42 protein-coding genes are annotated in these 42,961 nt (G+C 67.9%); 3 read left to right on the forward strand and 39 right to left on the reverse strand.

Annotation, left to right across the window (positions count from 1 at the left end):
* The 38 genes from AC3WOH_RS30880 to AC3WOH_RS31065 all read right to left on the reverse strand — a co-directional run.
* On the reverse strand, positions 1-2,200 hold a 2,200-nt coding region (locus AC3WOH_RS30880; protein ID WP_492233128.1), incomplete at its 3' end, for a MuF-C-terminal domain-containing protein.
* Between the two features lie 286 nt (positions 2,201-2,486).
* Positions 2,487-3,056, reverse strand: a complete 570-nt coding sequence (locus tag AC3WOH_RS30885; RefSeq protein ID WP_492233129.1) for a hypothetical protein — start codon at positions 3,054-3,056, stop codon at positions 2,487-2,489.
* 65 nt (positions 3,057-3,121) lie between these two features.
* A complete protein-coding gene (locus AC3WOH_RS30890; protein WP_492233130.1) occupies positions 3,122-3,676 on the reverse strand; it encodes a hypothetical protein in 555 nt (184 codons plus the stop codon).
* A gap of 51 nt (positions 3,677-3,727) precedes the next feature.
* Complete coding sequence (locus AC3WOH_RS30895) at positions 3,728-4,213, reverse strand: hypothetical protein (protein WP_492233131.1); 486 nt, start codon at positions 4,211-4,213, stop codon at positions 3,728-3,730.
* A 3-nt stretch (positions 4,214-4,216) separates the two neighbouring features.
* Positions 4,217-6,184: a MuF-C-terminal domain-containing protein gene (locus AC3WOH_RS30900; protein ID WP_492233132.1), complete on the reverse strand. Its 1,968-nt coding sequence runs from the start codon at positions 6,182-6,184 to the stop codon at positions 4,217-4,219.
* A 362-nt stretch (positions 6,185-6,546) separates the two neighbouring features.
* Entirely contained in the window at positions 6,547-7,344 is a 798-nt protein-coding gene (locus AC3WOH_RS30905; protein WP_492233133.1) for a hypothetical protein, read from the reverse strand.
* Positions 7,345-7,362: 18 nt separating this feature from the next.
* Positions 7,363-10,827, reverse strand: coding sequence for a hypothetical protein (locus AC3WOH_RS30910; RefSeq protein WP_492233134.1), 3,465 nt, complete (start codon positions 10,825-10,827; stop codon positions 7,363-7,365).
* Between the two features lie 208 nt (positions 10,828-11,035).
* On the reverse strand, positions 11,036-11,320 hold the full coding sequence (locus AC3WOH_RS30915; protein WP_492233135.1) for a hypothetical protein: 285 nt from the start codon (positions 11,318-11,320) through the stop codon (positions 11,036-11,038).
* Between the two features lie 17 nt (positions 11,321-11,337).
* Positions 11,338-15,717 (reverse strand): hypothetical protein, encoded by a 4,380-nt coding sequence (locus AC3WOH_RS30920; RefSeq protein ID WP_492233136.1) that lies wholly within the window; start codon positions 15,715-15,717, stop codon positions 11,338-11,340.
* A gap of 1,030 nt (positions 15,718-16,747) precedes the next feature.
* Positions 16,748-17,644 (reverse strand): hypothetical protein, encoded by an 897-nt coding sequence (locus tag AC3WOH_RS30925; protein ID WP_492233137.1) that lies wholly within the window; start codon positions 17,642-17,644, stop codon positions 16,748-16,750.
* A gap of 189 nt (positions 17,645-17,833) precedes the next feature.
* The gene (locus AC3WOH_RS30930; protein WP_492233138.1) at positions 17,834-19,627 is read right to left on the reverse strand and encodes a hypothetical protein; all 1,794 of its coding nucleotides are present in this window, start codon (positions 19,625-19,627) and stop codon (positions 17,834-17,836) included.
* A gap of 207 nt (positions 19,628-19,834) precedes the next feature.
* On the reverse strand, positions 19,835-20,911 hold the full coding sequence (locus tag AC3WOH_RS30935) for a hypothetical protein (RefSeq protein ID WP_492233139.1): 1,077 nt from the start codon (positions 20,909-20,911) through the stop codon (positions 19,835-19,837).
* 62 nt (positions 20,912-20,973) lie between these two features.
* On the reverse strand, positions 20,974-21,348 hold the full coding sequence (locus AC3WOH_RS30940; RefSeq protein ID WP_492233140.1) for a hypothetical protein: 375 nt from the start codon (positions 21,346-21,348) through the stop codon (positions 20,974-20,976).
* A 4-nt stretch (positions 21,349-21,352) separates the two neighbouring features.
* Entirely contained in the window at positions 21,353-22,453 is a 1,101-nt protein-coding gene (locus AC3WOH_RS30945; RefSeq protein WP_492233141.1) for a hypothetical protein, read from the reverse strand.
* Positions 22,454-22,473: 20 nt separating this feature from the next.
* Entirely contained in the window at positions 22,474-22,728 is a 255-nt protein-coding gene (locus AC3WOH_RS30950) for a hypothetical protein (protein ID WP_492233142.1), read from the reverse strand.
* A gap of 20 nt (positions 22,729-22,748) precedes the next feature.
* Positions 22,749-24,287, reverse strand: coding sequence for a hypothetical protein (locus tag AC3WOH_RS30955; protein ID WP_492233143.1), 1,539 nt, complete (start codon positions 24,285-24,287; stop codon positions 22,749-22,751).
* 40 nt (positions 24,288-24,327) lie between these two features.
* Positions 24,328-24,810 carry a hypothetical protein gene (locus AC3WOH_RS30960; RefSeq protein WP_492233144.1) on the reverse strand — a complete coding sequence of 161 codons (483 nt, stop codon included), beginning with the start codon at positions 24,808-24,810 and terminating at the stop codon, positions 24,328-24,330.
* Positions 24,807-25,154 (reverse strand): hypothetical protein, encoded by a 348-nt coding sequence (locus AC3WOH_RS30965; protein WP_492233145.1) that lies wholly within the window; start codon positions 25,152-25,154, stop codon positions 24,807-24,809. Before AC3WOH_RS30965 ends, AC3WOH_RS30960 begins: the two co-directional genes overlap by 4 nt.
* Positions 25,151-25,756 carry a lysozyme gene (locus AC3WOH_RS30970; protein WP_492233146.1) on the reverse strand — a complete coding sequence of 202 codons (606 nt, stop codon included), beginning with the start codon at positions 25,754-25,756 and terminating at the stop codon, positions 25,151-25,153. The genes AC3WOH_RS30965 and AC3WOH_RS30970 overlap by 4 nt, the downstream gene beginning before the upstream one ends.
* Positions 25,746-26,036: a holin gene (locus tag AC3WOH_RS30975; protein WP_492233147.1), complete on the reverse strand. Its 291-nt coding sequence runs from the start codon at positions 26,034-26,036 to the stop codon at positions 25,746-25,748. Before AC3WOH_RS30975 ends, AC3WOH_RS30970 begins: the two co-directional genes overlap by 11 nt.
* A 148-nt stretch (positions 26,037-26,184) precedes the next feature.
* Positions 26,185-27,786: a hypothetical protein gene (locus AC3WOH_RS30980; protein WP_492233148.1), complete on the reverse strand. Its 1,602-nt coding sequence runs from the start codon at positions 27,784-27,786 to the stop codon at positions 26,185-26,187.
* 2 nt (positions 27,787-27,788) lie between these two features.
* A complete protein-coding gene (locus AC3WOH_RS30985) occupies positions 27,789-28,100 on the reverse strand; it encodes a hypothetical protein (RefSeq protein WP_492233149.1) in 312 nt (103 codons plus the stop codon).
* A 3-nt stretch (positions 28,101-28,103) separates the two neighbouring features.
* A complete protein-coding gene (locus AC3WOH_RS30990; protein ID WP_492233150.1) occupies positions 28,104-28,592 on the reverse strand; it encodes a hypothetical protein in 489 nt (162 codons plus the stop codon).
* Positions 28,592-29,188 carry a phage adaptor protein gene (locus tag AC3WOH_RS30995; protein WP_492233151.1) on the reverse strand — a complete coding sequence of 199 codons (597 nt, stop codon included), beginning with the start codon at positions 29,186-29,188 and terminating at the stop codon, positions 28,592-28,594. The genes AC3WOH_RS30990 and AC3WOH_RS30995 overlap by 1 nt, the downstream gene beginning before the upstream one ends.
* Positions 29,185-29,481 carry a hypothetical protein gene (locus AC3WOH_RS31000; RefSeq protein ID WP_492233152.1) on the reverse strand — a complete coding sequence of 99 codons (297 nt, stop codon included), beginning with the start codon at positions 29,479-29,481 and terminating at the stop codon, positions 29,185-29,187. The genes AC3WOH_RS30995 and AC3WOH_RS31000 overlap by 4 nt, the downstream gene beginning before the upstream one ends.
* Positions 29,482-29,555: 74 nt before the next feature.
* Complete coding sequence (locus tag AC3WOH_RS31005) at positions 29,556-30,536, reverse strand: SU10 major capsid protein (RefSeq protein WP_492233153.1); 981 nt, start codon at positions 30,534-30,536, stop codon at positions 29,556-29,558.
* 155 nt (positions 30,537-30,691) lie between these two features.
* The gene (locus AC3WOH_RS31010) at positions 30,692-31,726 is read right to left on the reverse strand and encodes a hypothetical protein (RefSeq protein WP_492233154.1); all 1,035 of its coding nucleotides are present in this window, start codon (positions 31,724-31,726) and stop codon (positions 30,692-30,694) included.
* 25 nt (positions 31,727-31,751) lie between these two features.
* A complete protein-coding gene (locus AC3WOH_RS31015; protein WP_492233155.1) occupies positions 31,752-31,904 on the reverse strand; it encodes a hypothetical protein in 153 nt (50 codons plus the stop codon).
* A gap of 20 nt (positions 31,905-31,924) precedes the next feature.
* Entirely contained in the window at positions 31,925-32,254 is a 330-nt protein-coding gene (locus AC3WOH_RS31020) for a hypothetical protein (protein WP_492233156.1), read from the reverse strand.
* Positions 32,251-34,413, reverse strand: a complete 2,163-nt coding sequence (locus AC3WOH_RS31025; protein WP_492233157.1) for a portal protein — start codon at positions 34,411-34,413, stop codon at positions 32,251-32,253. The genes AC3WOH_RS31020 and AC3WOH_RS31025 overlap by 4 nt, the downstream gene beginning before the upstream one ends.
* A 17-nt stretch (positions 34,414-34,430) precedes the next feature.
* Positions 34,431-35,984: a terminase large subunit domain-containing protein gene (locus tag AC3WOH_RS31030; RefSeq protein WP_492233158.1), complete on the reverse strand. Its 1,554-nt coding sequence runs from the start codon at positions 35,982-35,984 to the stop codon at positions 34,431-34,433.
* Positions 35,905-36,519 (reverse strand): terminase small subunit-like protein, encoded by a 615-nt coding sequence (locus AC3WOH_RS31035; protein ID WP_492233159.1) that lies wholly within the window; start codon positions 36,517-36,519, stop codon positions 35,905-35,907. The genes AC3WOH_RS31030 and AC3WOH_RS31035 overlap by 80 nt, the downstream gene beginning before the upstream one ends.
* A gap of 366 nt (positions 36,520-36,885) precedes the next feature.
* Entirely contained in the window at positions 36,886-37,278 is a 393-nt protein-coding gene (locus AC3WOH_RS31040; RefSeq protein WP_492233160.1) for a hypothetical protein, read from the reverse strand.
* Positions 37,279-37,449: 171 nt separating this feature from the next.
* On the reverse strand, positions 37,450-37,581 hold the full coding sequence (locus tag AC3WOH_RS31045) for a hypothetical protein (RefSeq protein ID WP_492233161.1): 132 nt from the start codon (positions 37,579-37,581) through the stop codon (positions 37,450-37,452).
* A gap of 13 nt (positions 37,582-37,594) precedes the next feature.
* Positions 37,595-37,849: a hypothetical protein gene (locus AC3WOH_RS31050; protein ID WP_492233162.1), complete on the reverse strand. Its 255-nt coding sequence runs from the start codon at positions 37,847-37,849 to the stop codon at positions 37,595-37,597.
* Positions 37,846-38,550, reverse strand: a complete 705-nt coding sequence (locus AC3WOH_RS31055) for a DUF6475 domain-containing protein (RefSeq protein WP_492233163.1) — start codon at positions 38,548-38,550, stop codon at positions 37,846-37,848. The genes AC3WOH_RS31050 and AC3WOH_RS31055 overlap by 4 nt, the downstream gene beginning before the upstream one ends.
* Positions 38,550-39,614 (reverse strand): YdaU family protein, encoded by a 1,065-nt coding sequence (locus tag AC3WOH_RS31060; protein WP_492233164.1) that lies wholly within the window; start codon positions 39,612-39,614, stop codon positions 38,550-38,552. The genes AC3WOH_RS31055 and AC3WOH_RS31060 overlap by 1 nt, the downstream gene beginning before the upstream one ends.
* A 20-nt stretch (positions 39,615-39,634) precedes the next feature.
* Complete coding sequence (locus AC3WOH_RS31065; protein ID WP_492233165.1) at positions 39,635-39,865, reverse strand: helix-turn-helix domain-containing protein; 231 nt, start codon at positions 39,863-39,865, stop codon at positions 39,635-39,637.
* Positions 39,866-39,933: 68 nt separating this feature from the next.
* Here AC3WOH_RS31065 and AC3WOH_RS31070 point away from each other — a divergent pair, with 68 nt between their 5' ends.
* Positions 39,934-40,599: an XRE family transcriptional regulator gene (locus AC3WOH_RS31070; RefSeq protein ID WP_492233166.1), complete on the forward strand. Its 666-nt coding sequence runs from the start codon at positions 39,934-39,936 to the stop codon at positions 40,597-40,599.
* Between the two features lie 154 nt (positions 40,600-40,753).
* Here the strand turns inward: AC3WOH_RS31070 and AC3WOH_RS31075 are convergent, their stop codons facing one another.
* Positions 40,754-41,308 carry a hypothetical protein gene (locus AC3WOH_RS31075; RefSeq protein ID WP_492233167.1) on the reverse strand — a complete coding sequence of 185 codons (555 nt, stop codon included), beginning with the start codon at positions 41,306-41,308 and terminating at the stop codon, positions 40,754-40,756.
* A 215-nt stretch (positions 41,309-41,523) separates the two neighbouring features.
* Here AC3WOH_RS31075 and AC3WOH_RS31080 point away from each other — a divergent pair, with 215 nt between their 5' ends.
* Together AC3WOH_RS31080 and AC3WOH_RS31085 are read left to right on the forward strand one after the other, a co-directional pair.
* A complete protein-coding gene (locus AC3WOH_RS31080) occupies positions 41,524-42,534 on the forward strand; it encodes a hypothetical protein (RefSeq protein ID WP_492233168.1) in 1,011 nt (336 codons plus the stop codon).
* 27 nt (positions 42,535-42,561) lie between these two features.
* A complete protein-coding gene (locus AC3WOH_RS31085; protein WP_492233169.1) occupies positions 42,562-42,867 on the forward strand; it encodes a hypothetical protein in 306 nt (101 codons plus the stop codon).
* Positions 42,868-42,961 lie beyond the last annotated feature (94 nt).

Below are 42,961 nucleotides of genomic sequence, written 5' to 3' on the forward strand. Positions count from 1 at the left end.
CGCTGCCGCCCTTGGCCCATGCCACATCCCCCTGCCACTGACCCGTTGCTGCCCCTGCGCGCTCTCGCTGCGCTATGCCAAACGCCAGGTCCACCAGGTCTTGCCCGTCGAATGCCTGCGGGTTGTTGGTCAGCTTGTTGAGCGTTGCCTGCAGCGATGCGCGCACCCGCGCCAGCCAGCCGGCCACCGAGGCCAGGGGGCGCATGGCCACGGGCTGGACGCCCATCTCGACTGCCACCTCCACGGCGTAGGGAAAGAGTTCTTCGCTGTCGTGGCTCTCCTGGGCCTCGGCCTGCGCATCGGCCTGCGCATCGGCCTGCACATCTGCCGGGCGGGCGGCTTCCATGCGCCGCAGGGCCTCGTCGTGCACTTGCCGCTCCAGGCTGCCTTGGGGCTTGTGGGCCCAGGTGCCCAGGGTTTCGTGCAGGTGCTTCCACCTGGCTTCGCCGAGCACGGCCTTGCCGTGCTTGTGCATGAGTTCGTGCGCGGCCACGGCCACCTCATGGCCGGCCTGGATGTGGTCGGCGATGAGGAACACCGTCTTGCTGTCGGGGTCGTAGAAGCCCTGGACGCGGCCGGTGCCTTGCGCGCCGATGTCCACCTTGCCGACCAGGGGTTCCCAGTCGGGCTGGATGCGTTCGGAGGTGGTGACCACCACGCCGCCCCGGCCCAGGCGCAGGCGGCCTTTGGGGCCTACCAGGGTGTTGAGTGCGGCTTGCACCGATTGGATGGTGGCAACCGGCTGGGGGCGGGTGGCGGCCGCGTCGGACGAGGTTTCTTTGCTGTACGCAGGGTTGTTCTTGGCCCTCCACCCGTTGTACTGCTTGTCCGTTAAAATCTTCCCGCGCCTTTGTTCTCCGGGCAAGCCAGCCAATCGCGGCTGGAACGTTCCGGAAACAGAGGCGTATTTGTTTCTGTCCACGTAGCGCAACAGGCCATCGCGCTCCCATCGATGGAACGGGTTGCCCCGGGGAGTGTCGTATCCATTGATCAGCAGATGCGCGCGCACACCCCCAGCCGCATTCGGTTGAACGATGATGCGCACGGGTGCGCCATTGACCGTCTCCGGGGCAAAGAACACCAACCGGCCAGGCTCGGTTTCCGACTCGAAAACCAAGGCCGGGTTATCCATCCACTCGGGGATCTTCTTCCAAACGCCCGCCGTCATGTGCGGATGGTTGTTTTGCCCCTCGACCACTTTGCCTTCGGCCAAGAACACGGGGCCATCGCCGAGCCCCAAAAATGTGATCATGTCCGAGCGGTCCAGCACACGCACGCCACGCATCGCTGGCTTCTCGCCAGCAAACAGCGCGTCGATGCGCGACTCATAGGCTGCCTTGGTGTCTGGCGAGCGGCTGTACTGCACTACCGCCGCATCGGCGCCGCTGGTGACAGTGGCGTGCTGTGCAGTCTCTTGCACAGTGGTGGTACCGGGCTGGCTGGCAGGGTCGCTTTGCGCAAGGGCAGTGCGGCCCGCTGGGCCTTGCTGGGTTGCCGTGCCTTGCGTGACCGCTGCGGTAGCGGCAGGGCCGGTTTGGTCGCCATCTGCCTGCCGCACGGCGGGTGCAGCGGCCGGTGCTGGTGTGGGTGCAGCTTCGTTGGCGTTGGTGTTGGCCTTTGCAATGGCGGCCTCGCCGGGGGCGAGGTCGGGCCGGGGCGTTGGCAGCGCTGCGCCATCGGCTGCCTGTGCGGCTGGGGCTGGGGCAGCCACGGTGGCCGATGGGGCTGTCTCTGCTGCCGCATCGGCGGCTTGGTGCACGGGCTGGGTGCGCGCGGGCGCCTGCCAGGGGGGCCAGGCCGGCATGGGTTGTGCCGGCACAGCGTCCACCGCGCCGGTTTGCGGCATGGCACGCGGCAGGTCCATGCCGGGGGCGGCGTGGTAGCGGGCGGGTGCCGTGGCCACGGTGTCGCCCTGGCTGTGCTGCAAGCCCGTGGGCATGCGTGGCAGTGGCGGCAGGGCCGGTGCGGGCGCGGGTGATGTTGGCGTTGCCGTTGCTGCTGCAGTGGCAGTGGTGCCCAAGGGGTCGGCCTGGCGCAGGGCGGGTGTTGCGGCCCGTGCGCTGGTCTGTGCCTGTGCCTGTGCTTGCGCTTGTTCTTGTGCCAGCGCCTGCAGGCTGTCGCTGATGAGGCTGTAGTCGCTGCTGTGGATTGCGTTGTTGTTGCGGGTGTCAGCGCTGGGGGTGCTCTGGGTGCTCTGCACCCACGGCTGGGCTAGCGCCTCCTCGGGCGCAGTGATGGCTGCTCAGTCTGCCAATCTTGCCCGGCCTGCTCTGCCTGCGGCTGGGTGGTGTCCAAGGCGGCTTGGCCTACCGCGGCGCTGGCGTGGGGTGGGTTCGGTCAGGGCAGCGAGCAGCTCGTCGATAGATGCTGCAAACGCCTCGGCGCGGGCTGCAGCGCCCAACCCATGGTCGCCGGGTCCCCACCGCCCAAGACCACCCCCTTGACCGAATACAACGATCCGCTCTGTCTCTTGGAGCCCCGCGCGGTCAGGCCGGTGGCGCGCTGCTGCCCGCGCCGGTCGCCTCCTCGGCGCGCGGCAGGCTGGTGGCCACAAAACCTTCATAGCTGGCCCAATCCGCCACCCGGCTGCGCAACAGCTTGAGCGCGGTATCCGCATCCACCGTCACGAACGTCCCTATCTTCTCGCTGTCTGGCACGATCTGCAGCGCCCAGAAGCTCAGCCGGTTGAGCAGCTCCGCCATCCCCGCTTCGAAACGCTCCAACTGCGCAACGGCATCGGCCACCTGCGCTTCGTTTTCGTCATCGTATTCGTCACAGTCGTAGACATCGGCCCACCAGACCAATCGGTCATAGGTATCGATCAGCGGTCCGGACAGATGAACATAGTCAATGTCCACTTCGGTGGGAGGCAAGTGTTTGTACACAGGGCCCGTTTCAGGATAGAACGCGAAATGCACGCCATCAATGCTCGTACAAAGCGGCCCTACGACCTCCAGCGCTTCATCCGCTGTCCACCACCGGCCAGGACGTGACAGCGGCGAGGACAGCATGTCCCTCTCGGTCCTGCGCATGAAAAAGCCCAGCCATGCATTCATGGTTCAATGCCTCCAAAAGAGATGTTCCCGATCCGCGGCGAAGGAGCCAGGCCAGTTTCGCTGGGTCAGGCCGATGGCGCGCCGGTCGCCTGCTCGGCGCGCGGCAGGCTGGTGGCCACAAAACCTTCATAGCTGGCCCAATCCGCCACACGGCTGCGCAACAGCTTGAGCGCGGTATCCGCATCCACCGTCACGAACGTCCCTATCTTCTCGCTGTCTGGCACGAGCCGCAGCGCCCAAAAGCTCAGCCGGTTGAGCAACTCTTCCATCCCCGCTTCGAAGCGCTCCAACTGCGCAACGGCATCGGCCACCTGCGCTTCGTTTTCGTCATCGTATTCGTCACAGTCGTAGACATCGGCCCACCAGACCAATCGGTCATAGGTATCGATCAGCGGTCCGGACAGCTCGACATAGTCAATGTCCACTTCGGTGGGAGGCAAGTGTTTGTACACGGGCCCCGTTTGAGGACAGAACGCGAAATGCACGCCGTCAATGCTCGTATAAACCGGCCCGATGTCCTCCAGGGTTGCATCTGTCCACCACCGGCCAGGACGTGACAACGGCGAAGACAGCATGTCTCTCTCGGTCCTGCGCATGAAAAAGCCCAGCCATGCATTCATGGTTCAATGCCTCCAAAAAGGGGTTTCCGATCCGCGGCGAGTGGGCTGAACCTACCGCAGCTTGAAAGCAAGAAAGCCGTCGCAGTCCCACACTTTTTCTGCGCCGCGCCGCATCTTCTGGATCACTTCCTTCACATCGACAGTGACGGTTTCTTCCAGCCGATCACTTTCTGGTGCAAAGACCAAGGCCCAGAACTGCAGGCGATGCAGCAAGGCGGCCAAGCCCTGTTCAAACTCGCTCAAGTCCGGTGAGCTGACATTCTCCTGCGCCCATTGTTCATACGCATCCAATGCGCACCCGGTCATGTACGCATATTCAAGCTCGTGGCCAAGTTCATCTGCGGGAAAATCATCGAGCACAGGCCCGTCTGAGGAATAGATCTCAAACTCCACGCCCTCCAACTCCAATGCTGAAAAGCGCTGCGGCCCTTCTTCTTCAAACATCTCGTCTCCCCAGGACCGCATGCGTGGGGGCAGTGGCGTCAGCACCGCCTCCCGGTCACTCTTTCGAAGATAGATTCCGAGGTTGACGTCCATGCCTCAATGTCCATAAAAGGGCTCTGCATTGGCCTCGCGCCATTGCTTTCCATCATAGTAAAGCCTGTGATGGTGCGGATCTGGATGCCGGGTCTTGCCTTCGAGATAAGAGTGAGAATTCCAGTCGACACGGGACCACGGCGCATCTTGGCCGTCGAGAGGTGGCCATACACCGCCCAGGAAGGTCGCGGTCTGTCGGTAGATGGTTTGACCATCGTCGCCAACTTTTGCGCTGAGCACCGAGTGCGGTGCTCCCTCGGCATCGGTCAGCGGTAGCGGAACATGCCCGACACCGGCGACCAGGCGCTGGGCCATCGGGATGAGCGCCCCAGACTTGTCACGGGGGATGTAGACATCGCGCAGGCGCGCAATCCCGCTGGCGCCTGCGAGGCCCGGGTCACCACCCTCCTCGTCAGGTCTGAATGTCGCTACCGCGCCCTCCAGACCCTGGGCCAGGGCCGGGTTCTCCTGCTGTGCAATGGCAAAGGCCAGGTCCACGAGGTCAATCCGGTTGAACAAGTCCGGCCGATTCGACAGCTTGGTCCACACCCGGCTCAAGGTCTCCAGTGCACGCGCCAACCAGCCCTGCACCGAGGTGACGGGGCGCATGGTCGAAGGAATCACGCCCATCTCCACGGCCACCTCCACGGCGTAGGGAAAGAGTTCTTCGCTGCGGTGGTTCCCCTGGGCCTGCGCATCGGCCGGGCGTGCGGCCTGGAGGCGCCGCATAGCCTCGTCGTGCACTTGCCGGTCTTTGCTGCCCTCGGGCCTTGCTGCCCAGGTGCCCAGGGTCTCGTGCAGGCGCTTCCAGCCCTCGGCACCGAGCACGGCCTTGCCGTGCTTGTGCATGAGCTCGTGCGCGGCCACGGCGGTCTCATGGCCGGCCGGGATGTGGTCGGCGATGAGGAACACCGTCTTGCTGTGGGGCTCGTAGAAGCCCCGGGCGCGGCTGCTGGTTTGCGAGCCGATGTCCACCTTGCCGACGAGGGGCTCCCAGTCGGGCTGGATGCGCTCGGAGGTGGTGACCACCACGCCGCCCAGGCCCAGGCGCAGGCGCCCTTTGGTGCCCACCAGGGTGTCCACTGCGGCCTGCACCGATTCGATGGTGGCAGGCGGCTGGGGAGGTGTGGCGGCCGGGTCGGACGAGGTCTCTTTGCTGTACGCAGGGTTGTTTTTGGCCCTCCACCCGCCGAGTTGCTTTTCGGTTAGTATGGGTTTGGCCCCTGAGGTGGGGTGGCCCCGCCGGGGGTTGTCCCCGGGGCGCTGCCACACCGCTGGGGCCATTTTTGTGTCCATGTACAAGAGGCGCCCTCCAGACGCCAGAGCGCTGAGCGAAGGCAGCTCGCCTGTCGTTTTGGCAAACGCCGTCACCACCAGGTGATCCGCGCCCCCTCTTCCGCGCTGCTCACCCGGCTCAATCGCCACGATGACCGGATACCCGGCCAAACGTTGAGGCGCTACCAGGGTCAGCCGCCCGGGGTGCTTGGGATCGGTGTAGACCGCTGCGGGGTTCTCGATCCACTCAGGGACTTTCTTCCATACGCTCGCGGTCATCTCCGGATGGTGGGTCCGGCCATCGTGGATCACATGCTCTTCGTTGAGCGCCAGGGGCACATTGGAGTGGCCCAGCAACCCCATGACGTCCGAGCGGTCCAGAAGCCTTACGCCCTGCGGATTGGCCTTCGCGTCACCAAACAGCGCGTCGATGCGCGACTCATAGGCTGCCTTGGTGTCTGGCGAGCGGCTGTACTGCACTACCGCCGCATCGGCGTCGCTGGTGGCGGTGGCGTCCGGTGCAGTCTCTTGCGCGGTGGTGGTACCAGGCTGGCTGGCGGGGTCGCTTTGCGCAAGGGCAGCGCGGCCCGCTGGGCCTTGCTGGCTGCCTTGCCGGCCGCCTTGCCGGGTTGCTGTGCCTGGCGTGACCGATGCGGTAGCGGCAGGGCCGGTTTGATCGCCATCTGCCTGCCGCACGGCGGGTGCAGAGGCCGGTGCTGGTGTGGCTGCAGCTTCGTTGGCGTTGGCCTTGGCGGCCTCACCGAGAGTGACGTCGGGGGCGAGGTCGGGCCGGGGCGTTGGCAGCGCTGCGCCATCTGCCGCCTGTGCGGCTGGGGCTGGGGCGGCCACGGCGGCCGGTGGGGCTGTCTCTGCTGCCGCATCGGCGGCCTGATGCGCGGGCTGGGTGCGCCCGGGTGCCTGCCAGGCGGGCCAGGCCGGCATGGGCTGGGCCGGCACAGCGTCAACAGCACCCGCTTGCGGCATGGCGCGTGGCAGGTCCAGGCCGTGCGCGGCCTGGGAGCGGGCGGGTGCCATGGCCGCGGAGGCAGTCGCGCGCGCTAGTCTTCTTTCAATGCAAACAGACCATAAAAACGCTCAGGCTGCAGCCCGGAGAAGAAGATTCCCCCGCCCTCCTGTTCACGCATCGGGTGGTCCACCATGCGCGGGTCGACAGCGGTGCGCAAGGCCGCAGGGCGCAACGCGGTGATGCGGCTTTGCGTGCCCTGCACCGGGCGCTGCGCTGCAGCGGACCGTGCAGGGCCTACCGCTGTGCTGCGGCTGTAGAAGATGCGGTCTTCGCGCTCACTGCTTGCAAGTCGATCTCGCTGTCGAGCAAGTCCAGCCAGTAAGCGGCTACCTTGTTCGAGGCCTCCGTCTCTGGCCGGTGCGAGTTGATCTGGTTGGCGAACAAGCGCATCCAGTACTTCGCCTCGGCCAGATCTGGATGCTGCCCCCGGGCCAGGGCCTGCGTCCTCGCGTGTGTTTGCCCCTCGGCCCAGAAGGGCGCGGAAGACAGCCCCTCGCGCAAGCGTGCGCCACCCGGCGCCAGCCGCGCGTAGCGTGCCTTCAGCTCGGTTGGCGTCAACGGATCGAGCCAATGCTTCGCGGGTGATGGGCTCACCTGTGCGGGTGTTGATGAACTGGCCGGTATCAAGGTCATAGCGCAGGCTTTTGACGTCAGGGTAGGCATTCTCCAGAGCCGCCTCGTTCACGTCAACCAGGCGCTGGATGTTGCCCGCATGGTCGCCATAGACCCAGCGCAGCGGCGGCACGCCCAGCGCGGCATCGCCTGCCACCTGGCGCGGGTGCGGGGCCAGGTGTTCCGTGGTGCCGAATTTCAGGGCGCTGGAGAGCATCTGCTCCGACAGGCAGCATCAGTCCCGCAGCCCCGCAAACAGCCCGCCAAAGCGCTCAGGCTGCAGCCCGGAGAAGAAGAATCCCTCGCCCGCCTGGTCGCGCATCGGGTTGTCCGCCATGCGCGGATCGACAGCGGTGCGCAAGGCCGCAGGGCGCAACGCGGTGATGCGGCTTTGCGTGCCCTGCACCGGGCGCTGCGCTGCGGCGGACCGTGCAGGGCCTACCGCTGTGCTGCGGCTGTAGAAGATGCGGTCTTCGCGCTCACTGCTTGCGAGTCGATCTCGCTGTCGAGCAAGTCCAGCCAGTAAGCGGCTACCTTGTTCGAGGCCTCCGTCTCTGGCCGGTGCGAGTTGATCTGGTTGGCGAACAAGCGCATCCAGTACTTCGCCTCGGCCAGATCTGGATGCTGCCCCCGGGCCAGGGCCTGCGTCCTCGCGTGTGTTTGCCCCTCGGCCCAGAAGGGCGCGGAAGACAGCCCCTCGCGCAAGCGTGCGCCACCCAGCGCTAGGCTTCGCCAGTACTCCTGCATCTCCGCGGGCGTGGGCGGCCGCATCGATCCCTCCGCCTTCGAGGAGCGCTCCCGTACGGCTATCGCGGAAAGTTCCGCTCTGGAGATCGTAGGTGATGTACTTTGCATTGGGGGACTCATTCTCCAGAGCCGCCTCGTTCACGTCAACCAGGCGCTGGATGTTGCCCGCATGGTCGCCATAGACCCAGCGCAGCGGCGGCACGCCCAGCGCGGCATCGCCTGCCACCTGGCGCGGGTGCGGGGCCAGGTGTTCCGTGGTGCCGAATTTCAGGGCGTTGGAGAGCATCTGCTCCGGCAGGCGTCGCATAGCGAGGTCGTTGACACCGGAGGGGTCTCCGATAAGGATGCGCCCCGTGTTGTGGGCGTAGGTGGCCGCAATGTTGTAGAACACTCCGCCCGTTTGCCCAGGCTCCAGGCGGGAGAGGTCGCCCCACACGTCCGAGCGGGACGCCACCGGAGGGGATTTCTCGCCGGGGCGGTCCTTGATCCAGGCACCGGTGTCGTGGTCCATGCCGTAGAACTCATCGCGGGTCGGCTCCCGGGTGGTGATCGTGGCGTGCGTGCCATCCGGCATGGTCAGCGTTCGCATTGTCTCGTCGCCCTGGGTGGTGACTTCTACCTTGATGCCGGGATCGTGATCGGCGGCAATGGCCTCCACCGTGGTTGCGCTTGATCGAGGCAGGGCGAACAAGTCCCCGGCCTCGCTGATCTCCTTGAGCGCAGCAGCGGCGTCTTGCAGTTGCGCAGTGGTCACAGCATCCAGTTCCCCGGCATGCGCCGGGTTCTCGCGCTGCGCGATGCCGAAGGCCAGGTTCACCAGGTCCATGGAGTTGAAGTCTCCCTTCTGGGTGGCGATCTTGTTCCACACCCGCCGCAGCGTGCCGCGCACTTGCGCCAGCCAGCCGACCACCGTGTTGGCGGGCCTGAGCGCGTTGGGCTGGACGCCCATCTCCACGGCGATCTGCACCGCGTACGGAAACAGCTCCTGCGTGGCGTAGAGGCCTTCGTTAGCACCTGCGGGCCGCGAGGCTTCTACGCGCGCCACGGCTTCGTCGTAAACCTGTCTCTCCACGCTGCCTTCTGCGGCATTGGCCCAGCCGCCGATGGTCTCGTGCAGTTGGTTCCAGCCCTCCACGCCCAACACCGCCTGTCCATGTTTGTGCATGAGCTCGTGCGCGGCCACGGCCACCTCATGGCCGGCCTTGATGTGGTCGGCGATGAGGAACACGGTCTTGCTTTGGGGATCGTAGAAGCCCTGCGCCCGGCCGGCATCCTCAGAGGCGATGGCCACGCGGCCGACGAGGGGCTCCCAATCGGTCTTGATGCGGTCGGCCGTAGTCACCACCACGCCCCCTCGCCCCATGCGCAGGCGTCCACCAGCGCCTGCCAGATGATCCACCGCTGCCTGCACCGATTCGATGGTGGCCATCGCCGGTTGGTTCTGGGTAGCGACAGTGGCAGAGGCCAGGTCCGCAGACATGGCCTTGCTGTAGCTGGGATCGCCACCTTCAGGTAAAATTTCGCCCGTCTGGCCCGCAATTCGAGAGCTAGGGGATGGCTTCGGTGTTTCAGCTTGGAGCTCGCCATTATCCCTGTAGGCGGTCGGATCAGCCGAAGATCCAAAAGCGGGGGTGGGGTCGAAAGATTCCGTCTTGCCGGTAGCCAAAGGTGCCTGCACTCCTGTGTGTGCACCGGGGAGACCTGCCGAAGAGCTACGCCCGCTCCAGACAACTTTTCCTTCCGGCCTTCGCGCAAAGGCCGTCACTACCGAGTAGTGGTCGCCGTCGTCACGCAACTCGATGATGGCTTGGTGCTTACCAGCAAATCGTTCGTTCACAACATAGAGCCGGCCATTGCCAGGATCGTAGACCTTGGTGGCACCGCCCAGAATTCGCTGGACATACTGCGGCACCGTCAGGCCCAACGCCGAAATCTCCGCTGCGTGTTCAGCTTCGATGTGCGCTACGCCGTAGCCTTGATTGGAACGGCGGTGAAAGCCATTTTTAAGCCGCACCGGTGCTGGCGGAAACATCCCCTTCGTGGCCCTCTCCACCTGCGCCGGAACCATCCACATATCTGGCGAACCATCGACCAAGATCGAATCGTCTGGCCGCGGGCCACTCTTCGTGATCTTTGGCATAGCGGCGCCTGTCTGCCAACTGAACATCGGCCCGCTAGGCGCTGCTGAAGCTGCCAGGTCCATGCCAGCTGCTTGGGCTGTGTCTCCTGCGGCTGCAGCAACAGAAGTAGTCGGTACTTCTGCACCAGCCGAGGCGACGCCTGACACAGCTTGATCCGCAGTAGAAGCCGCTGGCTGCGCGGCTGGCGCCATGGCTCCCTCAACAGCTGCAGCCTCTGCAACCTCCTGCAAAGGCTGGGCGCGCGAGGGCATTTGCCCTGCATGCGTGGCCTGGGCCGGCAATGCATCCACCACACCCGCTTGCGGAACGGAAGGCACGGTTGTTGCGGGAATAGCCTGGCGCAAGTTAGACGCTGCCGCCCGCTCGCTGGCCTGTGCTTGCAGCTCTTGCGCTTGTTCTTGTGCCAGCGCCTGCAGGCGGTCGCTGACGAGGCTGTAGTCGCTGCTGTTGATTGCGTTGCGGGCGTCGGCGCTTGGGGCGCTTTGGGCGCTCTGCTCCCAGGGCTGGGTGAGTGCGTCGAACGCGGGGGCGGGGCTGTAGCTGTAGCCGTACCCGTCCTCCTGCCCGGTCTGCGCCAATGCCTGCTCCAGCGGGGGCAGCTCGGGCGTGTGCAGGGGCTGGGCGAGCAGGGGCTCGGGCATTGCCGCGGTGGCGCTGTCTGCGTCGGTGGGCCACATCTGCAGGCCCAGGGGCTGGGCGGGGGCCTCGTCGGGCGCGGTGAGGGGCTGCTCGGTTTGCTCGGGCTGCCAAGCCTGCTCGGCGTGGGGCTGGGTGGCGCCGAAGGTGGATCGTGGATTGGTGGTGGGGTGCAACCCACACCGGGCGCTGGCGTGAGGTGGGCGCGGTCAGGGCGCCGAGCAGTTCGTCGGCGTCAACTCACCCATTCCAACGACCGGGCGGACAGATCCCGGACGGACATGCGGCGCCGTTCTTCCGCCGGAGGGTTTTCTCAACGGTTTCGGCGCTCCAGAGCCAACGCGCCCATCACTGCCAACGATTTAACTTTCGCAGAAAGTTGCTTCACCCTTCCTTGTAACTATCTCTCAACCAATCATCAATATTTTCATTCTCTTTTACAACAGAATATCTAAATGATTTCGCATTCCGAAGCCCGCCCTTTCCGAGAAGGTGCATGATATATCTCTCCGCATAAAGACCCGCATTCCTCCGAACAAGCTCGCGCAAATCTTCGATATGCAAATTGTACACCTCCATGTAATCACGACAACTCCCTACCTCCTGAGAAACATCCCTCCCCAGAAGCTGCTTCAGCATCTCCAAACTTTCTTCACCCAAACCCGCCATGATAACTCCTTCAAAAATCAATAACGCCTTGCAATAACATTTATTTCTTTGGGCACACCCTTCAAATCGCCGACATTGACAGAGCCCAGCAACTCTATTTCAAACACCCCATACCCCAGCTTCTGTCTAGCCTTACCGAACGATATATCCCTGATCGCGGCCTGCGCCCAATCATCCACTGTGCCATTGTGGTTGCTTTTACTGTGTTTGTCGAACTCTTTTCGGAAATTCTTACGATTATCATCAGCCAAACTCCCTGGCAATCCAATTGGAGGACTCCCCGTCGTTTCAACGTAATAAGAAATCACTGCTTTCAGCATCGCTTCCGTCACTCCATGGGCGTCGATTCTTACGTACTCTTTTGATGACTCTTTTTTTGCCGATTTTTCAATACTTAGAATGGGGCCGTCATCCGTTATTTCGATGCCGGCAAAATCAACATACTCTCCATCCACGAGCATCGCAATGGCGTTATCTCTGTGGTCATCCGAAAGTATCCGAACCTTGAACTCTGTGAGCGGAACCGGACGCGGATTGTTCTCCGACCCCACCGGGCCTTTCTCCGACGCCGCCCCCGCACCGTCCTTGCCCGCATCGCTGCTCATCTGGAGGGGACGGCGCGTCGAAGAGGACGGGCTTTCGCTGCCGCCCTTGGCCCATGCCACATCCCCCTGCCACTGACCCGTTGCTGCCCCTGCGCGCTCTCGCTGCGCTATGCCAAACGCCAGGTCCACCAGGTCTTGCCCGTCGAATGCCTGCGGGTTGTTGGTCAGCTTGTTGAGCGTTGCCTGCAGCGATGCGCGCACCCGCGCCAGCCAGCCGGCCACCGAGGCCAGGGGGCGCATGGCGATGGGCTGGATTCCCAGCTCCACGGCCACCTCGACTGCGTAGGGAAAGAGTTCTTCGCTGCGGTGGTTCTCCTGGACCTCGGCCTGCGCATCGGCCTGCGCGTCGGCCGGGCGGGCGGCCTCCATGCGCCGCACGGCTTCGTCGTGCACTTGCCGCTCCAGGCTGCCTTGGGGCTTGTTGGCCCAGGTGCCCAGGGTTTCGTGCAGGTGCTTCCACTTGGCTTCGCCGAGCACGGCCTTGCCGTGCTTGTGCATGAGTTCGTGCGCGGCCACGGCCACCTCGTGGCCGGCCTGGATGTGGTCGGCAATGAGGAACACCGTCTTGCTGTCGGGGTCGTAGAAGCCCTTGACGCGGCCTGTCTCCTCTGAGCCGATGTCCACCTTGCCGACCAGGGGCTCCCAGTCGGGCTGGATGCGTTCGGAGGTGGTGACCACCACGCCGCCCCGGCCCAGGCGCAGTCGGCCTATGGGGCCTACCAGGGTGTTGAGTGCGGCTTGCACCGATTGGATGGTGGCTGTTTGCGTTGTGCCCTGGGAGGCCGGGGCGGGCGTGCCTTGCGTGGTGCTCGCGGTTTGTGCGCGCGTGCGGGCTGGGCCTGTCTCGCGGCTGTACTGCATGCCAGTTGCGGCTGCGGCTGCATTTGCAGTTGCATCGGCGTCGCTGGTGGCAGTGGCGTCCGGTGCAGTCTCTTGCACAGTGGTGGTACCAGGCTGGCTGGCGGGGTCGCTTTGCGCAAGGGCATTGCGGCCCGCTGGGCCTTGCTGGCTGCCTTGCCGGGTTGCTGTGCCTGGCGCAGCAGCGGCCTGCTGGCCGCCCTCTTCCAGCCGCACCATGGGTGCTGGTGCTGGTGTGGGTGCAGCTTCGTTGGCGTTGGCCTTGGCAGTGGTGGCCTCGCCGGGGGCGAGGTCGGGCCGGGGCGTTTGCAGCGCTGCGCCATCGGTTGCCTGTGCGGTTGGGGCTGGGGCTGGGGCGGCCGCTTCACCAGCCCGCGCCACGGCGGGTGGGGCTGTCTCTGCTGCCGCATCGGCGGCCTGGTGCGCGGGCTGGGTGCGCGCGGGCGCCTGCCAGGCGGGCCAGGCCGGCATGGGCTGGGCCGGCACAGCGTCCACCGCACCCGCTTGCGGCATGGCGCGTGGCAGGTCCATGCCGGGGGCGGCCTGGTAGCGGGCGGGTGCCATGGCCACGGTGTCGCCCTGGCTGTACGGCACACCCGTGGGCATGCGTGGCAGTGGCGGCAGGGCCGGTGCGGGGGCGGGTGATGTTGGCGTTGGCGTTGCTGCTGCAGTGGCGGTGGCGCCCAAGGGCTCGGCCTGGCGCAGGGCGGGTGTTGCGGCCCGTGCGCTGGTCTGCGTCTGCGTCTGCGTCTGCGTTTGTGCCTGTGCTTGCGCTTGTTCTTGCGCCAGCGCCTGCAGGCTGTCGCTGATGAGGCTGTAGTCGCTGCTGTGGATTGCGTTGTTGTTGCGGGAGCTGGCGCTGGGGGTGCTCTGGGCGCTCTGCTCCCAGGGCTGGGTGGGTGCTTCGAACGCGGGGGTGGGGCTGTAGCTGTAGCCGTACCCGTCTCCGTAGCCCTGCCCGGTCTGCGCAAAGGCCTGCTCCAGCGGGGGCAGTTCGGGCGTGTGCAGGGGCAGGGCGAGCAGGGGCTCGGGCATTGCCTCGGTGGCGCTGTCGGTGGGCCACATTTGCAGGCCCAGGGGCTGGGCGGGGGCCTCGTCGGGCGCGGTGAGGGGCTGTTCGGTTTGCTCGGGCTGCGAAGGCTGCTCTGCCTGCCAGGTTTGTTCAGCCTGCTCAGCCTGCCAAGTGTGATCAGCCTGCGGCTGGGCGGTGTCGTAGGTGGCCGGTGGGGTGGCGGGGTTGGGGGCGGCCGGGTCTTGGGTTGTGGCCTGTGCATCGGCGGGGGCGGTGTCCTGCGTGGGGGCCATGTCCATCAGGGCGACCATGTCGTTCAGGGTCTGCGTTGCCTGGGGCGGGGCGGCATCGGCGGGCTGCGGTTGCTGCTCTTGCTGCTGCGCTTGCTCCCACGCCTGTTCCCACGTTGGTTCCCACGCCTGCGGTGGCGGCTCGCTCAGGGCCTCTTGTGCCTTGGCCATGACGGCGGCTTCGCGCTGGGTTTGCCTGGCGGCGGCAGCGGCGTCGGACCAGTTGTTGCCGGCGGCGATGGGCTGGAATGCCGGTGCGGTGCTGCCCTCTGCGGGCGCTGGCGCTGTGTCCACCGCACGAGGGTTGCCGTTGGTGGCGGAGGTCTTGCCGTTGCCGTTGCCGTTGCCGTTGCCGTTGCGCTTGCTGTTGCTGTTGCTGGTGCCGTTGCCACCCGCGCCGGTGCGGCGCGCGGCGGGCGCGGGTGTGCCTGGCACCACGTCGGTGATGGTTTGGCCGTCGGCGTTGGTGTAGGTGACGTCGATGGTGGTTTCGCGGCGCGGGGCTGCGGGCGCTGCGGTGGGCGCTGGTGCGGGTGGTGCCAGGGGCGCGGCGGACGGGGCTTTCGCGCCCCGCGCGCGCCAGGCGTCGTTGGCGTGCCCGGCCGACTTCATGCCGCCATCTGTGGCGAAGCCGCTCACGCTGGACACGGCCAGGCGCTTGCCGGCGTTGGTGAGGTTGGGCATGGTTTGCGTGGCCCCGGCTTCGCCGGCGATCTGGCCAAATTCTTCGACCGTCTCCTGCCCACCACCACGCCCCCCTGCCTTGGCGACGCCCACCGCTCCCGCCTTGACGGCCTGGGCTGGGGTCTGTCGCGTGGCCTGCCGCAGCAGCGCCGCTTCGGCGCCACCGCCAAACAGCTTGCCGGCAAGGACGGAGAAGGGCACGCTGATGCCGGCGGCCGTGTACGCTTGCTCCAGCGAGTGGCCCTTGTCCAACAGGTTGGTGAAGACTTCGGCGGCGTTCTGCGCGGCGGTGGCCCCGATGCCTGCGGCGAGCTGGACGCGGGCAACCCGCGCTGCGAGCGCAACCTTGTCCAGGCTGGCCGCTGCCTTGCCGGCCATGACCAGCCTGGTGGCGGCGTTGGCCGCGCCTGCGGGCAGCAGCATGCTGCCCAGGCTGGGCAGGAGCTGGTCGGCGATGGCGCCCTTGTTGTTGAGCACCGCCTGCCGGATGCCGACGTCGGGGTCTTTCATGTCGCGCTCGAAGTTCGTGCGCTGTGCAGCCGCACGCTCGGAGCCCACGATGGTGCCCATCGTGTCCATCCGATCTTGCATGAAGTCGGACAGGTCTTTGCCCAGGGCGTCGCCGGTCATCATGCGTATCAGGTCGGCGGCGCCCTTCACGGCGGTGGGGCCGACTTTCAGGACGCCGGAAGCCCCGTCCCGGAGCACCGACCCGAGGGTCATCTCAGGCACGTCTTCACGCGCAGCGGGGGGCGGGTTCACCATGCCACGGGCGCCACCGGCCTGGGGCGCCGGCACGTTGGCGGCGGGCCGTGGCGCCTGTGGGCGGGGGGCAGCAGGCACCGGCGCAGGTGCCACGCTGTTGCCGTAGTCCAGCAGGGGGCCGAAGTAGCCGCTGCGGCGTGGCTCGGCGGGCGAGCGCTCCAGCAGGTTGTCGAAAAATCCCATCGTGCATTGCCTCCTTGGGCCATCGGCTGCAATTGCCGATGGACAGGGCCTGTGGGGCCCGTTGGTTGAGTGGTTGGTTGATTGGTTGACTGGCTGCGCGCACGGCTGCGCCTGCGCGGCGCAGGCGCATGCACGCGATCGGTTGGTGAGGGGTGTGGTGGCTTGAGCGCGTGTGGCGCGGGCGCGGGCCGGCTGGCCCGGGTGCGCATGCGGGCGCTGCGCTGCCTTGGGGTGCGCGGGGGTTTCGAACAATCCCGCGCCAGGTGGCCGTGGCCAGGGGTGCTTTCAGAGCCCCATTGCTTTTTCAGCCTTGGGGCTTTGTTGTGGGTGTGTGCTCGTCGGCGGTCGGCGCATCCACTGCGGTGATGACCCGACGCGCTTCGTTGCGTTGGCGCTTTTTGGGCGCCTCGCGATAAAATTCACCCCGCTTGGCGTAATGCAGCCAGGAAGTGTTCCATGGGCGGTGACGCGCCTCAGGCATGAGTGAGTACCCAACCTCACCCCGCCCATGTGGACCGGGTAAAGCCTCTGATCGCAAGGTCGGGGGCTTTATTTTTTGCGCGGACGATCCACCCGGCAAACAAGTCGCCGGGCACGGTGCGATGGCCGGGAGTACGGACAGTAGCGCCTTGCTCTAAAATCACGCCACCGTGTCCTTCGGACAGGTAGTGTTCGCCAGGTTGTGCTGAGTCAATGGCGGCCCCCAAAGGGCCGTGAAAGTACGAGAGGTGGAAATCGGTGCCACCCCCTCCTGGAAGACCCCTCAGAGCCCCATTGCTTTTTTAGCCTTGGGGCTTTGTTGTTGGTGTGTGCTCGTCGGCGGTCGGCGCATCCACTGCGGTGATGACCCGGCCCGCGCCACTGCATTGCATTGCGGCCGTTGGGCGCCTCGCGATAAAATCCACCCCTGCCAGCTCAGTCGAGCTGGAAGTGTTCCATGGGCGGTGACGCGCCTCAGGCATGAGTGAGTACCCAACCTCACCCTGCCCATGTGGACCGGGTAAAGCCTCTGATCGCAAGGTCGGGGGCTTTATTTTTTTCGCGGAGGAAGCCCATCCGGGACCACGGAACGGACTTCAAACCGCGTGCCGTTCCCCGCGAGAGGCATCGTGGCTTCATACTGCCAGCCTGTGATTGGATCGCGCATTTTTTCGTTCCAGAGCTGGGGTTGCTGGCCCTTTTTGCCGGGATCGATCCGCCACCCGGATTGCTTTGCCATGGCCTGCTCGGTGAAGCGCATGAGATCATCAACACTGTAGCCATCGTCCCCCAGCCGCCTCTTCATGAGCTTGTTGAACACCTCGGGCGTCAAGTAAACGTCTGTGCTAGCCGACTTGAGACCCAGCTCCCTCAGACCAGCGGCTTGGCCGGCGGTCACATCGCCCAATCGCAACTCACTGTTGAGTGTGCCCGTTTGAAGGGCTTCACGCATGCCGGTCCGCCCCTGCGGCGACATGGCGTACACGGCTCCCGACGGCGAAACGGTGTTGAGCCTGGGAAGGCTGCTGGTGAAGGCATGCCCCACCGCTTGCGACGCGCGACGGGCGAGGTTGGGCGCCACTGCTGCCGGCGACACGAACCCCGCCAGCATCTCAGCCACCGGCCGCCGCTCGGGCGAGATCAGGCCGGCGTCCTCCATCTTCCTGCCGAACCACTCTGACCCCAGCGTCGGCTCGGGATCGTCCAGGCCCGCCCAGTTGAAAGGTGTGATGGCCAGGTCGACGGCCCCGCCCAATGTCTGTGCCACGCCGCGCCCGGCCACATCGCGCAGGCCACCGCCCACGTCACGGTAGAACTGCTCATCCGTCAACGCGCCACCCACGCTGCGCGCGGTCTCCTTGCCGCCGTCCCATACATCCTGCAGGGCCTGTGCCAAGACGGCCTGCTGGCCATCGGCGTTGTCGAATGCTCCATCAAACAGTCCCATGGGGGCTGGCCTTTCTGCGCCGTATGCGCGGTGTCGTCTCTGGTGTGCCAATGCCCGTGGATGCCGGGCCGGCGCATGGGTGGGTGCTGCATGGGATGCAGCGGTACTTGCGGGGCCGCGGTGCCGCGGCCTGGCTGGCGATGCGCCGGTGTGCCCGTGCGCCCGGTCGCCCACGCGCCCGTCCCTCAATCACTCCTGCGCCCCGCCAAACAGCCCGCCAAAGGGCTCGTCCTGCTGTGGTTGCGGCTGCAGTTGCAGCCCGCTGAAGAAGCCCCCACCGGCCAGGCCGCGCAGTTGGGCGTCGAGCTGGCGCGGGTCGATGGGGGTGGGCGAGGCGGCGGCGCGCACCACCTGCGGGCTGGTGAGTGCGTGGGCGGCCAGCCGGGCGGCGGCGGCGGTGCCTGCGGTGGCCAGCGCGCCCCGCGCCAGGGCCTCGGGCGTCACCGCGCCGGTGGCCAAGCCGCCGGCCGCTGTGGCCGCCGTGGCCAGCGCGCCCTTGGCCACGTAGTCGGCCCAGGCCTGCGAGGGTTTGGACCACATTTTGGAGTTGTCGCCCATGCGGCGTGCGGCCTGGGCGGCGGCTTCGACGTCGGCGCGCACGCGCGCGGCGTTGGGGTAGCCGCTGAGCAGTTCGTCGCGCGCCTTGGGGGCCATGGCGTTCCACCTGGCCAGAAAGGTCTCGTGGTTCCAGGCCGGGCTGCCTTCGCCCTGCGCGCCGGCGGGCACGCGGCCGAGGCGGTCGATCACGGTGCCGGCGACTTCGCCACGTGCGCCTTCGGGCAGGCTTTTCTTCAGGGTCTGCAGCACGGTGGGGCCGTTGGCCAGGCTTTTCTCGGCGGCGAAGAAGGCGTCTTCGGCCTGGTCGGGCTTGAGGAAGGGCTGCAGGCGTTTCGTGCGCTCGTCGGCCGCGGCCTTGACCCTTTGGGCCCAATCGGCGCCGCGCTCGGTGCCCTGCGCTGCGGCGGCCTCGTCGAGCAGGCCCTGGCGCGCCTGCAGGTCGCCGGTGAACTGGCGCACGCCGCGCTGGATGGCGGTGCCGGCGTTCAGGGGCCCGCGGTCGCCGCCGCCGCCGCCGGCCTGGGCCACCGCGCTGTCCACCGTGTCCTGCAGGCCGCCCAGCGCGCGCTGGCGCGCACGCTCCATGATGGGTGCTGCCAGCGGCGTGGCGTGCAGCAGGTTCTCTGCCGCGCCCACCACGGGGTTGCCCGAGGCCAGGCCCAGGGTGGGCTGGTCGACGCCGGCGTTGCGCAGGTCCTGCACGCGCTGGGCCATGGCCTGGCGGCCGGCCTCGTCGCCGCGCACGGCGATCTTCGCGCCCGCGGCCAAGCCTTGCTTCAATGCCAGCGGCGACATGCCGGCGGCGATGGCCAGCTCGGGGCTGCCGGTGGCGTCGCCCACGGCCTTGGCCAGGTTGGCGCTGGCCAGGTTGTTGAGCACCTGGCCGGCCATCTGCCCGCGCGTGCCGGGGTTGAGGGCGCCGATCAGCGCGCTGCCGGAGTTCTGCAGGTAGCCGCCTTCATACGCGGGGTTGGCCGGGTCCACCAGGCCACGCCCCAGCGGGGTCCTGCGCGCCTGCTTGAGCAGCCATGGGCCGGAGCCCAGGTCTTCGTCTCGCGGGGTGAGCTGCAGTGCATCGGGCGCGGGCTTGCCGGTGATGGCCTGCCAGGCGGACCCGATGGCGGCTTTGCCCAGGTCGCGCACGTTGGCGGCTGCATCGACAGGCGCGCCCACCAGGTACGCGGGGCCACGGTTGAGCCCTGTGCCCAGGGCATTGATGCCGTCCACCCAGTCGCTGCCCGAGCCCTGGGATGCCGGTGGCGCGCGCCGCCCGTGCCCGGGGATGTCGTCCGCGGTGGGCCGGGGCTGCTGGGGTTCGGCGCGCGCCGCGACCTGGTTGGTGCGCAGCAGCTGCGCGATCTCGTCCTCGGTCAGGCCCTCGGGCAGGTTCTCGACAAGGGTGCCGTCAGGCAGGCGAATGTCCATGGGGGAGTCTCCGGTGAATGGGGTGAACAGCACGGCCCTGGTGGCCCGGGTGACGCCCGCGCGGGCGGGGGCGTGCTGCGTCGTGCCGGGGGTGGTAGCGCGCGCAGACGCTCAGGGCCAGGCCCGGCCCTCACGGTCTGTAGCAGGGGACGGTGGTGTGACAAGAACCCCGGGGGTCACTCCCCGGCAATCCCGCCACGCGTTGCGCTATTTGCTGCCGCCATCACCACCACTGGCTGCGGCCCCGGCAGCAGCAGCACTTGAGGCCCCGGCGGAACCCGCACTGCCTACGCCGCCACCACCGCCACCATCGTCACCGACGCCATCCCCTGCGCCGTTCATCATCAGCATGCGGTAGTACTCCTCTTCCTCGCGGCGGCGGCGCTGTTCGGGCGTTTCGCCCGCCTGCGCCTGCGCCGCCACGGTGGCGTTTGCCGACACGCGGGGAAACGAGTTGTTCCAGTCGATGAGGCCGAACGATGGGCGGGCGTACTGCGGATCGCGGCGGCCCATGTACTGGTCCACCTGGCCCATGGCGATGCCGGGGTTCACGGTCTGGGCCGCGCTCAGGATGTCGGCGTTGGACAGGCCGAGCCGCGCGGCCTCTTGCTTGATGAGGGCCGGGTTCTCGATGTTGTCGCGGATGAAGTTGCCGGCGCCCTGCAGTTGCTCGGTGCTCCAGCGCGGCCGGCCGCCGTACGGCGAGCCGTACTGGGGATCTTCGCGGCCCATGTACTGGTTGACCTGGGCCATGGAGATGTTGGGGTCCACGGTGCGGGCGGCGCTCAGCATGTCGCGGTTGGACAGGCCCAGGCGCGAGGCCTCTTGCCGGATGAGCTCGGGGTTGTCGATGTTGTCGCGGATGAAGCTGCCCGCGCCCTGCAGTTGCTCCTGGCTCCAGGCGGGGCCTGCCTGCGCGGGCACGTTGCCGAGCAGGCCGGCGCCGCCCCACTGTGCCCCGAGCTGCGCCCCCTGTTGCACCCCCTGCTGCTGGTGTTGCGACATGCCCGCGGCGGTGTAGGCGCCGGGCATCTGGAAGCCGGGGCCGAGCAGGCCGCCGGCGAACTGCATCATCGAGGGCATGAAGCTGTTGCGGTAGCTGTCGATGTCGTTGAAGGCGTTCTGGTAGGCGGTCTGCTGCAGGGCGTTGAAGGGCTGGGCCTCGTACTGCTCCTGCAGCTCCTGGCCCTTGCGCACGTTGTTCTTGAGCCAGGGGGCGGCTTCGGCCCAGGGCTCGCTGCTGGCGCTCGCGCTGCTCCCGCCGCCGTTGGAGCTTTTGTTCATGGCGCTGCTGACCATGGACCCGGCGACCGAGGCCGCGATTGGAATTGCTGCTGGCATGTTTGTCAAAGCTCCTTTTCAAATGTCATGGCCACCACCTTGTAGTCGGGCAGCCGTTTCTTCCAGCCGGGGCGGCCCTCGGTGCGGGCCTTGGTGCAGCCGACGGAGCGGGCCCAGGCCTCGCCTTCGTCGAACAGGCTTTTGCGGTAGGCGCCGGCCGAGGCGACTTCGTGCAGCACGCGGCCGCGCGCGGTGTCGAAGACTTCGGTGACGGCCCAGTAGGCGCCGTCGTCGCTGCGCCAGAGTTGGGCGGTGCCGTCGCGGCAGCGCTGCACCCAGTACTCGGGTGTGTAGTGCTCGCCTTCGAGGCCAAAGCGCGTGAAGGCGGGGCGCAGGGCTTCGATGGCTTCGTCGGGGATGTGGTGGGGGTCGAAGTGCATCGCGTCAGTCCCCCATCGATCCGGTTCCGAAGAACACGCCGTGGTTCTGCGCCATGGGAACGGGAGCGGCTGCGGCATTGCCGCCGCTGTTGCCGAACCAGCTGTTCCCGATGTTCGTGACGGCCGAGCCCACCGCCTGCCCCACCGGGTTCATGCCGCTGCCGCTGCTGGTCTGCGAGGTGGATGCGTAGCCGCGCCCCAGGCTGTTGGCCTGCTGGTTGAAGCGGTCGTAGTAGGTCGCGGGGGTGTTCTGGATGGTGGTGCCCATGTTGATCCCGCTGTTGCTGTAGGCGTTTTGCCGGTCAAGCAGGCCGAACATGGTGTTCACGCCGAACTGCTGCTGCGCCAGGGCGTAGTTGTTGGCGGCGTTGGTCTGGTTGGCCTGGGCGTTGGCCATGCTGGCGTTGGCGCTGGCCATGCCCACGTCGTAGTTCTTGTCGATACCGTAGCGCGTGTTGCCGGCGTTGGTCATGCCCAGGTTGTAGTTCTGGTCGATGCCGTAGCGCTGGGTGGCATTGGACAGGTCGGTGCTGTAGCGCTGGGTGGCGTTGTTCTGGTCGATGCCGTAGCGCTGGGTATCGAGGCCGGCGTAGCCGAGCTGGTTCTGCATTTCGGCCTGGTAGATCTGGGCGTTGCGGTCCATGGCCTTTTGGTAGTCGGTGCCATAGAGGTTGGCCAGGCTGTTGGCCAGGGCGTCGTTGGTGCGGCCGATGGCCAGGCCTTCGGCGACGCCGTGGCGCGCGTCGCCGAAGCCGCCGGCGGCGATGGCCTGGGAGCGCAGGCCGGGCATGATCTGCTCGTTGAGGTTGCGCGTGGTCTGCTGGACGATGCCGGCGGCCATCTGGTCCAGGTAGGGGTTGGCCTGGTAGGCCTGCATGGCAGGGGCGGCGGCCGGGGCGCGGGGCTTGGGCTTGGGGGTTTCGCCCAGGTACTCCTGCACCTGGCCCAGGGTGATGCCTTTGTCGACGGTTTGCGCGGCCTGCAGCAGGTCGGCGTTGGTCAGGCCGAGTTCGTCGCGGCGCTGGGCGATGGCGTCGGGGTTGTCGATGTTGGCCTGGATGAATTCGGCGGCGATGGCGAGCTGTTCGGGGCTCCAGTTGGACATGTCGTTGGCTCCTTGTCTTTCTATCCCAATTTCTTCCAGGACCCGGCGTACCAGGTGTACACACCTGGGCCGGCGCCGGGGTTCCATTGCGTTCCGTCGGCCAGCACGGTGAGGCCGTCGCGCACGCGCGCGGGGGCGGCGTACAGGGGTTTGAGCTGCAGGCCGTCGACGGCGGCGTGGCCGGCGGTCTGCAGGTTGGCCAGTTCGGTGGCGAGCCAGGTCTTGAGCTCGTCGAGGCTGGCGCCCGGGGGGATGTGCCTGGGGGTGTAGTACATGGTGGGGGTCCGCGCTCGGGTCAGCGTTCTCCAGTGGGTTGGATGTCGAGGTCCATGCTGCGGATGCGCCAGCCCTGGTAGCCGGTACCGTCGATGCGCACGGCGAGCTGGCGGCCTTGCACCATGGCGCAGGCGAGGTGGTCGGGCCCGCCGACGACAAAGTCCACGGCGGGGGCCCAGGTAACGCCCTCCGATGCGTGCATGGCGCTGCCGGCGGCGATGCGCACCACGGTGCCGGGCGGGGCGTCGATGTGCGGGTAGATGCCGCGCAGCAGTTTGCTGGTGGTGGGGCTGCCGAAGGCCATGCCGGTGCGCTCCAGGCGGCTGGCGATCTGGGCGCCGTAGTCGGTGGTGCCGATGTCGAAGGCGCTGATGGCGTTGGTGCGCGCAAAGAGCACGCGCGCTTCGTTGGCGGCGTATTCGTTTTCGTTCCAGGTGGTGGCGTCGCTGTCCCAGGTGTCGTTGTCGGTGTCCCACTGCAGCACGGTGGCGCTGGCGTTGATCTGCCCGCTGGCGGCGTAGTTGCAGCCGGCCAGCGAGCGGGTGCCCCACTTCTTGCTGATCCAGTTGTAGGCGGCGGCGGTGTCGCAGACCTCGCTGTCGCTGGTGGGAAAGCACACCAGCACTTCGGCCTTTTGCGGGTTGGCGACGACGAAGGAGCGCTCGGCGCGCAGGCTGTTCATGTTGTTGAAGATGAACTTGCGGATGGCGCCGTCGGCCAGGCTTTGCGCGGCGCCGCCCTGGTGCACGACGACGTCGCCGGCGGTGAGCACGACGTGGCCGATGGGGGTGTCGACCGCGCAGCCGCGCGCGAGCATGCCGGTGTCGCCGGGCAGGCGCTGGGTGCTGAAGATCTGCTGGCCGCCCACGTAGCGCGCCGAGTACATGCTGCGCTCTTTGTAGATGATGAGCTGGTTGCCCATGGGCAGGGCATCGACCATGACGTCGGCGGTCTCGGCCAGGTCGCGTTCGTTGGCGTCCTGGCTGGGGTCGGCGGGGTTCCAGGTGCCGGGCACGGCGCCGGGCACGGCGGCGGTGGACCACTTGAGCATGTGCGGGTAGTTGGTCGTGCCCTTGGTGATGCCGCCGGCAAAAAGGTAGTTGCCGAAGGGCCGCATCCAGAAGGCGCGGTGCGTGGGGTCCCAGTTGGGCAGGGCGATGGCGGGCGAGGCGGTGGCGCCGCCCCAGACCCAGGGCGCATCCTTGCCGTTGTTGATGACGAGCACGCCGTTGAACATGCCGCCGGTGTAGCGGTCGTCGATGGCGCCCGTGGGCGCGGGCGTGGGCGTGATGTCGAACTGCGTGGCGCCGTCATAGGCATACAGCTTGGCCAGGCAGCCGGTGACCCACAGGCGGTTGGCCAGGCTGGCGTAGGGCGCGATCCAGTAGGGCGTGGCGCCGGGCGTGCCGAACACGTTGGCCATGCCGCGGTAGCGCTCGGCAAATCCTGCAGCAAAGCGCATGTTGGTGACGGCGCTGGCCGCGCCCAGGGGCAGCTCCTGGGGCATCAGGTCGGGCAGAAAGCCGCCCGAGAGGTCTTCGATGCGGACGATGGGCATGGGGTCCTTCCGTCAATCAATCAGTCAATCAATCAGTCAATCAGTCGGTGCGGACAGCGGCTGCGGGCCAGGCGTCGCGGAGGGTGCGCGCATCAGCTGCGTGGCCATCAGCCGCTGCTGCCATTGCCTGGTAGCGTCGGCTGCAGTCTGCGAGTAGCTCTGCGCTGGCAGTGGCGTACTCAGCGACGGCGGCGGGGGCAGTGCGGGCGCTGTCGGCGATGCGGCGGGCGGCGTCGGCGGCCTGTTCGCGCAGGCCGTCAGACTGAGCGCGAGCGCGATCCACATCGCGCTGCAGGGCGGCTTCACGGGTGCGTGCGGCATTCAGGGCTCCCTGGTAGCGGGTTGCGTTGTCGCGCTCGGTGGCGAGGGCGTCGGCCTGGGCCTGCGCGCGTTCTGCGGCGTGGCTGGCCTTGAGGCCGGCGATCTGCGCGCCCAGGCGCCAGTCCTGCAGCTGCCAGGCGGCGCTGGCGGCAATGGCGGCGCCGAGCAGCCAGGCAGCGAGGTGGGTGGCGAGGGGGATCATTGCGGTGTCCCCCAGTGGGCGCACACCGGGCCGGTGAAGAACTGCGCGCAGTGCAGGGCCTGCACCCAGCGATCGCCGTCGCCGCCTTCCTTGCGCCAGATCGTCAGCTGCAGGTCGGCCGCGTCCTGCAGCGAGAACTCGCCCCGCGCCAGCACGCTGGGCTGGCCGGCCACGGTGGCGCAGCGGTCGAAGCACAGCTGCGGCGCCACCCAGCCGTCCCGCCCGCGCCAGGCCAGGCTGGCGCCGGGGATGGCGTAGGCGGTCACGCGGTACTGCACCGGCTCGGGCGCGGCCGGGGCGGTCACATGCAGCATGCCGGCAAGGATCAGGATGTCGAGGGTCATGGTGCCTTGGTGTTGTTGTTGCCGCTGTTGTTGCCGCCGCCGTCCGGGCGCAGGCACAGGGCCATCTCGTCCTTGCGCCGGTTGTGCAGGCCCTGCACGAACTGCTTGCTGCCGCGCCCATCGGGCCGGGTCACGTAGGCCCAGTTGGGCTCGCCCGCGGGCGTGAAGGCCAGCGCGCGGCAGCCCTCTTCCAGCCGGCCAGCGTTGATGAGCCCCAGCGCCCGGCTGGCGCAGGTGTTGCCCACGCCCACGTTGTGCGCGTGGCTGGTGAGGGCGTCGAAGGTGTTCTGGCCCACGCGGTGGGTGATGCAGTCGAGCAGTTTCAGCTGCGTGGTCTCGACCACCCGGCGGTTCACCTCGGCACAGCGCGCGGCGCTCCACACATCGCCCACCACCATGGGGTAGGGGCTGGTGGCCGGCGTGATGCCATCGCACACCGTGGGCACGCCACGCGCCAGGCGGTCGGCGTAGACGGTGGTGGCCTGCTGCTTGTCCGCCTCCCACTGGTGCAGGAAGCCACCCAGGCCGGCGCTGGCCAGCACCAGCGCGGCACCGAGTTTGGCGACGCTGGTGTTGCGGGTGGCCGCCTCATCAGTCGCCATCGTCGGCCCCCGGTGCATCCAGCGGGCCCGGGCCGCGGTCTCCCGGCGGCTCCAGCCCCCGGCGCAGCCGCGCCATGCGCAAGGCATGCTCGGCCGCCTGGCGCCGGTTGCTCTCGCGCTTGTAGTACCAGGTAATGCCCAGCCCCGCCACCGCCACCAGGGCCCCCACCAGGCCCAGGAACTCGTTGGAAATGAGCCAGCCCCAGCTGGTCATGCCGGTACCAGCAGCAATGGTCTTGCCGCCGGTGGCGGCGAGGTGGTCTAGGGTTTCGGTTTGCATGGGGGGCCTTGGGGGGGAGGGTTCGATGGACCATGGGCACAGGGCCATGGGGTGGGGTGGGGTGGCGAGGGATGGGACCCCCGGGCCTGGCGGGCGGGCGGCCGGTCCGGGTGCAAGGCGGCCGCACAGGGAGATGGCGGCCTGGCGCTCAGCCTCCGTTGATGCCGTTGAGCACGGCCACATTGCCCATGGTGAAGCCCTTGGTGCCCATGGGCGAGGACGCGCGGCGGTCAAACTGCGGCGCGGTGATGGCCTGGTTGATCGCCTGCTTGCCCGCCGTCGCCACGCGCACAGGCTGGCCCACGGTGGCCGCGTTCTGGGCGACCCCGAGAACGGAGGCAGCACCGGCATACCACAGCCCGTAGTTCTGCACGCCATTGCTGTAGGGCACATAGGCCACACCGAGCAGGCCGGTCACCAGCATCTCGGGCCAGACCGTGGAGATTTCGGCACTGCCAAGGTTGTAGACATAGGTGCCAGCAGCCTCGGCGACCAGGGCCGGGGAATAGACCTGCACCTGCATCAAGGCACTTGGCGTGGAGTTACTGTGCTGCTGGATGATGGTGACCGGCCCGTTGCCGGGGCGATCGAAGATGCGGAAGATGTACCCGCCCGGGCTGTTGTTCGCGGCTTCGCGCTGCAACTGCCCCGCGTTGTTGTACTCCTGCAGCCGGTAGCCGGCCCCGCTGCTGCCCACCAGCCAGAAACCTCCGCCGTACTTGGGCGCCAGTTGCAGCACATCCTGGATGGCTGCGCTGGGAACAGGCAGGTTGACCGTGTTCAGCAGGGTCAGGCCCGCGTCATAGACCTTGAAGCCCTGGCCCAGTGCATCGTAGATGTGGGTGCTGACGATATTGCCATTGGACAGCTCGATGAGCTTGCCTTCCAGCGCGCCCACATGGGCGTTGGGGTTCGCGCCATCGTAGGCTGAGACGGCCGCGCTGATCGGTACTACCACGCCCTGCATCACACCGGCCGCATTGAAACGCGCCATGCGGTTGCCCGTGGTCGCCGTGGTTTTGGCCCAGCGCAGCACAAAGCCCCCGGCCGCCAGGGGCAGGATGCTCATGAACTGCGGGGCCTGGTTCGCCTCGACCAGCACCTCGGCCCCCTGCAGCACGCCCGAGGCACTGTAGCGCTTGAAGGCCATGCCCCCCGAGGACGGATAGGCCACCACCACCTCACCATTGGCCAGGGGTGCCAGTTGCCAGGTGTGCAGTACCTGGCCTGCAACCGTGCCCACCGAGACAGGCGCCGCAACGACTGCACCGGTGGTGCCGTGGACCACCGCGATGCGCAGGTCGGTGTTTTCGCTCCACACCACGGCCACATTGTCGGCGCCGGCACGCACCACCCGCACCGGGCCCGTGCTCGCCGCAGCGCTGAGCACGACCACCTGGCGCGGCCCGGCATGGGCAGCGTGCAACGCGACATTGGCGCCCGTGGTGCCCGTCGTGCCATTGCCCGAGTAGGCCAGCGCAAAGCCCCCATCCGGCAACGCGGCCAGATTGCGCTGCGCGCCTGCATAGGCGTTACCCGCCCAGCCATAGCCCGTGCCCACCACATTGCTGGCTGCCGCAGTCAGGCCCGCCGCCGTGTTCTGCCCAGCCAAGGGGAATGCCTCCGTGACCCTGCGCACCCAGCCCGCACCATCCGCCTTCACCAGATCCCCGGCAGCGACCGTGTCCTGCGCCATCACCACAATCGGCTGATCCACCGCATCCACCACCTGTGCAATATGCCGTCCCATGTTCACGCCTCCTCGAAACCAAACGCCACTACCGACACCCCGACCGCACTCGCGCGCGCCACCAGAAACTGCCCCGCCCCCACCACGATCGCCGTGCGTTCCAGCACGCCGGCCGGCGGCAGGTACTGGTCGTACTCCAGCCACTCGGCGGCGGTGGGGGTGGCGGTGCTGGCCAGGGCCAGGCGCACCAGCGTGCCCGTGGCGCTGCGGTTGCACAGGCTCACCGTGACGGTGCCGGTCAGCGCGCTCGGGTTGTAGAGGGTGGTGTTCGCGTTCGCGGCAAGGTCTGCTGCGCCCAGTCGTCCGTTGGCCATGTGTCAGGCTCCTGCTGCATAAAAAACCCGGCTGCGCGATTGCACCGGGGACCAGTTCAAGACGCCGTTCGTGGTGAACAGCGCCAGCGGTTCGGCCTGCACCGGGGCCACGGGCAGGCCCAGTTGCAGGGTGGCCAGGGCGCTCACGTAGGCCTGCACCCAGTTCGTGCTGGCCAGCTTCTGGCTGTTGTCGTTCGGTGCCACCTGGGTGGCGGCCGTCACGGTGCCGGCCACGCTGGCGTTGCCGGTGAAGGCCGGGCTCTCCAGCGGGGCCTTGGTGTTGAGCTGGGCCTGCACGCCGGCGGTCACGCCCACCAGGGTGTTGAGCTCGGCCACGGTGGGGTTGACGGCTGCGGCGGTGAAGTTGGGGAACTGCTGCTTCAGCGCCCCCTTGATCATGCGCAGGTGGTTGTCACCCAGGCCCTTGATGTCGCCACCGGTCGGGTTGGCGGCGTCGAGCTCACTGATGTAGTTGGCGGTTTCGAGTGCCATCACGGTGTCCTTGTGGTCGTTGCATGCGGTTGCGCCTTCTGCTGCAGCAGCGCGCCCGAGTGGCGGGCGCGCCGGTCGGCATTCGCCAGGGCCACGCAGGCACTGGCGTACGACTGGCTCTCGCGCGCCAGCAGCGCGTCATCGCGCGCCCAGCGGGCCACCTCCACGGCCAGCGCGCCCAGCACCACGCCGGGGGCGTGGGCCAGCAGCCAGTTCGTGTCGCCATCGGCCAGCGGCGTGGCCCATTTGGCGTAGTAGGTCAGCGTGAGCGGCAGGGCCACGTCGGGGCTCAGCACCAGTTGCTGGCCGCTCCAGGCAAAGGCATTGCGCTCGCGCGCGATGTGGGCCAGCGGGCGCAGGTCCAGCGGGCGCTTCGGATCACTGCAGAGCACGATGGCTTCCAGGAAGTCCGCCGGCTGGTCCGGCGTGGCCAGCGTGGCCTGCTTTTCCATGGCCGCCAGGCGCAGCGGCGGCACCGTGGTCTCGCCAAAGAACATGCGCTGCTCGGCCAGCGGCAGAAAGTGGGCCCACAGCGGGCCCAGGTCGCTGCGGTGCAGGTACGCGGCCACCGCCGCCTTCATCTCGCCCCAGTTCATGCGGCCCCCACCTTCGATGGATCGATGCGGAAATGCGCCAGCGCCGGGTCGTTGAGCATGCGCCGCGCGTGCACCGGGTTGCGCATCCACTCGGCAAAGCTCACGCCGGTGTCGTTGCAGTATTTCTCGACCAGCTCGGCCGGAAACTCCGCCAGGTGGCGCAGGTCGCGGCTGCCCGTCAGCCCCTCGTTCTGGCGCGCCTTGCAGTAGTCGGCAATGCCCTGCAGGTGCGCCATGTCGGCGTACAGCAGGTCGCGCACGCCGCCGTCGTCGTGGATCAGTTCGCGTCGCATGGTGGTTCTCGGTGTCCCAAAGAAAAAGGGCCGGGGGTGAACCCGGCCCTTGTTGCGCTATCAGCCGCTGCGGCTTAGGAGCCGGTCAGCGTCAAGTCCGCGATCGCGCCCAGGGTGGATTCTTGAGGCACCACCAGCGTGACTTCCGTCAGCACCTGCCACTGCTCGCTGTCGCCCACCTTGGCCATCTTCTCGGACTGCCAGCCGCGCAGCTTGCCCACCTTGATCTTGTCGTAGTCGATCACGTAGGCGGTGTTCACCAGGCCGGCGCCGGCCACGGTCATCACGCGGTTGGGCACGACCTTGGTCTCGCCGAAGTCGTGGCCGTAGATGGAGAACGAGGTCTGCAGGCGCACCTCGTTGCGCTTTTGCACGTTGACCTCGTTGGTGCGCTGCACGTTGCCGGTGAAGCTCGACACCTTCTGCTTGTGCTGCGGGCTCACCATCAGCACCTCGGCGTCGCCGCCGTTGGTGAAGACGTTGCGGATGGTGGCCTGCAGGTCGGCCTCGGCCAGCGCGCGCAGCGTGCCCACCGTGGGCGCCGTGTTGGCCACCGGGTCGGGCGCGGCGCCGCCGGCACCGAACGAGCGGTTGGTGGCGATGAAGCCGTACAGCCCGCGCATCTGGCCGGGCGTGGCGCCGTTGGCGGCGATGGCCGTGGCGTTGGCGATGCTCGATGCCTCCTGGTCGCGCTTGAGCTCGACCATCTTCTTGGTCTTCAAGCGATCGATCTCCGACTTGCGGCCGTACTTCTTCACGGCCTCGGCCGTGCCCGACACCGACACCGTGTCCTGGATGATCTGCGTGCGGTTGCCGTAGCTGGTGGGCTGGGTCTGGGCCGCGTAGGCCGCGTCCGCGCCTTCCGCGGCCTTGTTGGCCGGGTTGGGGGCGCGGTAGGTGTCGGCCGTCCACTCGTGGTTGACGCCTTCGACCGACACACGGCTGACCGAGGAGATCAGCGGCGCGTCCGTGGGGCGGAAGTTGTAGATCTTGTCTTCCACGTCCTCGGCCAGGCGCACGAGGGGGGTGGAGGTGAGAAGCGTATTGGCTGGCATGTGTGTATGTCCTTGTGTTCGGTTGTTGGTTGGTTTGCGAAGCTTGAGTGGATGGAAAAACGCAGCGAAGCGGTTCTGGCTAGGCGCCGCGTCGCAGGCAGTACGAGCAGTACGACAAGACGCGGCAACGACGCCAGAAGCGTTTTTCCAGCCACTCAGAGGCCGCTGGCACCGAGAAATCCCGCCAACGCGTCGATGTCATTGGGGTTGCGGGACAGGCGCTCCTTCGCGCGCTGGGTGCCGGAGTTGGAAGTGCCCTGCCCCGATGCGCCCGGCCGCACGGGCCGGGGCAGCGGGGGCTTGGCGGTCTTGGCGCGGGCCTCCACCAGCTGGCGGTAGCGGGCCGCGTCGCGGGCGAGCAGCACGATGCGGTGGTCCGCCGTGTTCGACACCTCATCGACGGTGAAGCCGCGTGCCACCAGCGAGTGGCCCAGGTCCTTGAGTTCCCGCGCGCGCACGCTGGGGTTGCGCCACTCGGGCACCGCGGTGGCCAGCAGCTCCGACTCCTCGCGGTGGCGGATCTGGGCGCGCTGCGCCTGCGTGGCCGCGAACTGCTGCTGCAGCGCCTGGCGGTGGCCCATGGCCTGCTGCAGCTTGTGCACGCGCTCGCCATGCAGCACCTGCTGGCGCATGTACTCCTGCGGGTCGGAGTCGATCAACGACGCATTGGGCTGGCTGCCGACCAGTTCCTGCTGCAGCGCCTGGATCATCACCCCGAGCTGGTTGGCGGCGGTTTGCCGCTCCTGCTGCAGGTGGGTCGCAAACGCGTCCAGGTGACGCTGCTGGTCGGCTACCTTGGCCGTCTTGGCGCGGTAGTCGGCATCCTTCATGTAGCCCGCACGGAGCTCGGATTTCTTGACCTTGAAGCGGTGGCCACCGGCCTCCCACTCCTCGTCGGGGTCGTCGGCGCCGGCATGGGCATCGCCGTCCTGATCGGTGTCGCCGTGGTGGCCCCGGTCGCGGTCGTCTTCGCGGGACTGCGACAGCGCGCCCTCGGCGTCGCCGCCATCGTCCTGGCCGTAGCCATCGTCACCGGCATCGCCATCGCTGGCGCCCACCAGGTGGGCCAGCTCCTCGATGCTGCCTTCGGCGGCGCCGGCGCTGCCGGTGCTGCCTGCGCCACCGGTATCGGCGCCGTCATCGCCCGCGGGTGCGCGCAGGCGGGGGGTGGGGTGAAACAAGGGATTCATGCTCGTGTTCCTGGTTCAGATGAGGTCACTGGAGTTCGACGGTCTGGCCGCCATCGGTGCGGGCATAGAAGCCCTCGCCCGTTTCCACCGGCGCGCCAAACTCCCCGCGCTGGTACAGCCCCGGGTGCTCGGCAAACGGCACGACGATGCGCGTGAGGCTGCCGCCAGCCGCCACCACGGCGTCGGCCGCGGCGTCGATCAGGGCCAGGGCCTGGCCCCAGGCCTGCGGGCCAGCAGCAGCGCCTCGTCGGCCGCGCGCTGCAGCAGCGACTTGCGCGCCACCTTGCCCGTCTCCACCGTCTGGCGCAGGCTGCCCTGCAGCTTGTCCAAAAGCTTCAGGGTCAGCCAGAGCTTTTCCCGCCCCGCCACGTCGTGTGCTGGTGCCTTTTGCCATTGTTCGATGACCTCGTCTTTCATGGACTGGAACGCCTGCACAAGCAGCGGGTGTTCCAGCAGGGTGCGCGCCTGCTCGGCGCGGGAGACCTGCTCGTGCAGGGGTGCGGGTGCAGCGGTGGTGCTGTTGTTCATGCGGGTGCCTGTGCCTGCGGTGAATATGGATGGATGGGCATGCCCCCGCCCTGCGCAGCCGCCGCCTTCAGCGCCGCCTGCTGTTGCTGCTGCTCCAGCTGGGCGCGCGCCTTGAACATGGCCACGCGCTCCTCGCTCTGGATCTTTTCGCGCTCGATCACCAGGCGCGCCTGGTTGTCCATGTCGGCCTTTTGCAGCAGCGCCTGGGCCTTGATCTGCTCGGCCTGCACCATGGCCTGCGCCTCGGCCTGGCCGGGTTGCGGCGGCTGGGGTGGCTGCGGTGGCGGCATGGGCTTGCCGTCGGGCCCGAGCTGCGGCGCGGTGAAGAACTGGTCCGCATCGCGGTAGCCCATGGCCTCGGCCGTGCGCTTCAAGGTGTTGTACAGCGTGTTCGCATTGGCCAGGCCCAGGCCCATGGCCTGCTGCTGCATGCCCGCCAGCGCCGTGAGGTTGACCACCTGCTGCTGGCGCCCGAAGGTGCCCACGCCGACCGATACCGTCATGTTGTAGCGGTTCTTCCACTCGCGCGGGTCGATGTGCAGCCAGCGGCCGTTGATCTTGACCTGCTGCGGCCGGTCCTGGTGCTGGGTGATGTTCTTGAGCATCAGCCAGTACATGCGCTTGAAGCCCGTCTCGGCCAGCACCCGGGCGATCAGGCGCAGGCGCTGCGCGCCCTGGTTCATCAGCGCCTGCACGCCCTGGCTGCCCACGCTCGACTGGGCCAGCGCCTCCACATTGGTGGCCGAGTTCATCTCCGTCACGCCGCTGCGCGTGTCGCGGATCTGGTCCACGCGCGCCAGCAGCTCCAGCGCCGGCGCGCCCAGAAACGGCGTGGCCACCTCGCGCACCGCATTGGGCGTGCGCACGCGGTAGATGCCGCCCACGCGCGGGGCGAGCAGCTCGTCCATGTCCACCACCGCGTCCTCGACCACCTCCTTCATCGGGTTGTTGGCCAGGTACACGTTGTCCAGCACCTGGCGCTGCAGCGCGGTCTTGATGCGCTGCAGGTCCTCCACCAGGTCCCACATCGACAGGCCCACCACCTTGTAGGGCATGAGGATGGGCGCCATCAGCCAGAAGGGGTGCTCGTCCACCACGGTGTTCTCGAACACGGTGGTGCCCACCTTCACCACGCGGCGGTACTCGGTGCGGCCGTCGCCGTCATAGTCCACCTTGAGGTAGCTCTCGGACAGCCACACCAGGCGCTGCGATGCGTCGGCCGCCTCGTCGCCCGTGGGGTCGGTGTCGTCGTAGCGGTGGCGCGCATCGCGCGCGGCCTGGCTGCCGCCATCGCCGCTGCCGCTGGCGTGGCCCAGGTCCGAGGCCAGGGCCTCCACCTTGTCCTCGTCGTAGCCCTGCTCGCGCAGGTAGCTCAAGGTCACCTCGCGCCGATGCTCGATGAAGCGGCACTCCGACAGGGTGCGCGTGTCGCGCGCAATGCGCATCTCCTCGGGCGGCACGCCCTCGTTCTTGAACTGCAGCACCTGGTGCGCGCGCCGCGCCCGCACCACAAAGGTGGGCAGCAGCGGGGGCACGGGCGGCGCCAGGCCGCCCTGCACAGAATGCTGTGGAAGGGCACCGGGAGGCACCGGCACCGGCGGCACAGGCAGCGGCACAAACCCCGCCTCCTGCAGCTCGATGATCTCGATCTCCGGGTCCTCGTCCAGCGCGCGCACCTCGGCCTCGGTCAGCGGGCCGTAGTGCTCCTCGCGGTAGTCCTGGCCCGCGTCCACATAGCACTTGCCGAAGCCGGTGCGCGTGATCAGCGCGCTCTTGATCGCGTCGTGGATGGTGATGAAGCCATCCTCGTTCTTGCGGTGGATGAGCCAGCCCACGTAGTTGGTCGCGTCCTGGCAGGCCTGCTCGTCCTCCTGGCCATCGGGCTCGAAGCGGATGATGTCGTCGGCGCTGGCGAAGATGTCCATCAGCGCCGGCATGGCCCACTCCACCGTGTCCATCAGGTCCTTGGAGACCACGCGCGAGCGGCCCTCCGACTCGGGTGGCGCCAGCTCGCCGCGCGCCTCGCCCAGGTAGAACTCCATGGCCTCGGCGCGCTGCACCTCGGTCAGGTCGTCGGCGCCAATGGCCTGGCGGCTCTGGCGGTCGATCAGCGCGCACAGCGCGTCGTCGTCCATGGTTTTGTCGTCAGCGTCGTGCATAGGCATCCATCGGTCCTTCACACCAGTCCCAGTTTCTTGTAGGCCAGGGGTTTGGCCTTGGCCGGCTTGGCGATGGCAAAGCGCCGCATCATGTGTGCGTAGCGCGTGGCGGCCATCAGGTCATCGTCGAGCTTCACGATCAGCCCGTCCTTGCGGTGGTACATGCGGAACTCCTCGAACCAGTCCGCAAGGTTGCTGAACACCTTGAAGCGCCCGGTGTGCATGCGGTCCAGCAGCTCCTGCACGCCGGCCTCCACGCCGTTGCCGCCGCTGCCCTCCTTGTGGCCCAGCGCGGGCGCGTGCGTGGCCTTGTCGGCCAGCATGTGCAGGCCCTGGGCCTGGTACTGGTCGCGCAGCGCCTGGCCGCTGCCCTTGTCCTTTTGCAGGCCGTCGTGCGGCCAGGCCCAGGGGATCCACTCGCCCCAGGGCTTCACGCTGGCGGCAAACAGCAGCGGCGTCTGCGCGCGCGCGCGGTGGGCGGCCACCACGTAGACGATGTCGGCATCGCGGTCCCAGGCCAGCTGCACGGCGGCGCTGGGGTGGTCCCAGCCAAAGTCGATGCCGCCGATGCGCACCCAGTGGTCGGGCACGGCAAACGGCGCCACGGCAATCGCCTCGTCGTCCAGCGCAAAGATGCGCCCGCTGCCCATGAGCGGCTGGCCCAGCGTGCGCGCCTTGCGCTCGTGCGCCGGGTAGCTGGCGATGATGGCGGCGCGCTGCGCGGGCGTGTAGTGCTCGGCGTCCTCAATGGTCATCGTCGTCACATGCGTGCCGGCCGGCCGCTCCTGCACAAAGCGCCGCACCACATTGCTCATGCCCTTGAGCGGGGTGAAGGTCATGGCCAGCAGCCCGCCCGTGGCGTTGGTGCGCGTGAGCGATTCGGTGTAGATCGCCTCGTCGGGCTCCTCGTCGAGCCACACCCAGTCGAGCGTCTCGGCCTGGAATTTTTCGCGCCCCTGGTCGTAGCTCTTGAAGCCCAGCAAACTCTCGCCCGCCTGCACATCGCCGCCGCCGCCCCAGCGCACCACCAGGGTGTCGAGGGCATCGGCCACGCCGCGCTTGGTCGCCTTGTCCACAATGGCATCCAGCGGTATCGAGCCCGTGCCCAGCGCATTGATGCGCCCGCACAGCACGCGCTGCACGCTGTCGCGCGTGACCTCGCTGGTCACGCCCGCGGCCCAGGCCGCAATCGGGTGGTCGTACACCTTGCCGCGCCACCAGGCGGGGTAGCGCCCCGTCAGGTGCATGGCGGTCTCGAAACCCGCGCTCCAGGTCTTGCCCTGCTGGTTGCCGGCCATGAGCAGGCGCTCGCGGTACTGCGCGCCCGCCGCATGGAACTCGGCCTGCTTGGCATAGGGCCGGTAGCCGCGCAGCCGGTGGGTGCGGCTGCGCTGCGCGCGCTCTTGCAGCAGCGCCAGCAGCGCCAGCTTCTGCGGCCGGGGTAACCCTTCAAGCCCCTGCGGTAGCAGATCCAGCCCCTGCGGTAGCCGCTCAAGCCCCTGCGGTGGCAGCTGCAGCCCCAGGCTCTGCGGCTGTGGCAGCAGCGGCAATGAGTTCAGCGAGCTTGGCATCGAGCTGTTCGTCCGTCAGTTCCGCCCCAAGGGCCGTGGGCGATGCCGGCGCATCGGCCGCATCGCCACGCTGGGGCGCCTGCTGGCCGAACTCGCGCGGGCTGAACTTGGCCGCCTTCCAGCGGTAGTGCTCGGCCAGCTGCTTGGCGCGCGCCAGCTCGAAGGTGTCGAGCGCCTCGCGCAGCACGCGCTCGGCCATCTCCTCGAAGGTGTGCGCCGCCGCCATGCGCGCCTCGCGCACGCGCGCCAGCCGCTCCGCATCCGCGGCCATCCAGCGGCTCAACGCCGCCACGCCCACATTCAGCGCCAGCGCCATCTGCGTCTGCGGCACGCCCGCACAGATCTGCTCGCACAGCCAGTCGATGCCGATGGCATCGAGCCGCGCCACCGGGTCGGGGCACAGCGTGGGGGCCACGGGGGCCGGCACCGGTGCGGGCACCGCTGCAGCCGCAACCACGGCTGCAGCGGCCGGTGCATCGGCAGGCAGTGTGTCGGTGGCGGTTGGTGCTGCGGGCGCTTTCTTTCTGGTAGCCATGCGGGTCCATTGAAATCTTGCGCCCATCGGGTTCACCCAGGGCATTGCCCTCGGCTGAGCGCACCGTTCGCAACTCCACCGATCACACGGCTGTGCAGCCGTGGAAAACCCAGCGCTGCGATCAGCCTGCTCTTGAATCAGGCGGTTCCCGGCGCTACCAATTCGGCTTCTTGGTGATGAAAAGAGACTGGCACCCCAGTGGCAAAAAATCCGCCCCCGGAAATGCAAAAAGCCCGCAGGAAGAACCATGCGGGCTAAGTGTTGAAAGCAATCTCTCTTGCGACTTCCTTCTTGCTCACACCTCCGGCTGCCTAGTGGCATCCGGGGCGCGCAACTCGGTGTCGCGGAGTATGACGCGATTATGCACTACTTCTGCAAGCTGCGCAAGTAAATCGACCAAAATCTTCGCAAGCCCTCGGTGCGGCTTTGCTCCCACAGGGTGGGCGTGATCTTCAGGCGCCGGCGCACCGCGTGGTGCGGCTCGCGCTTGGGGATGTAGTAGGCCTGCAGCACGCGGCGGTACTGCATGGGCACGACGACCAGGGCGTGCTGCACCTTCATCGCGTCGAAGTCGGGCATGAAGGGCATGAGCGGTTCGTCGTCGCGGTTGCGCGGCGCCTGGTAGCGGCCCTCGGCACTGGCGCAGCGGCGCTTGTGGTAGCGGTCCTGCGCCCAGCGGCCATAGCGCTCGAGCAGCTCGTCGGCCTCGCGCAGCTCGGCGGGCACGCGAAAGTGGATGGGGTCGACACGGGCGTTCATGGGCGGCTCCTGGGGGTGTGCGGGGGATGGGTCGCGATGGTGGCTTGGTGCGCTGCACAGAGCGGCCGGCACAGCCCAGCGAAGCGGTTCTGGCTAGGCGCAGCGTCGCGGGCAGTACGAGCAGTACGACAAGACGCTGCAACGACGCCAGAAGGGCTGTGGTGGTCGCGCTCAGGCATACGCGGCCTCCCAATTGCGGTAGGCGCTCTCGGGGCTCTGGCCCGCCGCGGCGCAGCGCATGCCGGCGCGCAGGTTGAAGCAGATCCAGCGGTCGCCGGCGCGGTAGATGCGGGGTTTCATCATGATGGTCATGGGTTCAGTCGTTCCTTTTGTGAAGCCAGGTGATGCGGGCGGCCACGACCTCTGCGGTGGCTGCCTGGTGTTTTGCGCAGGCGTGCTGCGGTGGGTAGGTGGTCCAGGCGGGGCCCTTGGCGCACTGGCCAAAGCCGTGCTGGGCCATGGGCAGCACACGCCCCGCGCGGTCGCGCAGCAGCCAGCGGGCGCAGGTGCTGCAGGTGGTGCTTGCGCTGGTGGTGGTGGCGTTGGTGGTGGTGCTGCGGTCGCCGCTCATGCCACGCTCCTCGGTGCCTCGATGGCCGCGAGGGCCTTGGCGGCGTGCATGGCCACCGCCCCGCCAACAACCCAGCCGGGTGCCCCACCCAGCGCCTGCGCGGGCACGTAGCTGATGGCCGTCTTGCCCGCGCCGCCGCCCCGGTAGACCAGGCGCGCCTGGCCCCGGTTGCCCACCACCGCGGGGCGCGGCAGGGGCAGGCCCATGCGCTCGTACTCGCTGTCGGGGCTGCGGTCGCCGGGCAGGCGCTTGGGGTAGTCGAACTGGCCGCGCTCCACATACGCGCGGTAGAACTGCATGAAGCGGTGCTGCAGGTGCGACAGGTCCTTGAGGTCCGTGCGGCACATCTTGGGCCAGCCGCCCAGGTCTTCCACGGCGGCGTGGATGGCGGGCTCGTCGAACACCACGTCGGTGTAGGCGCCCACGGCCGACATGGCCTCGTGCACCTTGCCCCAGGCCAGCGCGGCGCGGTCGGTGGTGGTGCCCGCGAGAATGCGCACCAGGTCGGCCACCTTGGGCGCGAACTGGCCGCGCTCGGGGTCGGTGGCGTGGCGCTGCAGGGCCTGGCTGATCTGCGCCAGCGCAAAGGGCTTGCATGCGCCCCACCACAGGTCGAGCACGAAGCCGCTCACGTCCTGGCGGTAGTAGGCCATCACGTCGGTGAGCAGGCCGCGAAAGGCGGGGAAGTCATCGGCCTGCATCAGTGCGCTCCTTCATGCTGGGCTTGTGCTGGTTGCTGCTGCTGCCGCTGCGTCTGCGCGCGGCGCAGCTCCGGCGGCACCCAGGCATCGGCCACGGCGCGGTTGCGCTGCTCCAGCGCCTCTTGCCGGTTGACGACGGGGGGCCGCGGGCTGCGCCCGCCAAGGCCAGCACTGCCGCCCCCCATGTAGTTGGCGTACCAGTCGGCCCTGAAGCCCTGCCAGCCCGCCACGCAGCAGTGCGCCAGCGCCTGCGTGAGCGAGATGCCCGCGCGCGCCGCCTCGCGCCGAAAGCCGGCCAGGGCGGTGTCGGTGAGCGGTGCGCGCTTTTCGCGGCGCAGGCGCCCAAAGTCCTGCCACACGGGCTCGGGCACCTCGGCCGGGCGCTCTGCCGTGCTGCTGGTGCTGGCGCTGGCCGAACGGCGGCCCGGCTTGGTGGCACCGGTACGGCCTGTGGTGCGCCCGGCGGTGGGGGCGCCGGCGCCAGCCGCTGCGCCCTCCCCTTCTCCGCCAGGAGAGGGGTCTGGTGCTGGTCCTGGTGTTGGTCCTGGTGCTGGTGTTGGTCCTGGTGCTGGTGTTGGTGGCATTGCCACGGCATCGCTTTTCGATGCCGCGGCATCGGTTTCGCATGCCGCGGCATCGGCGGCGCCTTCCCACGGCATGGGCGGGGGCAGGCCGTCGCCGAAGAGGTCGCCCTCGCGCAACAGCCCGTGGCCCTCGTGGTCATCGCGCCCACCCATGCCGCCCGGCTGGTGCCAGCGCTTGTTGGCGCGCTCGCGCTGCTTGTGCTGCTTCTCGCGCATGACCTCGATCTCGGCACCGGCGCGGCGGTTCACCCAGCCCTCGGGCGTCTGCACAAAGAACTCGGCCAGCACCACGTGCACGGCATCGCGCTGGGCCTCGGTAGTGGCCAGCACCAGGCGGCACACGGCGCGCTCGTCCAGCGGCAGCGGCCGCTCCGTCATGTAGCAGGTGTCCAGCAGGCGGCGGTAGGCCGCGTCCTCCTCCCAGCTCAGGTGGCGGGTGGCGCTCAGGTAGTCGCCGATGTGAAAGGGGTAGTAGTTCATGGGGCGTGTGTCCCTCCCCTTCAGGCCGCAGCGGCAGCCGTGGCGGTGGTGATGGCGGCAGCAGCCGGGGGCACCTCCACGCGCTGCTGGTACAGCGCCAGCAGCGCGCGGTAGTTGCGCGAGAGCACGTCCGCCACCTCGCCGCGCTCGATCTTGCTGACCGTGGGCTGCGGTATGCCGGTGGCATCGCCAATCTGCTTCTGGGTGAGTCCGGCCGCCTTGAGCGCCAGCACGAGGTCGCGAGGGTTCATAGAAATATTCCTTTAGGACTATTCTATGAATTCTCCAAAGAATATGCAATAGAGATTAAATAGCGGCCATGGACTCCCTCGCCGCCCGTGCCCGCCAAGCCCGCAAACTGGCCGGACTCACCCAGAAGGACGCCGAAGCGGCCTCCGGCGTGAGCCAATCCGACATCTCCAAGATCGAGCGGGGCGACACCACGCGCCCGGCCGGCCTGCTGGCCCTGGCCCGGGCCTACCGCGTCAACCCGCACTGGCTCGATACCGGCGACGGCCCCATGGCCGACGAGGCCCCGGCGCGCCCAAGCGGCGCCATCAGCTTCGGCGAGGGCAAGGTGCGCGAGGTCTACGTGGTGGGCAAGGGCAGCGGCGGCCTCATGCCCGACCGCATCTGGAGCGACTCGGACTTCCCCGTGGGCGCCACCGACGAGTGCGCCCCCATCGCCACCGACGACAAGCACGCCTTCCTCACCGAGGTGGACGGCCCCTCCATGGTGCCGCGCTACAACCCCGGCGAATTCGCCCTGGTCGAGCCCGGCACCGAGCCCGACCTGGAAGACGACGTGCTCGTGCGCCTGGCCACCGGCCACACCATGATCAAGCGCCTGCTCTCGCGCCGCGCCGGCTGGCGCTTTGGCAGCTACAACAACACCGAGGTGCTGTTCTACAAGCCCGAGGAGGTGAGCTGGGTTTATTACATTGCGCACCCGGTGCCGCGCAGGAAGATCAAGGCGAGGTATTGAGGGGGGGGTGGGCTACGCCCAAGGAATCCGACCGCTGCCGCCCCGTGGCAGCGCATGTGGCGTGCCTCTGCCAGGAGGCTCGCCCCAGGAAGGTGTGGGCACTGCGTCCAACGACCTGGCCGGGCCCATCAACGGCCGCAACCCGGTGACGTGCTCAGACGGTCTTGGCCAGGAAATCAGCCACCTTCTGCACCAGGGCGTCCTGGCACTTGCTCACGAAGGCGGACTTGTCCTCCAGATCGCCAAACGCACGGTTTGCGATTTGAATGTGCTCGAACGCCTGCCGCGCAGACCCGCGGCTGGTCTTGATGTTGACGACCAGATTGCACTGGTAGGGCCTTTCGCGAAAGACTGTCGCGAGGCCGACGAACGCGATGCTGTCGCTCGCCTTCATGTCCATGGACAGCCCGGCATCGAGGATGGCCAACTGCACGACCTCCCCGCTGCCACTCGCCTTGAGGCCCCCTTTCAGCTTGGCGGCAATGGCCTCGTGAAACGCCGGTTGCACCAACCTGTCCGCAATGGGAAACCATCCCGTGAAATAGACCGCGTCGGTATCCTTCACCTGCTTGCCAACGGCTAAGTCGTCGATCTCGATTCTGGAAGCGGGAACCGTCTGCGCCGCGGGCGCGGTTGTGGGAATGGTGGTTGGCGGTGGGGCCGCGCATCCACAAAGTGCAAGGGTTGTCAGTAGTGCAAAATTCTTCATGCTGTTCTTGGATACGCTGGGTGAACGCTGAGCTGTCAAGGCAGCGCCGCGCGAAGTCTACCGATCAAAACGATGCGAACTGACAAGCCACCACTTGGCAGTTGACGGACACGGGTCGCAGCCCCGGGGACTGCACCCGCCCCTGCGCGCCAGACCGCGCCCCGCCCCTGAACACGCAGCCTCACCACCAAGAACAAGCCCGGAGGAACCACCCCATGCATCGCCCTGCCCTCATCCTTGCCGCCGCTGCAGCGGCAGCCGTTCAAGCCCTGGCCACCCCCGCGTGGGCACAGCAGCAGCAGCCCCCCAGGGCCGAAGCGGCAGCCCGCCTGCCATGGATCACGCCAGAGGCGGTGACCGCATCCAGCCAGTGCTACGGAAAGACGATGTGGAGCAACCCCGGTCTTGCGCCCGTGCTCGCCAGGATCCGGCCCGCGGGGCGCGACCCGTCGGCCCCCATGGAGTACAGCACCGAAAAAATCAGCGCCCAGGAAAAGCCAGCCCTCCTCATCTGGCTGGCCGAGATGGACAAGTGCCAGACCGTGAGCGACCTCGCGCTGGCGAATGCGCCCACACAGGCCAAGGCCGTGATCCGCAACTGGCATGCCGCCACCGCAGAGGCCATCCGCAAGGCCTACGAAAGCCAGCAGACATCCTGGGCCGAGCTGATGGCCCCCATCAACGCCGCCACCGAGATCCGCGGCACCCAGTTCAAAGCCCTGCAGGACGCGCAGAACGCCGAAGAGAAGCGCATCAACGAAGAAGAGGCTGCAGCGGCAGGCCCCCCCTCCGCCGCATCGCAGGCCTTCAACCAATGCACCACCGCCATGTGGGCCAACCCCGCCATGGCCCCCGTGGCCGCCCGGATGGTGGTCCACACGCGCGAAGCCGCAGACCGCACACTGCAGAGCACCGAGAAGGCCAGCGACCAGGAAAAAACCGCCATCGCCTTCTGGCTGACAGAACTGCAAAAGTGCCAGAAACTGGGCGACGCCGACCTGGTGAACCGGCCAGCCCCGGCCCGGGACGCCATCCACCGCTGGCAGGCCGACACGCGGCTGGCGACCCAGCAGCTGTACGCAGGCACGCTGACCTGGGGCGCTTTCGCGCAGACCATCAACGACCGCAACCGCAGCTTCAAGGCCCAGTTCGATGCGCTGATCCGACAACAGAACGCCGAACACAAGCGCCAGACCGAAGCAGCCGCACCCAAGGCGGCGCAATAAGCAAGCCCACAGCACCCCGCACACCCCATGCACCGCAGCTCCCTTGCCCCGGCCGCCACCGCCCTGCTGCTGGCCGCCGCCACCCTCGCCCTGCCCGCACAGGCCCAGGCCCAGCCGCGCGAGCCCGTGCCCTCGGCCCCATCGCGCGCCTGTTACGCCGCCATGTGGAAGAACCCCGCCATCGCCCCCGTCATCGCCCGGCTGGCGGGCAACTCGCCCGAAGCCACGCAGGCCCTGCGCGCCAGCACCGACAAGGCCAGCGACGCAGAAAAACCCGCCATCCAGGCCTGGCAGGCCGAGACGAAAAAATGCCAGCAACTACCGATGTTCTAGGGCCTGTTCACACTATTTTGGCGGTCGCGAAGGCCCTTGCCGGCGTGCCAATCTAGGCGCGCGACGCAGCGTGTGCCCTTGCACACGCAAGGAG

The sequence above is a fragment of the Acidovorax sp. FW305-C-20-28 genome (genome assembly GCF_058783375.1).

Coding starts and splice junctions, on each gene's coding strand:
- AC3WOH_RS30895 (WP_492233131.1), bottom strand. CDS start 4,213: ATGGACGTCAACCTCGGAATCTATCTTCGAAAGAGTGACCGGGAGGCG.
- AC3WOH_RS31000 (WP_492233152.1), bottom strand. CDS start 29,481: ATGCGACGCGAACTGATCCACGACGACGGCGGCGTGCGCGACCTGCTG.
- AC3WOH_RS31030 (WP_492233158.1), bottom strand. CDS start 35,984: ATGCCAAGCTCGCTGAACTCATTGCCGCTGCTGCCACAGCCGCAGAGC.
- AC3WOH_RS30920 (WP_492233136.1), bottom strand. CDS start 15,717: ATGGGATTTTTCGACAACCTGCTGGAGCGCTCGCCCGCCGAGCCACGC.
- AC3WOH_RS31070 (WP_492233166.1), top strand. CDS start 39,934: ATGGACTCCCTCGCCGCCCGTGCCCGCCAAGCCCGCAAACTGGCCGGA.
- AC3WOH_RS30975 (WP_492233147.1), bottom strand. CDS start 26,036: ATGCAAACCGAAACCCTAGACCACCTCGCCGCCACCGGCGGCAAGACC.
- AC3WOH_RS31080 (WP_492233168.1), top strand. CDS start 41,524: ATGCATCGCCCTGCCCTCATCCTTGCCGCCGCTGCAGCGGCAGCCGTT.
- AC3WOH_RS31055 (WP_492233163.1), bottom strand. CDS start 38,550: ATGCAGGCCGATGACTTCCCCGCCTTTCGCGGCCTGCTCACCGACGTG.
- AC3WOH_RS30890 (WP_492233130.1), bottom strand. CDS start 3,676: ATGAATGCATGGCTGGGCTTTTTCATGCGCAGGACCGAGAGAGACATG.
- AC3WOH_RS30970 (WP_492233146.1), bottom strand. CDS start 25,756: ATGGCGACTGATGAGGCGGCCACCCGCAACACCAGCGTCGCCAAACTC.
- AC3WOH_RS31040 (WP_492233160.1), bottom strand. CDS start 37,278: ATGAACGCCCGTGTCGACCCCATCCACTTTCGCGTGCCCGCCGAGCTG.
- AC3WOH_RS30945 (WP_492233141.1), bottom strand. CDS start 22,453: ATGTCCAACTGGAGCCCCGAACAGCTCGCCATCGCCGCCGAATTCATC.
- AC3WOH_RS31020 (WP_492233156.1), bottom strand. CDS start 32,254: ATGAACAACAGCACCACCGCTGCACCCGCACCCCTGCACGAGCAGGTC.
- AC3WOH_RS31010 (WP_492233154.1), bottom strand. CDS start 31,726: ATGAATCCCTTGTTTCACCCCACCCCCCGCCTGCGCGCACCCGCGGGC.
- AC3WOH_RS31005 (WP_492233153.1), bottom strand. CDS start 30,536: ATGCCAGCCAATACGCTTCTCACCTCCACCCCCCTCGTGCGCCTGGCC.
- AC3WOH_RS30960 (WP_492233144.1), bottom strand. CDS start 24,810: ATGATCCCCCTCGCCACCCACCTCGCTGCCTGGCTGCTCGGCGCCGCC.
- AC3WOH_RS30935 (WP_492233139.1), bottom strand. CDS start 20,911: ATGAACAAAAGCTCCAACGGCGGCGGGAGCAGCGCGAGCGCCAGCAGC.
- AC3WOH_RS30950 (WP_492233142.1), bottom strand. CDS start 22,728: ATGTACTACACCCCCAGGCACATCCCCCCGGGCGCCAGCCTCGACGAG.
- AC3WOH_RS30995 (WP_492233151.1), bottom strand. CDS start 29,188: ATGAACTGGGGCGAGATGAAGGCGGCGGTGGCCGCGTACCTGCACCGC.
- AC3WOH_RS31085 (WP_492233169.1), top strand. CDS start 42,562: ATGCACCGCAGCTCCCTTGCCCCGGCCGCCACCGCCCTGCTGCTGGCC.
- AC3WOH_RS30915 (WP_492233135.1), bottom strand. CDS start 11,320: ATGGCGGGTTTGGGTGAAGAAAGTTTGGAGATGCTGAAGCAGCTTCTG.
- AC3WOH_RS30930 (WP_492233138.1), bottom strand. CDS start 19,627: ATGGACATTCGCCTGCCTGACGGCACCCTTGTCGAGAACCTGCCCGAG.
- AC3WOH_RS30905 (WP_492233133.1), bottom strand. CDS start 7,344: ATGCTCTCCAGCGCCCTGAAATTCGGCACCACGGAACACCTGGCCCCG.
- AC3WOH_RS31060 (WP_492233164.1), bottom strand. CDS start 39,614: ATGAACTACTACCCCTTTCACATCGGCGACTACCTGAGCGCCACCCGC.
- AC3WOH_RS30980 (WP_492233148.1), bottom strand. CDS start 27,786: ATGGGACGGCATATTGCACAGGTGGTGGATGCGGTGGATCAGCCGATT.
- AC3WOH_RS30990 (WP_492233150.1), bottom strand. CDS start 28,592: ATGGCACTCGAAACCGCCAACTACATCAGTGAGCTCGACGCCGCCAAC.
- AC3WOH_RS30985 (WP_492233149.1), bottom strand. CDS start 28,100: ATGGCCAACGGACGACTGGGCGCAGCAGACCTTGCCGCGAACGCGAAC.
- AC3WOH_RS30965 (WP_492233145.1), bottom strand. CDS start 25,154: ATGACCCTCGACATCCTGATCCTTGCCGGCATGCTGCATGTGACCGCC.
- AC3WOH_RS31065 (WP_492233165.1), bottom strand. CDS start 39,865: ATGAACCCTCGCGACCTCGTGCTGGCGCTCAAGGCGGCCGGACTCACC.
- AC3WOH_RS31050 (WP_492233162.1), bottom strand. CDS start 37,849: ATGAGCGGCGACCGCAGCACCACCACCAACGCCACCACCACCAGCGCA.
- AC3WOH_RS30925 (WP_492233137.1), bottom strand. CDS start 17,644: ATGGGACTGTTTGATGGAGCATTCGACAACGCCGATGGCCAGCAGGCC.
- AC3WOH_RS30955 (WP_492233143.1), bottom strand. CDS start 24,287: ATGCCCATCGTCCGCATCGAAGACCTCTCGGGCGGCTTTCTGCCCGAC.
- AC3WOH_RS30940 (WP_492233140.1), bottom strand. CDS start 21,348: ATGCACTTCGACCCCCACCACATCCCCGACGAAGCCATCGAAGCCCTG.
- AC3WOH_RS31035 (WP_492233159.1), bottom strand. CDS start 36,519: ATGGCTACCAGAAAGAAAGCGCCCGCAGCACCAACCGCCACCGACACA.
- AC3WOH_RS30885 (WP_492233129.1), bottom strand. CDS start 3,056: ATGAATGCATGGCTGGGCTTTTTCATGCGCAGGACCGAGAGGGACATG.
- AC3WOH_RS31075 (WP_492233167.1), bottom strand. CDS start 41,308: ATGAAGAATTTTGCACTACTGACAACCCTTGCACTTTGTGGATGCGCG.
- AC3WOH_RS31025 (WP_492233157.1), bottom strand. CDS start 34,413: ATGCACGACGCTGACGACAAAACCATGGACGACGACGCGCTGTGCGCG.
- AC3WOH_RS31045 (WP_492233161.1), bottom strand. CDS start 37,581: ATGATGAAACCCCGCATCTACCGCGCCGGCGACCGCTGGATCTGCTTC.